The 52,585-nt window shown below is 71.9% G+C and carries 50 protein-coding genes and 2 pseudogenes; 18 read left to right on the plus strand and 34 right to left on the minus strand.

The genetic code is table 11. The features are described from left to right. The 3 genes from ABD329_RS39835 to ABD329_RS39845 all read right to left on the minus strand — a co-directional run. Positions 1-2,833, minus strand: a 2,833-nt coding sequence (locus tag ABD329_RS39835) for an AAA family ATPase (RefSeq protein ID WP_344317685.1), incomplete at its 3' end; no start/stop codon positions are given. After that, positions 2,830-4,089, minus strand: a complete 1,260-nt coding sequence (locus ABD329_RS39840) for an exonuclease SbcCD subunit D (RefSeq protein WP_309142917.1) — start codon at positions 4,087-4,089, stop codon at positions 2,830-2,832. The genes ABD329_RS39835 and ABD329_RS39840, both read right to left, overlap by 4 nt. A 136-nt stretch (positions 4,090-4,225) precedes the next feature. Next, the gene (locus ABD329_RS39845; protein WP_198281156.1) at positions 4,226-6,124 is read right to left on the minus strand and encodes a SulP family inorganic anion transporter; all 1,899 of its coding nucleotides are present in this window, start codon (positions 6,122-6,124) and stop codon (positions 4,226-4,228) included. Between the two features lie 314 nt (positions 6,125-6,438). Here ABD329_RS39845 and ABD329_RS39850 point away from each other — a divergent pair, with 314 nt between their 5' ends. Further along, positions 6,439-7,284: a response regulator transcription factor gene (locus ABD329_RS39850; protein ID WP_344317686.1), complete on the plus strand. Its 846-nt coding sequence runs from the start codon at positions 6,439-6,441 to the stop codon at positions 7,282-7,284. Continuing rightward, complete coding sequence (locus ABD329_RS39855) at positions 7,281-8,810, plus strand: sensor histidine kinase (RefSeq protein ID WP_198281266.1); 1,530 nt, start codon at positions 7,281-7,283, stop codon at positions 8,808-8,810. The genes ABD329_RS39850 and ABD329_RS39855 overlap by 4 nt, the downstream gene beginning before the upstream one ends. Positions 8,811-8,847: 37 nt before the next feature. On the opposite strand, the gene ABD329_RS39860 is transcribed toward ABD329_RS39855, so the two are convergent. Beyond that, complete coding sequence (locus tag ABD329_RS39860; protein WP_137981211.1) at positions 8,848-9,474, minus strand: YigZ family protein; 627 nt, start codon at positions 9,472-9,474, stop codon at positions 8,848-8,850. A 180-nt stretch (positions 9,475-9,654) separates the two neighbouring features. Between ABD329_RS39860 and ABD329_RS39865 the strand changes: the two genes are divergently transcribed. Together ABD329_RS39865 and ABD329_RS39870 are read left to right on the plus strand one after the other, a co-directional pair. Then, positions 9,655-10,857, plus strand: coding sequence for a hypothetical protein (locus ABD329_RS39865; protein ID WP_198281267.1), 1,203 nt, complete (start codon positions 9,655-9,657; stop codon positions 10,855-10,857). Positions 10,858-10,888: 31 nt separating this feature from the next. Further along, entirely contained in the window at positions 10,889-11,473 is a 585-nt protein-coding gene (locus ABD329_RS39870) for a hemerythrin domain-containing protein (protein ID WP_309142919.1), read from the plus strand. A gap of 64 nt (positions 11,474-11,537) precedes the next feature. On the opposite strand, the gene ABD329_RS39875 is transcribed toward ABD329_RS39870, so the two are convergent. Beyond that, complete coding sequence (locus ABD329_RS39875) at positions 11,538-12,023, minus strand: DUF6098 family protein (RefSeq protein WP_344317688.1); 486 nt, start codon at positions 12,021-12,023, stop codon at positions 11,538-11,540. Between the two features lie 164 nt (positions 12,024-12,187). Then, positions 12,188-12,520, minus strand: a complete 333-nt coding sequence (locus ABD329_RS39880) for a plasmid stabilization protein (RefSeq protein WP_198278257.1) — start codon at positions 12,518-12,520, stop codon at positions 12,188-12,190. Positions 12,521-12,716: 196 nt separating this feature from the next. On the opposite strand from ABD329_RS39880, the pseudogene ABD329_RS39885 reads away from it, so the two are divergent. Further along, a pseudogene (locus ABD329_RS39885) lies at positions 12,717-12,887 on the plus strand (DNA-binding response regulator); the annotation flags it as partial. Positions 12,888-13,063: 176 nt separating this feature from the next. Beyond that, positions 13,064-13,471 (plus strand): CoA-binding protein, encoded by a 408-nt coding sequence (locus tag ABD329_RS39890; protein WP_198278258.1) that lies wholly within the window; start codon positions 13,064-13,066, stop codon positions 13,469-13,471. Between the two features lie 15 nt (positions 13,472-13,486). Here the strand turns inward: ABD329_RS39890 and ABD329_RS39895 are convergent, their stop codons facing one another. Together ABD329_RS39895 and ABD329_RS39900 are read right to left on the minus strand one after the other, a co-directional pair. Next, positions 13,487-14,041, minus strand: a complete 555-nt coding sequence (locus ABD329_RS39895) for a YbaK/EbsC family protein (protein WP_198278259.1) — start codon at positions 14,039-14,041, stop codon at positions 13,487-13,489. 49 nt (positions 14,042-14,090) lie between these two features. Beyond that, complete coding sequence (locus ABD329_RS39900; RefSeq protein ID WP_198278260.1) at positions 14,091-14,663, minus strand: helix-turn-helix domain-containing protein; 573 nt, start codon at positions 14,661-14,663, stop codon at positions 14,091-14,093. A 107-nt stretch (positions 14,664-14,770) separates the two neighbouring features. Between ABD329_RS39900 and ABD329_RS39905 the strand changes: the two genes are divergently transcribed. The 5 genes from ABD329_RS39905 to ABD329_RS39925 all read left to right on the plus strand — a co-directional run bounded on the left by ABD329_RS39905 (position 14,771) and on the right by ABD329_RS39925 (position 19,382). Continuing rightward, a complete protein-coding gene (locus ABD329_RS39905) occupies positions 14,771-15,637 on the plus strand; it encodes an EamA family transporter (protein ID WP_198278261.1) in 867 nt (288 codons plus the stop codon). A gap of 109 nt (positions 15,638-15,746) precedes the next feature. After that, positions 15,747-16,934 (plus strand): FUSC family protein, encoded by a 1,188-nt coding sequence (locus ABD329_RS39910; RefSeq protein WP_246618605.1) that lies wholly within the window; start codon positions 15,747-15,749, stop codon positions 16,932-16,934. 73 nt (positions 16,935-17,007) lie between these two features. Next, on the plus strand, positions 17,008-17,784 hold the full coding sequence (locus ABD329_RS39915) for a VOC family protein (protein ID WP_198278262.1): 777 nt from the start codon (positions 17,008-17,010) through the stop codon (positions 17,782-17,784). Between the two features lie 144 nt (positions 17,785-17,928). Then, positions 17,929-18,483, plus strand: coding sequence for a DUF2243 domain-containing protein (locus ABD329_RS39920; RefSeq protein ID WP_198278263.1), 555 nt, complete (start codon positions 17,929-17,931; stop codon positions 18,481-18,483). Then, complete coding sequence (locus ABD329_RS39925) at positions 18,483-19,382, plus strand: cytochrome c oxidase assembly protein (protein WP_198278264.1); 900 nt, start codon at positions 18,483-18,485, stop codon at positions 19,380-19,382. Before ABD329_RS39920 ends, ABD329_RS39925 begins: the two co-directional genes overlap by 1 nt. Before the next feature lie 150 nt (positions 19,383-19,532). Here the strand turns inward: ABD329_RS39925 and ABD329_RS39930 are convergent, their stop codons facing one another. From ABD329_RS39930 to ABD329_RS39945, 4 genes are all read right to left on the minus strand, one after another. Continuing rightward, a complete protein-coding gene (locus ABD329_RS39930; RefSeq protein ID WP_198278265.1) occupies positions 19,533-20,225 on the minus strand; it encodes a GAF and ANTAR domain-containing protein in 693 nt (230 codons plus the stop codon). Positions 20,226-20,248: 23 nt separating this feature from the next. Continuing rightward, complete coding sequence (locus ABD329_RS39935) at positions 20,249-20,791, minus strand: gamma carbonic anhydrase family protein (RefSeq protein ID WP_198278266.1); 543 nt, start codon at positions 20,789-20,791, stop codon at positions 20,249-20,251. 91 nt (positions 20,792-20,882) lie between these two features. Continuing rightward, on the minus strand, positions 20,883-21,551 hold the full coding sequence (locus ABD329_RS39940; protein ID WP_138916321.1) for a DedA family protein: 669 nt from the start codon (positions 21,549-21,551) through the stop codon (positions 20,883-20,885). Between the two features lie 182 nt (positions 21,552-21,733). After that, on the minus strand, positions 21,734-22,186 hold the full coding sequence (locus ABD329_RS39945) for a DUF4442 domain-containing protein (RefSeq protein WP_198278267.1): 453 nt from the start codon (positions 22,184-22,186) through the stop codon (positions 21,734-21,736). A gap of 95 nt (positions 22,187-22,281) precedes the next feature. On the opposite strand from ABD329_RS39945, the gene ABD329_RS39950 reads away from it, so the two are divergent. Next, the gene (locus tag ABD329_RS39950) at positions 22,282-23,388 is read left to right on the plus strand and encodes a DUF8017 domain-containing protein (protein WP_198278268.1); all 1,107 of its coding nucleotides are present in this window, start codon (positions 22,282-22,284) and stop codon (positions 23,386-23,388) included. A 96-nt stretch (positions 23,389-23,484) separates the two neighbouring features. Next, the gene (locus ABD329_RS39955; RefSeq protein WP_198278269.1) at positions 23,485-24,789 is read left to right on the plus strand and encodes an MFS transporter; all 1,305 of its coding nucleotides are present in this window, start codon (positions 23,485-23,487) and stop codon (positions 24,787-24,789) included. On the opposite strand, the gene ABD329_RS39960 is transcribed toward ABD329_RS39955, so the two are convergent. From ABD329_RS39960 to ABD329_RS39970, 3 genes are all read right to left on the minus strand, one after another. After that, positions 24,776-25,621: a spermidine synthase gene (locus tag ABD329_RS39960; protein ID WP_198278270.1), complete on the minus strand. Its 846-nt coding sequence runs from the start codon at positions 25,619-25,621 to the stop codon at positions 24,776-24,778. The two genes, ABD329_RS39955 and ABD329_RS39960, sit on opposite strands and share 14 nt — an antisense overlap. Before the next feature lie 84 nt (positions 25,622-25,705). Beyond that, entirely contained in the window at positions 25,706-26,881 is a 1,176-nt protein-coding gene (tuf, locus tag ABD329_RS39965; protein ID WP_198278271.1) for an elongation factor Tu, read from the minus strand. 97 nt (positions 26,882-26,978) lie between these two features. Further along, complete coding sequence (locus tag ABD329_RS39970; protein ID WP_198278272.1) at positions 26,979-27,131, minus strand: hypothetical protein; 153 nt, start codon at positions 27,129-27,131, stop codon at positions 26,979-26,981. A gap of 220 nt (positions 27,132-27,351) precedes the next feature. On the opposite strand from ABD329_RS39970, the gene ABD329_RS39975 reads away from it, so the two are divergent. Further along, complete coding sequence (locus ABD329_RS39975; protein ID WP_198281648.1) at positions 27,352-28,050, plus strand: TVP38/TMEM64 family protein; 699 nt, start codon at positions 27,352-27,354, stop codon at positions 28,048-28,050. Between the two features lie 15 nt (positions 28,051-28,065). On the opposite strand, the gene ABD329_RS39980 is transcribed toward ABD329_RS39975, so the two are convergent. Further along, positions 28,066-29,610 (minus strand): MFS transporter, encoded by a 1,545-nt coding sequence (locus ABD329_RS39980; protein ID WP_246619109.1) that lies wholly within the window; start codon positions 29,608-29,610, stop codon positions 28,066-28,068. Between the two features lie 248 nt (positions 29,611-29,858). Between ABD329_RS39980 and ABD329_RS39985 the strand changes: the two genes are divergently transcribed. Further along, entirely contained in the window at positions 29,859-30,731 is an 873-nt protein-coding gene (locus ABD329_RS39985; protein WP_198281649.1) for an undecaprenyl-diphosphate phosphatase, read from the plus strand. Positions 30,732-30,953: 222 nt separating this feature from the next. Here the strand turns inward: ABD329_RS39985 and ABD329_RS39990 are convergent, their stop codons facing one another. From ABD329_RS39990 to ABD329_RS40000, 3 genes are all read right to left on the minus strand, one after another. Then, on the minus strand, positions 30,954-31,613 hold the full coding sequence (locus ABD329_RS39990; RefSeq protein WP_344317694.1) for an HAD family hydrolase: 660 nt from the start codon (positions 31,611-31,613) through the stop codon (positions 30,954-30,956). Positions 31,614-31,649: 36 nt separating this feature from the next. Next, a complete protein-coding gene (locus ABD329_RS39995; protein WP_198279295.1) occupies positions 31,650-32,270 on the minus strand; it encodes a flavin reductase family protein in 621 nt (206 codons plus the stop codon). An 88-nt stretch (positions 32,271-32,358) separates the two neighbouring features. Beyond that, on the minus strand, positions 32,359-34,173 hold the full coding sequence (locus ABD329_RS40000) for an APC family permease (RefSeq protein ID WP_198279294.1): 1,815 nt from the start codon (positions 34,171-34,173) through the stop codon (positions 32,359-32,361). A gap of 341 nt (positions 34,174-34,514) precedes the next feature. Here ABD329_RS40000 and ABD329_RS40005 point away from each other — a divergent pair, with 341 nt between their 5' ends. Then, positions 34,515-34,964: a DUF1931 family protein gene (locus tag ABD329_RS40005; protein WP_198279293.1), complete on the plus strand. Its 450-nt coding sequence runs from the start codon at positions 34,515-34,517 to the stop codon at positions 34,962-34,964. 27 nt (positions 34,965-34,991) lie between these two features. Here the strand turns inward: ABD329_RS40005 and ABD329_RS40010 are convergent, their stop codons facing one another. The 15 genes and pseudogenes from ABD329_RS40010 to ABD329_RS40080 all read right to left on the minus strand — a co-directional run bounded on the left by ABD329_RS40010 (position 34,992) and on the right by ABD329_RS40080 (position 51,050). Next, positions 34,992-35,423, minus strand: a complete 432-nt coding sequence (locus ABD329_RS40010) for a DUF2267 domain-containing protein (RefSeq protein WP_198279292.1) — start codon at positions 35,421-35,423, stop codon at positions 34,992-34,994. Between the two features lie 96 nt (positions 35,424-35,519). Further along, positions 35,520-36,089, minus strand: a complete 570-nt coding sequence (locus tag ABD329_RS40015) for an Hsp20/alpha crystallin family protein (protein WP_198279291.1) — start codon at positions 36,087-36,089, stop codon at positions 35,520-35,522. A 6-nt stretch (positions 36,090-36,095) separates the two neighbouring features. Continuing rightward, a complete protein-coding gene (locus ABD329_RS40020) occupies positions 36,096-37,901 on the minus strand; it encodes an FAD-dependent oxidoreductase (RefSeq protein ID WP_198279290.1) in 1,806 nt (601 codons plus the stop codon). Next, entirely contained in the window at positions 37,901-38,164 is a 264-nt protein-coding gene (locus ABD329_RS40025) for a UBP-type zinc finger domain-containing protein (RefSeq protein ID WP_198267890.1), read from the minus strand. Before ABD329_RS40025 ends, ABD329_RS40020 begins: the two co-directional genes overlap by 1 nt. 5 nt (positions 38,165-38,169) lie before the next feature. Next, the gene (trxA, locus tag ABD329_RS40030) at positions 38,170-38,631 is read right to left on the minus strand and encodes a thioredoxin (RefSeq protein ID WP_198279289.1); all 462 of its coding nucleotides are present in this window, start codon (positions 38,629-38,631) and stop codon (positions 38,170-38,172) included. 5 nt (positions 38,632-38,636) lie between these two features. Continuing rightward, on the minus strand, positions 38,637-41,279 hold the full coding sequence (gene clpB / locus ABD329_RS40035) for an ATP-dependent chaperone ClpB (RefSeq protein ID WP_198279288.1): 2,643 nt from the start codon (positions 41,277-41,279) through the stop codon (positions 38,637-38,639). Then, complete coding sequence (locus ABD329_RS40040; protein WP_198279287.1) at positions 41,270-41,650, minus strand: chaperone modulator CbpM; 381 nt, start codon at positions 41,648-41,650, stop codon at positions 41,270-41,272. The genes clpB and ABD329_RS40040 overlap by 10 nt, the downstream gene beginning before the upstream one ends. Next, the gene (locus ABD329_RS40045; RefSeq protein WP_344317690.1) at positions 41,647-42,633 is read right to left on the minus strand and encodes a DnaJ C-terminal domain-containing protein; all 987 of its coding nucleotides are present in this window, start codon (positions 42,631-42,633) and stop codon (positions 41,647-41,649) included. Before ABD329_RS40045 ends, ABD329_RS40040 begins: the two co-directional genes overlap by 4 nt. 7 nt (positions 42,634-42,640) lie before the next feature. Beyond that, a complete protein-coding gene (locus ABD329_RS40050; protein WP_198280513.1) occupies positions 42,641-43,240 on the minus strand; it encodes a nucleotide exchange factor GrpE in 600 nt (199 codons plus the stop codon). 69 nt (positions 43,241-43,309) lie between these two features. Then, positions 43,310-45,229 (minus strand): molecular chaperone DnaK, encoded by a 1,920-nt coding sequence (dnaK, locus tag ABD329_RS40055; protein ID WP_198280512.1) that lies wholly within the window; start codon positions 45,227-45,229, stop codon positions 43,310-43,312. Positions 45,230-45,392: 163 nt separating this feature from the next. Further along, the gene (locus ABD329_RS40060; RefSeq protein WP_198280511.1) at positions 45,393-46,553 is read right to left on the minus strand and encodes a glutathione-independent formaldehyde dehydrogenase; all 1,161 of its coding nucleotides are present in this window, start codon (positions 46,551-46,553) and stop codon (positions 45,393-45,395) included. A gap of 88 nt (positions 46,554-46,641) precedes the next feature. After that, complete coding sequence (locus ABD329_RS40065) at positions 46,642-49,065, minus strand: SpoIIE family protein phosphatase (RefSeq protein WP_198280510.1); 2,424 nt, start codon at positions 49,063-49,065, stop codon at positions 46,642-46,644. Between the two features lie 19 nt (positions 49,066-49,084). Next, a pseudogene (locus tag ABD329_RS48375) lies at positions 49,085-49,216 on the minus strand (serine/threonine protein phosphatase); the annotation flags it as partial. Between the two features lie 505 nt (positions 49,217-49,721). Continuing rightward, positions 49,722-50,657, minus strand: a complete 936-nt coding sequence (locus tag ABD329_RS40075; RefSeq protein ID WP_344317692.1) for a M56 family metallopeptidase — start codon at positions 50,655-50,657, stop codon at positions 49,722-49,724. A gap of 15 nt (positions 50,658-50,672) precedes the next feature. Continuing rightward, the gene (locus ABD329_RS40080; protein WP_198281385.1) at positions 50,673-51,050 is read right to left on the minus strand and encodes a BlaI/MecI/CopY family transcriptional regulator; all 378 of its coding nucleotides are present in this window, start codon (positions 51,048-51,050) and stop codon (positions 50,673-50,675) included. 144 nt (positions 51,051-51,194) lie between these two features. Here ABD329_RS40080 and ABD329_RS40085 point away from each other — a divergent pair, with 144 nt between their 5' ends. Together ABD329_RS40085 and ABD329_RS40090 are read left to right on the plus strand one after the other, a co-directional pair. Beyond that, a complete protein-coding gene (locus ABD329_RS40085; protein WP_198281384.1) occupies positions 51,195-51,392 on the plus strand; it encodes a hypothetical protein in 198 nt (65 codons plus the stop codon). After that, a partial coding sequence (locus tag ABD329_RS40090) for a glycosyltransferase family 4 protein (RefSeq protein WP_344317693.1) occupies positions 51,389-52,585 on the plus strand: 1,197 nt, incomplete at its 3' end. The genes ABD329_RS40085 and ABD329_RS40090, both read left to right, overlap by 4 nt.

The raw sequence follows: 52,585 nt of genomic DNA on the forward strand, positions 1-52,585 counted from the left end.
GCCGCGCCGCCCGCCGCGCGACCGTGGCGTCCGCGCCGCGCGCCTGCTCCAGCTCGGCCAGCAGTCCGGCCCGCTCCCGGGCCAGGGCCTCGCGGTGCGAGGTGCGGGCGGCCGCCCGCCGCTCGGCCGCCTGCCGCTGTTCCGTACGGCGGGTGTGCTCGCCCTCGGCCCGGTCCAGGGCCTCGCGGGCGGCGTGCGCGTCGGCTGCCGCGTCGCGGGCCTCGGCGTAGGCGGTGCGCAACTCGGCCAGGGCCCGGTCGAGTTCGGCCGCGTCCTCGCCCTCCGCCGTGGCCTCGGCGCCCGCGCGGGCCTCCCGCAGCGCGATCCGCGCCCGCTCGGCCTCCGCGCGGACCTCCTCGGCGCGCTGGTAGTCCGCCAGCGCGGCCTCCTCCGCCGTACGGTCCACATGTCCGGCCCCGGGCCGGGCCGGGCTCGGGTGCTCGGTCGCCCCGCACACCGCGCAGGGCTCTCCGGCGCGCAGCCCGGCCGCGAGCTCGGCCGCGATGCCGCGCAGCCGGGCCTCTTTGAGGTCGAGCCAGTTCTGCCGCGCGGCGGCGGCCCCTTCCCGCGCCCGCAGCAACTCCTCCCGCGCCTGCCCCTCCTGCCCGGCGAGCCGGTCCCGCCGCCGGGCGGCCGCCAGCCGCCGCTCGGCGGGCTCGATCCGCCCGCCGAGCTGCTCGGCCCGGGCCACGGCCTCCTTGTCGGCCTCGACCCGCCGCTGATGCGCCCGGTGGGTCTCCTCCCACCCGGCGAGCCACTCGGCGGCCTCCTGGACCGCCTCTTCGTCGGCGCGAGCCTCCCGATCGAGCGCGGCGATCTCACGGCGGACATCCTCCGCCCGAACCTCCCCCCGCCGCGCGGCACCCAACGCCCCCAATTCCTCCCGCACCCGCCGCTCGGCCCGCCCCAGCCATGCGGCATCGGCCTCGGCGAGCACCACGGCCGTCGCACCCGCTCCCTGCCAACCGGCGTCCCGCTCGCCATACGGCCCGTCACCGCCACAGGCCGCGCCCGCCGCCGCATCGCCACGACTCACTCGGGGCGCGGCCTCCCTCGCCGCGTCGGGACACTTCACGCCCGCGCCCCGTGCCCCCGCGGCGGCGGCCTCGTCGTGGGAAGGCCCCGCCTGCGACACTCCGCGCTCCGGCGCCCCGGGCCCACCCGAGGCGGCAGCGTCGCCGGACGAGGCCCGGCCCGCGCCTGCCCCGGAACCGGCCTTCCCACCTGCCGCACCGTTCTCGACGGCCGGGACCCGGCCGGTGGCGCACGCAACAGACGCGCCCACACCCGCGGCGGGGACGGCCCCCGGCACCTGCGACGACCCGCCCCCGGCGGCGCCCTCCCCCCGAACGGACGCGTCCGGGCCCGGCGCCCCCGTTCCGGTACCGCCCTCCCCGACCGCGTGCGCCATGGGGCGCCCCCGCGGGCCGGGTTCGCCGGAGGCCAATGTCCCCACTTCGCCGGAGGCCGACGTCCCCGCTTCGCCGGAGGCCGACGTCCCCGCTTCGCCGGACGGCGCCCGGCGCGGCGCGTCATCCGCGGTGTCCTCGTCGGGGGCCGACCCGGCCCACGCGCCTTCCCCGACCGCATGCGGCGGGGCGGGCTCCTCCGGGGACCCGGTGGCCTGTGCGGGCAGGGGTGCGTCGGGCGGTGCGGCCGGGCCGGGAGGTGTGCGTTGGTCGGGGATGTCCGGGGTCGGCTCGAGGGTCATGGCCGTCAGACCGGGTTCGGCGGACAGGCGGGTGCGGGCCTGGCGTTCGGTGGATTCGGCGGCGTCGTGGTCGCGGGCGGCGGCGGTGCGGAGGTCGAGTGCGGGGACCACCGCGTCGGCGGCGCGGGCGCGCTCCAGCAGCTCGCGCAGGCGGTCATGGTCGGGTCGCTGCCGTTCGAGGTCGTCCGCCCGGCGGCGGGCCTCGGTGTGGCGGCGCTGGAGCTCGGCCCGTTCGCGGGTCGCTTCGGCGGTCCGCTGGGCGGCGTCATGGGCCGCCTCGGCCGCTCGTACGGCGGACAGCGCGATGTCCAGCCGTTCGCGCGCGCCCGCGCGCGCGACGGCGGCCCACTCCAGGACCGCGTCGGCCAGCCCCGGCTCACCGGGGGTCAGTTCGGGCAGCGGGTGGCCGTCCAGCTCCGTGGTGCGGCCCGCCGCCTGTGCCATGCGGTGGGCGAGCGCGAGCAGCCGCTCGTCCCCGGCCGCGACCCGCTTCTCCGCCGCCCGCCGCTGCTCCGCCAGCCGTTCCTCGACGGCGGCGAAGCGGCCGGTGTCGAACAGCTTGCCCAGCAGCTTGCCGCGCGCCAGCTCGTCCGCGCGCAGAAAGCGGGCGAAGTCGCCCTGCGGCAACAGCACCACCTGGCAGAACTGCTCCCGGCTCATGCCGAGCAGCTGCGCGATCTCCTCGCCGATCTCCTGGTGCGAGCGGCTGAGGTCCTTCCACTTCCCCGCCCCAGCGCCGGTCGAGGATGTCGGCGGAACGTACTCGCGGAGCAGGGTCTGCGCCTTCTCCCGCGTCATCCCCGTGCCCCGTTTCTTGGGGCGCGGCTGTTCGGGGCGCCGGGTGATCTCCAGGCGCCGCTCCCCGACGGTGCATTCGAGAACGACCTCGGTCGGGGTCAGCGGTTCGGCGTGGTCGCTGCGCAGCGAGAGCCCGCTGCCCTGGCGGGCGCCGGGCACCTGGCCGTACAGCGCGTAGCAGACCGCGTCCAGGACGGACGTCTTACCGGCGCCGGTCGGCCCGTGCAGCAGGAAGAGCCCGGCGGCGGACAGCTCATCGAAGTCGATCTCCTGGGTGGCGCCGAACGGCCCGAAGGCCGTGACGGCGAGCCGGTGCAGCCTCATCGCTCCGCCTCCCCCGCGACGGCCCCTACGGCCGCCCCCGCGCCGTTCTCCCCGACCGGCGCGACATCCTCGCCCGGCACGACACCCTCGCCCGCGACGACACCCTCGTGCGCCTCGCTCCGTACCGCCTCCAGCGCGTCCCCGAGCAGCGCGCGCTCCCTCTCGTCCGGGCCGCGGCCGCCCCGCACATGGGCCACGAAGTCCTCGGCGATCTGCCGGTCCGAGCGGCCGCGCAGCCGCTGTGCGTACGAGGCGAGCGGATCCTCGGGGGGCCGCTCGGGGTCGAAGACCAGCGTGAGCACATGGGGGAAGCGCCGCGCCAGCCGGGCCATCGGCTCATGCGGGCGCACCGCGTCGGTCAGCGTGGCCTCGACCCACGCCTCCTCGTGGCGTTCGAGGTCCGGATCGGCGAGCAACTCCTCGATCCGGCCGCGGATCCGGGCCAGCGGCCGGGGCACCGGGCACTCCACCCGTTCGCACGACGGCGCCTCACCCGCCGCTCCCAGCTCCACCAGCCACATGGACTTGCGGTGCGCGGCCTCGGAGAAGGAGTACGCGAGCGGGGAGCCCGAGTAGCGGATGCGCTCGGTGATGGTCTGGCAGCCGTGCAGATGGCCGAGTGCCGCGTAGTCGACGCCGTCGAAGACCTCGGCGGGTACGGAGGCGACGCCGCCGACCGTGATGTCCCGCTCGCTGTCGCTGACCGCGCCACCGGTGACGAAGGCGTGCGCGAGGACGACGGAGCGGGTGCCGGGCGGCCGGGTGGCGAGGTCGGCGCGCACCCGGTCCATGGCGGCGCCCAGCACCGCCGTATGCCCGGCCGCCGGGGCGCCCAACTCCTCCCGCACCAGGCCGGGTTCGAGATACGGCAGACCGTAGAAGGCCACCTCGCCGCCGTGGTCGGAGAGGACGACGGGCGTGCCGCAGCCGGCGGGGTCGGTACGCAGATGGATCCCGGCCCGGTCGATCAGCCCGGCGCCGACGCCGAGACGGCGGGCCGAGTCGTGGTTGCCGGAGATCATGACCGTCGGCACCCCGAGGTCCGCGAGCCGGTGCAGGGCGTCGTCGAAGAGCTCGACGGCGGCGAGCGGCGGCACCGCGCGGTCGTAGATGTCGCCCGCGACGGCCACCGCGTCGATGCTCCGCTCGCGCACGGTGGTGACGAGGTGGTCGATGAACTCCCGCTGCGCGGCAAGGAGGCTGACCCGGTGAAAGGAGCGTCCGAGGTGCCAGTCGGAGGTGTGCAGAATTCTCACAAGTGGTCTCCGACCTGCACTTCTGTCCTTCCTTCCACCCCGGTGGCCAGCATCACACCCGCGGCGAGCACGCGGTGCGGGCACCGACCACGTTAGCCGCGATCGGTGCCCGGTCTCGCACGGACCTCGTATTTCCCTAGCCGTGGTGGTCCCTCCACCGCGCGTCCTCGGAGTCCTGGAGACCTTCGAAGGGGCGGGTGTCGAGGTAGTACCACTCCGCGGACGGGCCCGGCTGCGACGGGCCGTAGAACGCGTCGTACAGCGCACCGGACGACGACCGCTCATGCGGCTGTGGCGGCGGCCATGACGGGGACACGGGTGAGGGCGCGGGGCCGGACTTCCGCCCCGGCCCCGGAAGATCGGGCAGCAGCAATTCCACCCGTACGGCGCCCGACGCCCGCTTCTGCGCCGCGAACTCCTCGATCTGGCTGCGGCAGGCGTGGTCCAGATGGGTCACCCCCATCAGGTCCAGCCGGATCCGCGGTGTCCCCGCCGACCCCACCGCCTCCAGCGCGTCGATCACCTTGGGCAGCCGCAGAAACGTGGCGTTGCCGGTCATGACCAGCTTCGCGGTGTCGCCCTCGGTCCGGTGCTCGACGGAGGTCCGCGACATCCGCAGCGCCGCCAGGACGATCCCCGCCGCGAGCCCGACCAGCACCCCCTCCAGCAGCGCGGTGGCGACGATCGTGCCCGTGGTGATGGCCATCACCACGAACTCACCGCGGTCCTGGCGCCACATCTTCGGGAACTGCTCGGGCGCGAGCAGCTTCCAGCCGCTGTGCACCAGCACACCCGCCAGCACCGAGATCGGGATCAGGGCGAGAACGCTCGGCAGCAGCAGCGCGAAGGCCAGCAGCCACAGGCCGTGCAGGGTGCGGGAGAGCCGGGTCCTGGCCCCGGCCTGCACATTGGCCGAGCTGCGGGCGACGACGGCGGTCATGGGCAGCGCGCCGAGGATGCCGCAGACGGTGTTGCCCGCGCCCTGGGCGATCAGCTCGGTGTTGTAGCGGGTGCGCGGACCGTCGTGCATCCGGTCCACGGCGGCGGCCGTGAACAGGCTCTCCGCCGAGGCGATGACGGTGAAGGTGAGGACGGCGGTGAGCACCGCCGGATCGGCAAGCCCCGCGAACTGCTCCAGCCCTGGCACCTGGACGGCGGACAGCAGATCGCCCACCTGAAGGGTCTTCACCTCCACACCGGGCAACGCGGCGACCACGATGCCGATGGCGACGGCGACCAGCGCGGCGGGAATCCTGCTGACCGGCCCCGGCACCTTCTTCCAGACGAAGCTGAGGACGACCGTGGCGATGCCGAGCAGCGCGGCGATCGCCGTCTGCCCGCTCGCGAAGGTGGCGAGGACATGCGCGGGGAAGCCGAGGATGTTCTCGATGGCCGTGCCGGGGGCCGTCGCATCGGCCAGCGGATAGGACTGGCTGAACATCAGCGGCAGCCCGATGCCGGCGAGCATGCCCTGGACGACGGCGATGGAGATGGCCTGGAACATACGGCCCAGCCGGATCATCCCCAGGCCGATCTGGAGCAGTCCGGACATCAGCACGATCACCCCGAGCATGGCGATGCCATGGGCCTCGACGGTCTCCGCGACGAGCGCCGTGAGCCCGGCGGCGGGCCCGCTGACCTGGAGGGTGCTGCCCCGGGTCAAACCGACCACGAGGCCGCCGACGACACCGGTGATGATGCCGAGTTCGGCCGGGGTACCGGAGGCGACGGCGACACCGATGCACAGGGGGAGGGCCACGAGGAAGACGACAAGCGAGGCGGTGATCTCGGTGCCGAGCTCGGCGCCCTGGACGATCCCGCCGAGCTCTCCCCCAGCCTTGCCCTTTTCGTCGGCCTTATGGAAGCCAGGAGCCTCGGCCGTTTCTCCTACCGTTCCAGCGGCGGGCGCATATGTCGGCATCCGCTGCGTCGACTGAGGGTCGTGCGCCGCTTTCGGCGGGAACACCTCGTCGATGTCGTACGACGGCGATGAGACCGGCTGAATCCGGCCACGGGCATGTCGTCCGCTCGTCATGAGTACGCCCGGACGTCACCGTCGTTATCGAGAACGAGATCGAGATCATTATCGAGATCGAGTTCCTTGACCACGTCGCGCGGCCGGAATTCGGGAAATCGCCCGTCGGCCAGTTTCCGGTATTCGCACGGAGCCCTCATCGTGCCTCCCTGACGGGTGGTTGGACCAGATGCGAATCACCGTAGGGAGAGCCGTACCAGGCGAAGGCTAAACGAACACTAGAGCATGACAAGTTCTTCTCCAATATTCGGTTCCGCGCTCGCAACATTACAAAAACCAGGAAGCCATTCCGGTATTGCGGTACACAGGTCCCCATGACCGTACGAGCGCTACTCATCGAGGATGACGAGACGATCGCCGAACCCCTCGTCGAGGGACTGGGGCGGTATGGACTGACGGTGGGTCATGTCAGCACGGGGGCAGCTGGGCTGGAGGGGCCGTACGGGGACATCGTTCTGCTCGACCTGGGGCTGCCGGACATGGACGGCATCGACGTCTGTCGCGGAATCCGGCAACTGTCCGATGTGCCGATCATCATGCTCACCGCGCGGGGCGAGGAGGCCGACCGGGTCCTGGGGCTGGAGCTGGGCGCGGACGACTACCTGGCGAAGCCGTTCAGCATGCGTGAGCTGATCGCCCGGATCCGCGCGGTGACCCGGCGCTCCCAGCGCACCGCCACGGTGCCCTCCGCTCCGGCCGCCCCCGCCGCTGCCGTCGCACCGGACCCCACCGTCACCCCGCGGCCCGTCGCACCGCCGTCCGTCACACCGCCGTCCGTCACCCAGCCGCCCGCCGCCCAGCCGCCCGCCGCCCAGCCGACGCCCCGGGAGCAGGAGCCGCTGGTCGTGGACCGGCGGACGCGTCAGGTGTGGGTGGGCGGCGCACCCGTCAGCCTCACCCCCAAGGAGTTCGAGCTGCTGGCCCTGCTCACCGAGGATCCCGGCGCCGTGTACTCGCGCCAGCAGATCCTCGACCGCGTCTGGGACCCCCACTTCCACGGGCCGACCAAGACCCTGGACGTGCATATCGCCACTCTGCGCCGCAAGCTGGGCGATCCGGCCTGGATCCAGACCCTGCGCGGGGTCGGCTTCCGTCTGGCGGTCCACTCGGGGGTCCCGGCGGGGACCGCTTCGGGGGTCCCGGAGGCCGCCCGGCCGTGACCCGACGTCTGCTGCTCGGATATCTGAGCCTCGCCGTACTGACCCTGCTGAGCCTCGGCATACCGCTCGGCTATGTCTACGGCCGAGCCGAGCGAGCGCAGATCATCTCCTCGGCGGAGGACGAGGCCGAGTCGGTGTCCGCGTTCGCCTCGCTGTCCATCATGGCGGGCCGCGAGCAGCGCGAGCTGCCGCACCGCGCGCGGCACTGCGCCGAGCGCATCCGGGGCAGGGTGGTCATCGTCGGCGACGACGGCCGGCTGCTGGCGACCTCGCATCGCCTGTCCGCCGCCGAGTCTCGGAACCTGGTGTCGCGCCCCGAGATCGCCGCCGCGCTGCGCGGCCGGGACGCGATCGACGTCCGGACCTCCACCATCGGCGGTGTCCGCTATCTCTCGGTCGCCGCCCCCGTCGTCCACGGCGACGAGTTGCAGGGCGCGGTGCGGCTCACCGTGCCCACCGACGCGGTGGAGGCCCGGGTCCACCGGGCCTGGCTGCTGCTGGCCGTGGGCGGGCTCGCGATCCTCACGGCCGTCGCCGCCGTGGGGCTGGTCTTCGCCCGCTGGGCCAGCCGCCCCATCCTGGAGCTGGAGCGGTTCGCGCACCGCCTGGCCGACGGCCGGTTCACCACGCCCGCGCCCGTGACCTCCGGCCCGCCCGAGGTGCGCAGCCTCGCCGCCACCTTCAACCAGACCGCCGCCCGGCTGGAGCATCTGCTGGCCTCGCAGCGCGCGTTCGCCGCCGAGGCGTCCCACCAGCTCAAGACGCCGCTCGCGGCGCTGCGGCTGCGGCTGGACAATCTGGAGGCGGAGATGAGCGGGCACGCCCGGGACAGCCTCGACGCCGCGATAACCGAGACCGACCGGCTGGCCCGGATGGTCGAGGGGCTGCTCGCGATGGCACGGCTGGAGGAGAGCGCCGTCACCCCCGAACCGGTCGACCTGGACCAGGTGTGCGCCGAGCGCCTGCTCACCTGGAGCCCGCTCTTCGACCGGCACGGGGCCCATCTCGCGCTGCTCGGCGACCGGGTCGGCCAGGCGCTCGCGGTGCCCGGAGCCATCGAGCAGATCCTGGACAATCTGCTCTCCAACGCGCTGCGTGCCACACCCCTGGGCTCCACCGTCACCATGGTGCTGCGCTGTTCGGCCGCCGACCGCCGCCATCTCCCCGCGCGGCCCCCCTGGATCGAGCTGCATGTCATCGACGAGGGGCCCGGTATGACCGCCGATCAGCGCCGCCGCGCCTTCGACCGCTTCTGGCGCGCCCCCGACGCCCCGAAGGGCGGCACCGGTCTGGGGCTGTCGCTGGTGCAGCGGCTCGCCCATGCGAGCGGAGGGGAGGCCACGCTGGCCCGGGCGCCCGGTGGCGGCCTCGACGCAGCGATCCGGCTGCGGCCCGCGCCCCGCGCGCCCCAGGGCCGCCCGTCCCAGGGCCGCCCGTCCAGAATCGGCCTGCCCCGGAGAGCCCGGGGCGACCGGAGCGCGACGGAGTCCGCTCCGTCCCCGCCCTCGGTGCGCTCACCGGCGTAGGTCCAGGCCATCCGCCGTCCTCACGCGTCCGCCGTCCTCACGCGTCCTGGTACGCCTCGCCGCCGAGCTCCAGCGCGGCGGTGCCGGCGGTGGTGTCCGCCAGCCAGTCGCGGAAGGCGTCCACGTCCGCGTCGGGCAGCCCGAGTTCGATCGTCACGGCCTCGGCGTAGCGCACCTCGCGGACCGCCCGCCCCGTCGCCCGCAGATCGTTCTCCAGCTTTCCGGCCCGCTGGTGGTCCACGGTGACGGTCACCAGCCGGAACCGCTGCCGGGTGACGGTGCCCAGTGCGTCGAGCGCCTCGCCGACCGCGCCGCCGTAGGCCCGGATCAGACCGCCCGCGCCCAGCTTCACGCCCCCGTAGTAGCGGGTCACGACGGCCACCGCGTACCGGATCTCGCGGCGCAGCAGCATTTGCAGCATCGGCACCCCGGCCGTGCCGCCCGGCTCCCCGTCGTCGCTCGCCTTCTGCACACCGCCGTCCGCGCCGATGACATAGGCGAAGCAGTTGTGGGTGGCGGTGGGGTGCTCCTTCCTGACCCGCTGGATGACGTCCTGCGCCTCCTGCTCGGTCGCGGCGGGCGCGAGCGTGCAGAGGAAGCGCGATCGGTTGATCTCGATCTCGTGCACGCCTTCGCGCGCGACCGTCCGGTACCGCTCCTGCATCAGGCCACCCTATGTCCCGGCTCCCGCGCGCCGGTCACGCGTACGCGGCGGCGGTGGTCACGCGTACGTGGCCGCGGTGATCACGCGTATGCGCCGCCAATCGGGCGGAAAGCCACCACCAGCACGGAACGGGTCAAAGGCCCGGGTACGGATCTGGTTCCCGCCTCAGAGGAGCTCCGTATGTCCTTCAACCCGCTGGAGCAGCGTGGAATCCCGCTGGACCGCCAGACCCGCACCTGGCGTGAGCTGGACGTCTCCCCGGTCGATCCGGACCGCTGCGACCCGTACACCCGGTGCCGGATCATCACGATGAACGGCATCGAGATCGAGGCGATCCTCTTCAGCCACCAGATGGCCCGCCACTGCGAGGACATGGACGTGAAGCGGCAGCTGGCCGAGACGCGCTCCGTCGAGGCGCAGCAGCAGAAGGCGGTGAACTGGCTGCTGCCGGGGGTGGCCTCGGTGCTGGAGACCACGATCGCGTACGAGCAGGTGGCGGTGGACCTGACCGCGTGGGTGGCACGGATGGAGCCCGATCCGTACCTCACACAGGCGTACCAGTTCGGGGTGCTGGAGGACTTCGACCATCTGTACCGGTACGCCAACCTCTACGAGATGATCGAGCACCGCAAGGCGGAGGAGATCGTCCAGGGGCTGACGGAGATCATGCCGGGCCGCCCGACGAAGTACCACCACCGCAGTCCGGTGGACAACGTCCGCGAGCCCTACGACCGCAACCGGACCGACCCGCTGTCCAAGCTGCACGCGCTGACGATCATGTCGGCGGAGCAGCAGACCATGAACTTCTACATGAACGTCGGGCCCACCTACATGGAGCCGATCGCGCGCCGGCTCTACCAGGAGATCGGGCTGATCGAGGAGGAGCACGTCACCCACTACGAGTCCCTGGTCGACCCGGGTGAGACCTGGTGGGAGCAGCTGGTCAACCACGAGTACAACGAGTGCTACCTCTACTACTCCTTCATGGAGCAGGAGTCGGATCCCAAGGTGAAGTCCATCTGGGAGCTGCACCTCAACATGGAGCTGGAGCATCTGCGCATCGCCTGCGACCTGATGCGCCGCAACGACGGCCGCGAGCCGGAGGAGGTCGTCGCCCCGGAGCTGCCGAACGTGCTCACCTTCGAGCCCAACAAGGGCTACATCCGCGAACTGCTGGACACCCAGATCGACCTCACCACGCTCGGCACCGGCTATGTGCGCGAGGCCCATGAGCGCTTCCAGGCCATGCAGGCACTGCTCAACGACAGTGACCAGCCGCCGAGCGAGCGGGTGATGGCGGAGCACCGCGACATGTTCGGGCGGGAGTACCGGCTGGAGACCGAGGGTGAGCACCCCGAGCCGTCCCTGCGCTCACGCGACTGACCGATTCCCGGCCCTACGGAGGACAGACATCGTGGCAGACCGATCCGGATCCGGCGCCATCGGCGGCGAGGACGACGTGGTGGCGCTGCTGATGCGCCAGCACGGTGATATCCGCAACCTCTTCGACGAGGTGGAACGGACCACGGGGGACGAGCGGCGGGACGCCTTCCGCAGGCTCGTCCGGCTGTTGGCCGTCCATGAGACAGCGGAGGAGGAGGTCGTCCACCCGGTGGCGCGGCGGTCCTTCGACGGCGGCGAGGGGGTGGTGGAGGACCGCCTGCGGGAGGAGAGGCAGGCCAAGGAGAAGCTCAGCAGGCTCGACGGCATGGACCCCGCCGACGCCGGGTTCCTGCCGCTGCTCATGGAGCTGCGCACCGAGGTCATGGCGCACGCACGGGCCGAGGAGCGCTACGAGTTCATCCAGCTGCGGCGGCGCACCGACCCCGGGCAGCTCGCCGCGATGGCCAAGGCGGTCAGGGCGGCCGAGGCCGTGGCCCCGACCCGTCCGCACCCGGGTGTGGAAACGGCGGCGAAAAACATCGCGCTCGGGCCGATGGCGGCCACCGTCGACCGCACCCGTGACACGGTCCGCAAGGCGATGGGGAAGGACGGCTGACCGCGCCCGGTCAGCCCTTTCCGCCACTTCAGCCCTTTCCGCCACTTCAGCCTTTCCCGCCACTTCAGCCACTTTCACCGCTTCCGCCACGGCCGAATCGGGCCGGTCGGTGCAGGGGCCCCCACGCGCCCCGCTGGCGCCCCACCACGTCCTCGGCTTCGGCGATCACGCTCTCGGCGATCCAGGCGACGGGCTCCACATCGCGGACCAGGGGTTCGTTGTCCGGCCCCCGGCCGGTCTCCTCCCCCTTGAGCACCCAGGGGCGGACGTCGGCGGAGCCCTGGTCGTCGTCCCGGAGGTGAAGGTAGTCGCACAGCCTCCGGGCGACCCAGACGGTCGTGGGCAGATCCTTCGCCCACTCCTCGAAGACCATGGGGTTGGCCGACAGGCCCGGCATCTTCATGCCGGTGAGCCCGTCCCGGCTGACCGCGCTGCCTTCCAGGTCCGCCTCGGGCCCTCGGGACCAGCGGACGAAGACCGGTTGGCCCTGCTCGATCAACTCCACGAGCTGGTGCAGAGCGGTGTAGGTGGGGAGTGTGGTGCCTGGCATGATCGCCCTTGAGTACCCGTGGCCGACGCCGCCAATCCGCCGCCCCCTGCCCCGGCCGCACGGAGGTCGCCGATCCGCCGCCCTCCCCCGACCGCACGGACGCCGCCCGGCCCGCTGATCGGCGGGAAGGGCGGCGCCCCACGGGAAGTGCCACGGCGTCCGGGTCAGCGGCCCAGGGCCTTGGCCAGCTGGTCCTTGGTCATGTTGGAGCGGCCCTCGATGCCGCGCTGCTTGGCCTCGTTGTACAGCTGGTCGCGCGTCGGGCCCTTGGGACCCGTCCGGTTGCCGGAGCGCTGGCCGCCGCGCTGCGGCGCGGACTTCGGGTCCCGGGTCGAGGTCTTGCTGGCGGCCCGGGACTCGCCCGAACGGGCACGCTCCTTGTTGACCGTACGGGCGGCCATTTCCTTCGCCCGGCCGGTGGACGCGCCACGCTGCTCGGCGCCTTCCTTGATGTGCTCGTACTGCCGTTCACGCTTACGGCTGGATCCTGCGGGCATGGTGTCTTCCTCTCCTTCCACCCCCTCGGTCGGTGGCGGTCGGCGGTGGTGATCGCCGACCGCAGGAGTCGGGTTCCCCCCGCTCCCTCCCCTATAACCAGCATGCGTCTCCTGGGCGTCGGCCGGATGCCGTGCGATGTGCGCGATGCGCGGGATTGGTCTTTCGGCAGTGTCCGCCGGTCCCCCGGCTTCGTAAGGTCACCTCCTCACGTCCCGTGAACCGGAGGAGCTGATCGCGGGGGTGCGCGCGGTGGCCGACGGCGCCGCCTATCTGTCACCGAAGGTCGCGGCCCGTGTCGTGGCCCATCTGGCGTCCGGCGGCGCGGGAACCCTGGCCGACCGCCGTACCGCCGCCCGCGCGCGGGTCGACGATTCCATGGCCAGTGACCGTAGAAACGGCGACGGCCCGCCACCTCTGGCAATCGGCGAGGTCAGACCCCTGACCACCGTCGGGGTTGACACCCCGGCGCGCCCCGGGGAATCTCCGGGGCACCCGGCCCGTTCTGGTGCGAGGGGACGGCACCGCGACCACAGGAGGCAGGCATGTACGGCGACCCGGCGACGGTCCGCACGATCCTCACGGAGCTGGGCGACACCTGGGCCATCGTGGGCCTGTCGACGAATCAGCGGCGTGCGGCGTACGGCGTCGCCGATGTCCTCCAGCGCTTCGGCAAGCGCATCGTGCCCGTGCACCCGAAGGCCGAGACGGTGCACGGCGAGCGCGGCTACGGTTCGCTCGCCGAGATCCCGTTCCCGGTCGACGTGGTCGATGTCTTCGTCAACAGCGACCTGGCGGGCCCGGTCGCCGACGAGGCCGTCACCATCGGCGCCAAGGCGGTCTGGTTCCAGCTCGGCGTCATCGACCCGGAAGCGTACGACCGCACCCGCGCCGCCGGTCTGGCCATGGTGATGGACCGCTGCCCGGCCATCGAGATCCCCCGGCTGGGCTGAGCTCCTCGGGCGGCGTCAGGCGCCCAGGCCCTCCAGGACCACCGCGCCCGGCAGCCCCGCGAGCAGCTTGCCCGGCACGATGAGCTTGCCGCGTCGGCTGCCGCTGCCGATGAGGGCGTACGGGATGTCGGCCACGGCGGCGTCCAGCAGGAGCGGCCAGTCGGCGGGGAGTCCGATCGGGGTGATGCCGCCGAACTCCATGCCGCTCTCGCCCGTGGCCGTGTCGATCGGGGCGAACGAGGCCTTGCGGGCGCCGAGGTGGCGGCGCACCACGCCGTTGACGTCCGCGCGGGTGTGGGCCAGGACCAGGCACGCGGCCAGGGTGGTCTCGCCACCCCGCTTGCCCGCGACCACCACGCAGTTGGCGGACAGCTCCAGCAGCCAGGAGCCGTAGTTCTCGACGAGCACGGCGGTGTCGGCCTTGTCCGGGTCCGTGTCCACGAACAGCACCTGCTCCACCGGCTCCGAGCCGCGCCAGTCGCGCAGCGCCTCGGCGACGGGAGCGGTCAGCAGGTCCAGGCACTCGACGGCGGGACGGACCTCGTCGAAGGCATCCATCGGCGTACTCATGCCGCCAAACTAGCAGTCGGAGCGGGCACGAGGGCCGGACCCGGCGGCCTCAGCGCGCGGGTGGCACCGACACCGCCATGGTCATCTCCACCGGCGCCGTCCCGTCGTTGCGGTAGGTGTGCGGGGTGTTCGCCTCGAACGCCACCGAGGTGCCGACCGGGGCGGTGTGGGACTCACCGCCGATCACCAGGGTGAGCTCGCCCGCCGTCACATGGATCAGCTCGACCGTGCCGGAGGGATGCGGATCGGAGCTGCTCTCGTCGCCGGGCATCAGCCGCCATTCCCACATCTCCAGCGGGCCGTCCGCCTCGGTGCCGACGAGCAACGCGGTGTAGCTGCCCGCCTCGGTGGACCACATCCGCACCGCCTGGTCGGGCGGGACGAAGGTCACCCGGGGCCCCTGCTCGTAGTCGAGCAGTGTGGTGATGCTCACGCCGAGCGCGTCGGCGAGCTTGACGGTGGTGCCCACGCTCGGATTCGTACGGGCCTGCTCAATCTGGATGATCATGCCCCGGCTGACCCCGGCGCGGGCCGCCAAGGCGTCGAGGGTGAAGCCGCGTTCATTGCGCCAGCGTTTGAGGTTGCGGGCGAGCGACTGCGTGAGCTGGTCGAGGTCCGTCACGTTCCGGTCCGTCCATCCGTCCAAAATAGTGAATGGCGTAGTCGAGTACAGTGAACTACTGTGGGCTGTACTCCCACGTCCACCACACTGTACGGCGAGGTTCCCCCATGTCCGCACTCTTCGCTCTTGCCACCAGCCTGCTCTGGGGGCTGGCCGACTTCGGCGGAGGGTTGCTCACCCGGCGCACACCCGCGCTCACCGTGGTCGTCGTCTCCCAGATCATCGCGGTCACCGTCCTCGGCGCCATCGTGGTCGCCACCGGCGGATGGTCCGAGGCGGGCCCGCAGCTGTGGTTCGCCGCGGCGGCAGGTGTGGTCGGCCCGGCCGCGATGCTGTGCTTCTACCGGGCCCTCGCGCTCGGCCCGATGGGCGTCGTCTCCCCGCTCGGCGCGCTCGGCGGGGTCATCGTGCCGCTCGGTGTCGCGCTGGTGCTCGGCGAGCGGCCCGGGCTGCTCCAGGTCTCGGGGGTCGTGGTGGCGGTCGCGGGCGTGGTCCTGGCGAGCGGTCCGCAGACCGGCGGGGCGCCCGTCCAGCGGCAGACGCTGCTGCTCACCCTGGTGGCCGCGCTGGGCTTCGGCTCGGTGATGGCGCTGATCGCCGAGGCGTCGCACACGCTGACCGGGCTGTTCCTCGCGCTGTTCGTGCAGCGGGTGTGCAATGTGGCGGTCGGCGGCGGCGCGCTGCTGGTCTCCGTGCGGCGCGGCAACCCCGGGCTGCCCGAGGGCGGGATGGGCGTGGTGCGGGCGTCGCTGCCCTCGCTCGCCTTCGTGGGCCTCGCCGACGTGGCGGCGAACGGCACGTACAACCTCGCCGCGCACCACGGCCCGGTCACCGTCGCCGCGGTGCTCGCCTCCCTCTACCCCGTGGTGACCGCCCTCGCGGCCCGCGGGCTGCTCGGCGAGCGGCTGCGGGTGGTCCAGGCCACGGGCGCCGGGCTCGCCCTGGTGGGCACGCTGCTGCTGGCCACGGGCTGAGCGGACCGCGGCCCGGCGCCCACCCGGCCCTGCGCGAGCGGCCCTGCGTCGCAAGCCGGCGTGCGTAAAGCCATGCATAAGCCGATGTGCTCCAGGAACCCACTACGCCATGGGGCACGGATACGAGAAGCTGTACATGGTGCGGGCCGAGGCCCGGGGGATCGTGGATGCCGCGGCGCGGGCGTGGCAGGGGCCCGGGCGGGAGCGGGACCTGCTCGTGCAGTCGCTGAAGGCGGCCGGGGCGGCCACGCTCGCCTGGGCGGTCTCGGGGTGGTGGCTCAAGGACCCGGTGGCGCTGATGGCGCCGTGGGTGGCGGTGGTCCTGGTCCAGGCCACCGTCTACCGCTCGCTGTTCAAGGGGTTGCAGCAGCTGGTGGCCATCGCCGTGGGCACGCTGCTGGCGGCGGGGGCCGAGGCCCTGACCGGGAACATCCTGATCTCGGTGGCCCTGGTCCTGCCCGTCGTGATGCTGCTCAGCAACTGGCCCCGCCTCGGCGACCAGGGCATCTACGGCCCCACCACCGCGCTGTTCACCCTCACCTCCGGCCCCGTGTCCAGCCTCACCGTCTCCCACCGGCTGCTACAGGCCCTGCTGGGCGCCGCGATCGGCATCGCCGTCAACGCGCTGATCGTCCCGCCGGTCCATCTGCGGAATGTGCGGGAGAACCTCAGCAGCCTCGCGCGCGGTGCTGAGGGCGCCCTCGCGGGCATGGCCGAGGGACTGGCCCATAACGACTGGTCGGAGGAGACCGCCACCGACTGGCGGCAGCTGTCCGATCGCCTCCAGCAGCGGCAGGCAAGCCTGCGATCCGCTCGGCTGTGGAGCCATGAGAGCCTCAGGCTGAATCCCCGGCTGCCGTGGAAATCGCGCAAAAGGCTGCCGCCGCTTCCCGATGAGAGTGAGGACCAGCGGTGGGGAGCGATCGCCGCCCAGATCGGCGGGATCGCCAACACCATGATCGACATCGTCGACGAGAACCGCACCATCCCCTCCCCCGACCAGCGGGCGCTCGGCGACTACGGCCTGCTCCTGTGCGACCTGGCGGCCGCGTGCGCGGCCCGGGCCGATCTGATCTGTCTGCCGTCCGCCCCTGACGACGAGGACGCGCACGCCCGGCTGGAGGAGGCGCTGGACTCCGTCGAACGGCGCCACGACGCCCTGCACAAGGTCCTCTGCGATCAGCACAGCGTCTCCACCGCCACCACCGCCGTCCTGGGCACCCTGCTGGTGCAGGCCCAGAACATCTGGCATCACATCGCCCCGGACACCTGGCCCCGCGCCACTGACGGGGCATAGCACCCGGTCGTCGGGGTACATCGGTGCAGTCCCCCGCGGTGGTGTCGGGGCGGAGTTGTGAGGAGTGGTGCCCATGAAGCCGATCGGCCAGACACGGCCGGGATTCCCCTGCTGGGTGAGTCTCGCCGCCCCCAGCCTCCGGGCGGCGCAGGAGTTCTACACCGCGGTGCTCGGGTGGACCTGGCGGCCCACCGGGATGGGTGAGGAGTTCCGTACGGCGCTGTTCGGCGGGGCACCGGTGGCCGGGGTCGGGGCACTCGCGGACAGCCTCAGGGGCGCGGTCGCCTGGACACCGTTCTTCGCCGTGGCGGACGCGGACGACACCGCGGCACACATCCGTGAGCGGGGCGGCACCGTCGGCGTCGGCCCGCTCCCGTTCGGCACCGGCCGCCGCGCCGCACTGGCCGCCGACCCCGACGGCGCCGTCTTCGGCTTCTGGGCGGGAGAGGCGCTGCCCGGCTGGCCGTCGGGTCCGGTGGAGGGCGCCCCGGCCTGGCTGGAGCTGCGGACCCGGGACGCGTTCGCGGCCGCCCTCTTCTACGGCGAGGTCTTCGGCTGGGCGTCACCGGAGGGCAACTGCTCCGTGGAGTACGAGAACGACGAGGTGATCGTGCGCGAGGAGGGCCGCAAGCTGGCGGTGGTCCACGGCGGCGCCGTCGAGCAGGCACCCGACCCCCGGGTAAGGCCGCGCTGGTACGTCCACTTCCGCGTCCCCGACGTGACGGCCGCCGTGGCGGCGGCCCGCGCCGCCGGTGGCACGGTCGCCCTCCCGCCGGACGCCTCTCCCACGGGCCGTCAGGCGATCCTGTGCGACCCCGACGGGGGGCTGTTCACCGTCACCACCGCCTGAGCGGACGGCCCGCCCCGGCACCCCGGTCCGGCTCGGCGAGATGGCGGAAAGACGACGCCGGTGCGTGATGAAGCCGGTCCGGCCGGGAAGCCGTGGAGGCGGAGAGCGCGGGGGAACACGCTGTCGTCAGGACGGAGAGCGGTGATGACCACCACGGCGGAGGAAGCCCGGACCGGTCCGCCCGCCCCGCGCGTCATCCGGTTGCCGGGGATCGTGCTGGGGGTGGGGCTCGGCGGATTCGTCGACGGGATCCTGCTGCACCAGTTGCTCCAGTGGCACCACATGCTCAGCAGCACCAACCACGACCGCGTCGGCGTGCGGTTCTACAACCCGGACACCGTCTCGGGTCTGCGGATGAACACCGTGTGGGACGGCATCTTCCACGCCGTGTGCTGGATCTCGGTACTGCTGGGGCTGGCCATCCTCTACGCCCGGGTCACCCACGACCGACGCCGGGTGTGGGGATCCCGCGTGCTGTGGGGGTGGATGCTGGTCGGCTGGGGCCTGTTCAACCTCGTCGAGGGCGTGCTGGACCACCAGATCCTCGGCATCCACCATGTCCACGGCGGCCCGGAACAGCCGTGGTGGGACGCCGGTTTCCTCGTCCTGGGCGCCCTGCTGGTGGCCGGAGGCTATCTGTTGCAGCGCGGCGGGGCGCCCTCCGGCCCCGAGGCGCCCCGCGCCACCGGGCGCGGGTGATGGGCGGCGCGGCGCATCCCGGCCATGGGCACGGCGGGGGCGGCGGCCCGCTGGACGTATGGCTGCCGGCCCTCGCCCTGCTGGGGTGCGCCGTCGGCTACGCGCTGACGGTCCGCCGCGCCCGCCGCCGTCACCCCGCCCAGGGCTGGCCGCTCGCGCGGTCGCTGAGCTTCGCGGCGGGGCTCGTCCTGGTGGCCGTGGCGCTGCTGCCGCCGCTCGCGCCGTTCGCCCATGCGGACTTCCGCGGCCATATGGCCCAGCATCTGCTGCTCGGGATGTACGCGCCCCTGGCGCTGGTGCTCGCGGCCCCGGTCACCCTGCTGCTGCGCGCCCTGCCCCCGGACCGCGGGCGACGCCTGACCGCCGTGCTCCGCTCCCGCCCCGCGCGGCTGCTCGGCCACCCCGTCACCGCCCTGCTGCTGACCACCGGCGGGCTGGTGCCGCTGTACTTCACCCCCGTCTACGACGCCACCGTGGGCCACCCCGGATGGCACTGGCTGACACACGCCCACTTCCTGCTCTCGGGCTGGCTGTTCGCGTATGTCATCGCCGGTCCCGATCCGGCCCCCGCCGGGCCGGGGGTGCCGGCCCGGCTGGTGGTCCTCGGCGTCGCCATCGCCGCCCACGCCGTCATCGCCCAGCTGATGTACGGGGGCTTCTGGGTCGAGGTGAGTGCCCCGATCGCCGAGGTCCGGGGCGGTGCGGAGATCATGTACTACGGCGGCGACCTCGCCGAGCTCCTCCTGGCCGCGGCCCTCGTCACCACCTGGCGGCCCGTGCGGACGCCCCGGAAGCCCGTGCGGACGCCCCGGAAGACGCACGGGACACGGGTACGCCCGCTGCGGCGGCCGCGGGAGGAGATCCGCGCCGACCCACGGACCCTGCCGAAATCCGGGTGACGGTGAGGTTACTTCCAGGGGGCCCGGGGGTACCTGGGCGTCACGTCATCGCAGCGACCCCCGGGGGACCACGGTGACCAGGCCCTTCCGGTCCAGACCGCGGGCCGGAAGAGCCGCTTCGGCTGACGCGTCGGCTTCCGGGTCGACGCCTCAGCCGTCGATTCCGCCGCTCTCGCAGATCTGCCGGGCGATGTCCCGCAGCTTGACGTTGCGCTCCTGGGACACCCGTCGGATCAGCGCGAAGGCGTCGTCCTCGCTGATCTTCAGGCGTTCCATGAGGATGCCCATGGCCTCCCCGATGGTGTGCCGGGTCTGGATCGCCTGCTGGAGCTGATCGGCGGTGCGGGCGCTGGAGAAGGCGACCGCGGCATGCGAGGCGAGCAGCCATCCGGCCGTCTCGCTGGCCTTGGTGAAGACGGCGGGGTGCCGCGAGTAGAGGTTCAGTGCGCCGAGGTTCTCCTGCTCGGTGTAGAGCAGGAACCCCATCATGCTGCCGATGCCGAGTTCGCGGGCCTCGCTGACGAAATCCGGCCAGCGCTCCTCGGGCTCGGTGAAGTCCTTGATCCGGAATACCCGCTCGCCTTCCAGTCGGCGGGCGGCGTCGAAGCAGGGCCCCTCGCGGAGCCGGCCCTGGAGCCGGTCCGACCGCACCACCAGCCCGTCGGTGGGGGCGAGGGACTCCACGCGGTTGCCGTGGAGCACCAGGATGCCGGCCGCGTCGCAGCCGTCCACGATGTCCACCGCGGACGCGCTGATCCGGTCCAGCGTGGCCTCCACGGACTCCTGCGCCAGCAGGTCCCGCGCCATGGTGGCCATGCGCTCGGCAAAGGCTTCCCAGTCCATGCCCACCATCCGATCACATCCGGCTACTCGCCGCCTCTGAGCGCTTCCCGGTACTGCTTCGCCCGGTCCGCGTACACCTGGGCGTTCAGTTTGATGCCTTCTCGTTCCTCGTCGGTCAGGGGGCGCTTCACCCGCGCCGGCACCCCGGCCACCAGGGAACCGGGCGGTATCTCCATCCCCTGCGGCACCAGTGCCTGGGCCGCGACCAGGGATCCCGCACCGATCCGGGCGCCGTTGAGGACCGTCGCCCCCATGCCGATCAGAACCTCGTCCTCGACCGTACAGCCGTGCACGACCGCATTGTGCCCGACCGAGACCCGCTCGCCGATCGAGACCGGGAATCCGGGGTCGACATGCACCGTGCAGTTGTCCTGAATGTTGCTGTCCGCGCCGAGGACGATGGGGCCGCCGTCACCCCGCAGCACCGCCTGGTACCAGACGCTCGATCCCGCCGCCAGCACGACGTCGCCGATCACCACCGATGTGGGGGCCACGAACGTGTCGGGGGCGATCCGCGGCTCCTTCCCGTCGATGCCGAAGATCAAGGCGCGCACCGTCTCTCCCACCTGGTCGTTCCCTTCGCGTTCCACTCCCCGGCCGACAGGTCCAGCGGAGCCGTCCAGCGGTTCGACCGATCCGGCCGGTCCGCCCCGAGTCCTAGTCCCCGGCCGGGACCGGCTCCGGCTCCGCGGTCTCCGAATCGGCCGCCGTGACCGCCGCGGCCTTGGCCTTCTTGGAGCGCCACTTCATGACCAGCATCGAGCCGAGTCCGAAGAGCAGGGCCAGCACGAGCCCGAGCCAGGAGAAGCGCTTCAGCCAGTCCTCCGCGACCTTGCCCAGGGAGTAGATGACCGCGGTGGTGCCACCGGCCCAGACGATGCCGCCGAGCACATTGGCGATGAGGAACTTCCAGTACGGCATGCGCAGCACGCCCGCGAGCGGCCCGGCGAAGATGCGCAGCAGCGCGATGAACCGGCCGACGAAGACCGCCCACATGCCCCACTTCTGGAAGGAGCGCTCGGCGGTGGCCACGTGCTCGGCGCTGAAGTGCTTGGGGAATTTGCGGCCCAGCCAGGCGAGCAGCGGCTGTCCGCCCTTGCGGCCGATGAGATAGCCGATGGAGTCGCCGATCACCGCGCCCGCGACGGCGCACGTCCCCAGGATGTAGGGGTTGATGTGGTCCTGGGAGGCCGCCAGCAGCGTCGCGCTGACGAGGACGATCTCGCCGGGGAGCGGGATTCCCAGGCTCTCCAGGCCGATGACGATACCCACGAGCAGATACACACTGACCGCGGGCACGGTCTCGAGCCATTCCTCGATATGCAACGCCGGTTCCTCCCCATGTGGCGACCGCTTCCCGGCGTGCGCCGGACAGGACGCGGCGCACGCCGGGAAGCCTACTCAATCGGCGCGCGGTCGCCATCATCCCCAAGTCGTGCTCCGGCTCGCGTCGGCTCCGGCGGAAGGAGGACGGGCCCGGGGCCGGGCTCGGGGTTGGGAGGCCGGGCTCAGGACTGGGGGCGCAGGGTCCACACGATGGACATTTCGCCCGTAACCGCACCGTCCTCGCGTGTGATCGCGACGTTCACCGGGAATTCAGGCCGCTCCCCCGCGTCCAGCTCGGCGACCACCTCGGCGGCGGGCCGGCCGAGGGTGGCGGTCGCGGTGACGGGCCCCTTGGCGAGCTTCTTGTAGCCGATCTCGGCACGCACGGCCAGCGGCACGGCACGGCCGAGCTGATCGCCGAACGCCGCCAGCACGATGGCGCCGCTCGCGGACTCCGCCAGGGTGAACATCGCGCCCGCGTGGGGGCCGCCGACATGGTTGTGGAAGTCGGGCTGGTCGGGCAGGCACAGCACCGCGCGCTCGGGCGACGTCTCGCGGAACTCCAGGTTCAGGGTGCGCACCATGGGCACCGTGGCGGCGAGCATCTCGCCGACGGAGGGCAGGGTTTCTGACATGCCCCGGAAGTTACCACCCAGTAGCAAACGGGGAAAGGGGCAGTTCAAGGGGCAGCCGTAGCAGCTGTCGTCGGCCCCCTCTATCGTTACTGGCCATGTGGCCAGGACAGCAGCCGCCCGGGGGCGAGCAGAACAACCCGCACGATCGGAACCCCTATCAGCAACCGGGGTATCAGCAGCCGGGATACAACCAGCCGAACCCGTATCAGCAGCCGGGGTACCAACAGCCGAATCCCTATCAGCAGCCGCCCCAGCAGCAGCCGGGGCAGTCCGGCCAGCCGGGGCAGCAGCAGCCCGGTTACGGCCCGCCGCAAGGTCCGCCCGGCCAGCAGTGGGGCACTCCGTCCGGCCCGCCCGGCGCACCGCAGCCGCCGCGCGACAACAAGAAGCGCACGACCACCATCGCCATCGTCGCGGCCATCGCGGTCGTCGCGGCCGCGGCCATCACCGGTGCGCTGGTCCTGAACAAGGACGACAGCGACGGCGGTGACGAGTCGAAGGGGAAGGACAAGACGCCCGCGTCCACGTCGGCCCCGGCCTCCGAGGAACCGAGCGAGGACCCGGGCGGCGGCGGTGCGGACAACCCGCGCGCCGGCGGTGACGCCACCGACGTCAAGGCGGTCATACCCGGCTGGAAGCCGGTGGTCAGCCCCAAGCGGCACAACGCCTTCGACGTCCCTCCGGACTGGACGATCGAATCGCCGGGCCTGAGCACCGGTTTCGAGGACGACAAGGGCAAGCCGCTCGTGGTCATGTCCGCTCCGGCGCGGTACAAGAAGGACTACTGCTCGGTCAAGGACAAGGACGGCTACGTCGACAAGAGCCACGCCGCCGGGGCGGGCTCGAAGGGCGCCCAGGGCGCCAAGAGCGAGGCGTCGGCCGCCAAGATCGAGGCCGAGAACTGGGTCTTCGCGGCCTTCGACCAGAAGCAGACCGGGACCCGCAAGGTCACCGACGCCAAGAAGTTCAAGAGCGCCCACGGTCTCGAGGGCTACACCGCGTCGGCCACCGTCACCGGGGTGAAGAAGACCGACAAGTGCACCACCGACGGCAAGTCCGTCACCGTGACCTACACGGACACCAACGGCGACTTCGCCACCTGGGTCCTGTACTCGGTCAAGGGCACCAAGGAAGAGGTCCCGGACTCCACCATCAAGAAGATCATGAGTTCGCTGCGGCCGGTGAAGTCGGAGGTCTCCTGACCTGAGGTCGAAGGTCTCCTGACCTTCTGACCGCTCCGGCCATGGCGGCCGGAATTCGGTTGGACGCCGGGGCCCGCCCCCAGGGATAGTCCGGATGTGACGACTCCTCCGGCCCCGCGCCCCCGACCGCACCGCCCCGCGTGGGCCGGCCGCAACCACACACTGCTGACCACCGCCGCCGTGGTGACGGGCCTCGGAAACGCCGGAGCCCTCATCGCGGCGGCGTTCGCGGTGCTGGAGGCGGGCGGGGACGGCGGCGACGTCGGGCTGGTGGCGGCGGCCCGCACCCTTCCGCTGGTCGTCTTCCTGCTGATCGGCGGCGCGGTGGCGGACCGGCTGCCCCGCCACCGGGTGATGGTCGCGGCCAACAGCCTCAACTGCCTCTCGCAGGCGGTGTTCGCCGTGCTCGTCCTGTCCGGCGAGGCGCGGCTGTGGCAGATGGCCGTGCTGTCCGCGCTCGGCGGCACCGGGCAGGCGTTCTTCTCCCCCGCCGCCGAGGGCATGCTGCTCTCCAGCGTCAACGGCGAGCAGGCCGCCCGCGCCTTCGCGCTGTTCCGGATGGGCATGAACGGTGCGCAGATCGGCGGGGCCGCGCTCGGCGGCGCGCTGGTCGCGGTGGTCGGCCCGGGCTGGGTGCTGGCCGCCGACGCCGCCGCGTTCGCGGTCGCGGGCGCCCTGCGCTCGCTGCTCGATGTCAGCGCCGTCGCCCGGCGGGAGCCCGGCGGCGGCATGCTGCGGGATCTGCGCGAAGGTTGGCGCGAATTCGTCGGACGGCCCTGGCTGTGGTCGATCGTCGTCCAGTTCTCCGTCGTCAACGCGGTGGTGGGCGCGGCAGAGGCGGTGTTCGGCCCGCTGGTGGCCGAGGACCATCTGGGCGGGGCGCGCCCCTGGGGGCTCGCGCTCGCGGCGTTCGGCGCGGGCACCGTCCTGGGCGGGCTGCTGATGGTGCGCTGGCGGCCGCGCCGGATGCTGCTCGCGGGCTCCCTGTGCGTGCTGCCGCTCGCCCTGCCGTCGGCCGCGCTCGCCGCCCCGGTGCCGGTCGTGCCGCTGGTCGCGGTGATGTTCCTGGTCGGGGTGTCGATCGAGGTGTTCGGGGTGTCCTGGATGACCGCGCTGCACCAGGAGATCCCCGAGGACAAGCTGTCGCGGGTCTCGGCGTACGACTGGTTCGGCTCGGTCGCCATGGTGCCGCTCGCCACGGCGCTCGCGGGCCCGGCCGAGGAGGTGTTCGGCCGGGCGGCCTCGCTGTGGGGCTGCTCGGCGCTGATCCTGGCGCTGACGCTGGCGGTGCTGACGGTCCCGGACGTACGGCGGCTGCGCCGGCGAGAGACCGAGCCCGTCGCCGAGGGCGGGCCGGCCGCCGCCACGGACACCGCGCCGGAGCCGGTCAGCCCACGCTGAACGCCCCGTCCGGCGGCTCGGGCGAGGGCGTGGCGGCCTCGTCCCGCACCGGCGCCGCGCCCCCCATGAACCGCTCCAGCGCCTCCCCGTACTCGACCCTGGCCGGGAAGGCGTCGGCCGCGGTGCGGCGGGCCAGCACGGCGACCGGCGGTTCGGACTGGGAGGCCACCAGCACGGCGTTGCCGAACCGGCGGCCGCGCAGCACCGACGGCTCCGCGATGAGGGCGAGATGCGCGAACGCGGTGCGGTAGGTGGCCAGTTGGGAGCGGAGGAAGTCGAACGGCGCCGCGTCGGCCAGATTCGCCGCGTACCACCCGCCCGGCCGCAGCGCCCGGGCCGCGGCGCGGGCGTACTCGACTGAGGTCAGATGCGCGGGCACCCGCGAACCGTCGAAGACATCGGCCACGATGACATCGGCGGACCCCTCGGGCGCGGCCTCCAGCGCGGTCCGGGCGTCCTCGGGCCGCACCGTGATGCCCGCCCCGGACGGCAGCGGAAGGTACTCGGCCACCAGCTCGAGCAGCCCTCGGTCGGCCTCGATCACCACCTGGTGGGAGCCGGGGCGGGTGGCGGCCAGATAGCGAGGCAGCGTCCAGGCCCCACCACCCAGGTGCAGTACGTCGAGCGGGGCGCCGGGATCGGCGGCCGCGTCCAGGACATGGGCGATCCGCCGCGCGTACTCGAACTCGAGATGGCCCGGATCGTCCAGGTCGACGTACGACTGCGGGGCGCCGTCCACGGTGAGCAGCCAGGCGCGCGGGCGGTCCAGGTCCGGCATCAGCTTGGCGGTGCCACCGTCCACGGCTCGGCTCACGGGTATCGGCTCGTTCACCCCCTCATTGTGCCGTCGCGCGCATGCCGTGGCCTCCGCTCGCCCGCCCCCACGGGGGGGGCGGACGAGCGGGGCCGGTGCCCACTACGGCAGCACGGTGGTGACCGTGCCCGCGCCCACCGTGCGGCCGCCCTCGCGCACCGCGAAGCCGAGGCCCGGCTCCAGCGGTACGGCACGGCCGAGCTCGACCGTCATGGTGACCGTGTCACCGGGGCGCGCCACCGCGGTGGCCCCGAGGTCCACGGCGCCGACCACATCGGCCGTACGGAGGTAGAACTGCGGGCGGTAGCCGGTGGACACCGGTGTCCACCGGCCGCCCTCGGCCGCCGACAGGACGTACACCCGCGCGGTGAAGCGCCGCCGCGGCACGAGGCTGCCGGGCGCGGCCACCACATGGCCGCGGCGCACCGCGTCCCGTGCCACCCCGCGCAGCAGCAGCGCCACGTTGTCGCCCGCCTCGGCCGACTCCATGGACTTGCCGAAGGTCTCCACGCCGGTGACCACCGTGGCCACGTCGGTGCCGGGCACCTCGACCCGGTCGCCGACCCGTACCGTGCCGCGCTCGATGGCGCCGGTGACGACCGTGCCGCGTCCGGTGATGGTCAGCACGTTCTCCACCGGTAGCAGGAACGGCGCCCCGGTGTGGCGCACCGGCGTCGGTACGTAGATGTCCACGGCGTCCAGCAGCGCCTCGATCGCCCCGGTCCAGCGCGGGTCGCCCTCCAGCGCCCGCAGCCCGGAGACCCGTACGACGGGCGTGGTGTCGCCGGGGTAGCCGTGCGCGGAGAGCAGCTCGCGCACCTCGAGCTCGACGAGGTCGGTGAGCTCGGGGTCGCCCGCGTCGGCCTTGTTGAGGGCCACCACGATGTGGTCGACGCCGACCTGGCGGGCCAGCAGCACATGCTCGGCGGTCTGCGGCATCACACCGTCGAGCGCGGAGACCACGAGGATCGCCCCGTCGATCTGGGCGGCGCCGGTCACCATGTTCTTGATGAAGTCGGCGTGGCCGGGCATGTCGACATGCGCGTAGTGCCGGGTGTCGGTCTCGTACTCGACATGCGCGATGTTGATGGTGATACCGCGCGCGGCCTCCTCCGGCGCCCGGTCGATACGGTCCGCCGGTACGTAGGCGCCGCCGGTGCCGCGCTCGCTCAGCACCTTGGTGATGGCGGCGGTCAGCGTGGTCTTGCCGTGGTCGACATGGCCCATGGTGCCGATGTTCAGATGCGGCTTGGTGCGCACATAGGTCTGCTTGGACATGCGACGGTCTCTCCTCGTCAGCGGGGGTGGGAAGCGCGGACCCCAGAACCTCGCCGACCCTCCCCCTGGGGGATCCGTCGGAGTTGTCCGAGGAGGGTCAGCTTCGGGCGCCGTCGAGGCAGGCGGCGGGAACGGCGGCGGGCGGGTCCGTGGTGAGGGCGGCGACCGCGGCCGGAGCGAGAGAGGGGACGGCAGCCTTCGGCGCGTCCGCGACCGCGGACGTCGGCGTGAGGAAGGCGAGCCGGAACATGCTGTGATCTTCGCGCACTGTTCGGTCCGCGTCGAATGGTTTTCGGTGCGTTTCGATGCGTGTGGGGTGGGTGGGGCGGGTGGTCCGGAACCGCTGCCGACAGGGATCGGAAACCTCCGCCGACGGGGTTCGGAACCGTCTGTCGACGGTCTGCCGACAATCGGACGACAACCTGACGACATCACAGCGTCCGCCGGGCCCGGTCGGTTACGCTCCACCGATGCTCGATGTCGCCCCGCCGCCCGCGAAACCGGCCACGCGCCGCGCCCGCGCCGTGCTCCTCTCGCCGTGGTCGCGGCTGGGGTTGCTGGCCGCGCTGCTCACCGGTTCCGCGATCACGGTCTGGCTGTGGCAGCCGCAGCGGCTGCTGACCCACGGCTGGCCGGAGTTGTCGGGCGGGACGGCCGTGGCGCTGTTCACGGCCGCGTACGGGGTGGGCACCGCCGCGCTGGTGCCCCGGCCGCTGCTGAACCTGGCGGCCGGTGCGCTCTTCGGCATCCAGGCCGGGCTGGCCACGGCCATCGGCGGCACGGTGATCGGCGCCGGGATCGCCTTCGGCCTCGGGCGGCTGCTGGGGCAGGACGCGCTGCGGCCGCTGCTGCGGGGGCGCTGGCTCACGGCGGCGGACCGGCAGTTGAGCCACCACGGGTTCCGGTCGATGCTGGCGATCCGGCTGTTCCCGGGCGTACCGTTCGCCGCCGCCAACTACTGCGCGGCCGTCTCCCGGATGAGCTGGCCGTCGTTCCTGCTGGCCACCGGTCTTGGCAGTGTGCCGAACACCGCCGCGTACGTGGTCGCGGGCAGCCGTGCCACCACCCCCACCTCGCCCGTCTTCCTCCTCGCGCTGGCCTTCATCACGGTGCCCGCCGTCGCGGGGGCGCTGGTGGCCTGGCGCAAACGCGGCCGTATCCGGGGCTGACCGGCCCCAGGACCGTCAGCCACCGGCCGGTCCGGTGGCTGAGGCGGACGTGGCCGCGGCGCGTGCGGACAGCGGCTCGGCGATGTCCTCCAACGGCCGCCGCTCCGCCGGAATCGCGAGGAAGACGGCGACCAACCCGGCCGCGACCATGAGCGACGCCCCGATGGAGAAGGCCAGCGCGGTGTCGGCGACGACTCCGCTCGCCGTCAGGTCCGAGAAGATCAGCGGACCGCTGATGCCCCCGGCCGCCGTGCCGATGGCGTAGAAGAAGGCGATGGCCAGGGCGCGCGTCTCCATCGGGAAGACCTCGCTGACCGTCAGATACGCCGAACTCGCACCGGCCGAGGCGAAGAAGAGGACCACACACCAGCAGGCGGTCATCGTGGTGGCGTTGAGCCAGCCGTTGCCGAACAGCCAGGCCGTGATGAACAGCAGCACACCGGAGAGTACGTACGTCCCCGAGATCATCGGTCGGCGGCCGACCGAGTCGAAGAGCCTGCTCAGCAGCAATGGCCCGAGGAAGTTGCCGAAGGCGATGACCGTGAAGTAGTAGCCGGTGTCGCCGCTGGCCACGCCGAAGAACTTCACCAGGATCGAGCCGAAGCCGAAGGTGATGGCGTTGTAGAGGAACGCCTGCCCGATGAAGAGGGCCAGCCCCAGGAACGCGCGCCGGGGGTACGCCCGGAAGAGCGTCCGGGCGATCTCGAGGAAGCCGGTGCTCTTCCGCGTGCGGATCGTGATGGCCTTGTCCGGCTCGGGGAGGCGGCGCCCGGTCTCGTCCTCGATCCGCCGTTCGGCCGCCGCGACCAGTTCCTCGGCGCCCTCCGTCCGGCCGTGGATGAACATCCAGCGCGGGCTCTCGGGGACGTTCCGCCGGACCAGCAGGATGACCAGGCCGAGGACGACGCCGAGGGCGAAGGTGAGCCGCCAGCCGACGTTCAGCGCGAAGAAGTCGGTGTTGAGCATCAGCACGGAGAGCAGCGAGCCGCCCATCGCGCCGAGCCAGAAGCTCCCGTTGATGACCAGGTCGACGCGGCCCCGGTACTTGCTGGGGATCAGCTCGTCGATCGCGGAGTTGATGGCGGCGTACTCCCCGCCGATGCCGAAGCCGGTGAGGAAGCGGAAGAGGAAGAACCACCAGGCGGAGAAGGAGATGGCGGTGAGCGCGGTGGCGGCCAGATAGACCCCGAGCGTGATCAGGAAGAGCTTCTTGCGGCCGTAGCGGTCGGTGAGCCAGCCGAAGACCAGCGCCCCGGTGCAGGCACCGGCCACATAGAGGGCCGCCGCCGCCCCGGTGACCTGCGCGTCGGTGATGGGCAGCCCGCTGCCGGGCTCGGAGAGACGGCTGGCGATATTGCCGACGACGGTCACCTCGAGACCGTCCAGGATCCATACGGTGCCGAGGCCGATCACGATCATCCAGTGCCAGCGTGACCAGGGCAGCCGGTCCAGCCGTGCCGGGACCTCGGTGGTGATCGTCCCGCCCGGCCCGTTTCCGGCGCCGCCCCCGGCCCCGTCCCGTCGGCCGCCCTGTCCTCCGTCGTGCCCGATCGCGGTCATACGGTTCGACTCCTCAGCTGTCCTCGGCTGGGCCGAGCCCCGAGTACCCAAGGTCACAGCGCTGAACCGATGGTCTGACCAGGCCCTTGATGGGCCGCGCAGCCGGGGACGCTACGCTGCCCCCACGACCGGCCGTTGATCCTCGACGGTCGGCTTCCCACTGACCGCCCCGCCTGAATCGGTCATGCCTGGACATCTGAGACCAGGGACCGAGCAGCGCACGATCAGCCTTGGATAGCGAAGACTCAATGTCGTGGTTTGAATCATTCATCCTCGGGCTGGTCCAGGGGTTGACTGAGTTTCTTCCGATCTCCTCCAGCGCCCATCTGCGGCTCACGGCCGCGTTCGCCGGCTGGAACGACCCTGGGCCCGCCTTCACCGCGATCACCCAGATCGGCACGGAGCTCGCGGTGCTCATCTACTTCCGCAAGGACATCGTCAACATCGTGTCGGCCTGGTTCCGCTCGCTCTTCAGCAAGGAGTGGCGCGGCAACCACGACGCCCAGATGGGCTGGCTGGTGATCGTCGGCTCGCTGCCCATCGGTGTGCTCGGGCTCACCCTCCAGGACGCGATCGAGGGTCCGTTCCGCGATCTGCGGCTCATAGCCACGACCCTCGTGGTCATGGGTGTCGTGCTGGGCTTCGCGGACCGGCGTGCGGCCCGTGATGAGACGGGCGGTCGCCATCGCGTCGCCAACCAGCGCAAGACGCTCCAGGAGCTGAGCATCCGGGACGGGCTCATATTCGGGGTCTGCCAGGCGATGGCGCTGGTGCCGGGCGTCTCCCGGTCGGGCGCCACGATCAGCGGCGGACTGCTGATGGGCTACACCCGCGAGGCCGCGGCCCGCTACTCCTTCCTGCTCGCGGTGCCGGCGGTGCTGGCCTCGGGCGTCTTCGAGCTGAAGGACGCCTCCGAGGGCCATACCGAGTGGGGCCCGACGATCTTCGCGACGGTCATCGCCTTCATCGTCGGCTATGTGGTGATCGCGTGGTTCATGAAATTCATTTCAAGCAAGAGCTTCATGCCGTTTGTGATCTACCGGATCCTGCTGGGCATCGCGCTCTTCGCACTCGTCGGCTTCGGTGTGCTGAGCGCCCACGCGGCCGAGTCGGCAGGCTGACGCACCCCTTCCCCGGCATGGGCGGGGAGATGGGCCGCCGGCCGAGGAGGGAGGAGTCCGGCGGCCCCTTCGCTCAGGTCTGGCGCCCCCTGAGCGGCATGGCACGAGTCAAGCGCCATGCCGGGCGATGGGGAAGGGTGTGCGGTAGATATATGCAAGCACTCGTATCACACCGGGTGTGAATTCCTCACCCAGCGCGCACCCCTGCCCTCAGCCGCGGCCTCACGGGGACGATGACCCCGTCGGCCCGGTGACGATCTCCACCAGCTCACTCAACGAGTCGATCCGCCAGTCCGCCATCGCCGCGTCGGCCGTATCGGCCCACAGATACGCCCATGGCCCCCGGCGGATGTGCGCGGCCCGCAGCCCGGCGGCCTTGGCCGGCCGGATGTCGAAGGCCGGGTAGTCACCCACGTACACCGTGTCCCCCGGCGCGGCACCGCCGAGCTCCAGCACCCGCCGGAAGAACTCCGGGTCGGGCTTGACCACCCCCCATCCACTGGACGTCGCCACGGCATCGACCGGGAGCCCCATTCCCCGCAGCAGCTCCCCCATCCGCAGCGACTGGTTCCCGGCCAGGACCACCCGCAGCCCGGACGCCCGCAGCGCACCGAGCGCGGACCGTACGTCCGGGTACAGATCGGACTCGTCCAGCCGCTCCCCCCGCCCCGCCGCCTCCCGCGCCCGCCGCTCGGCGTCGACGTCCACGCCCGGCCGCAGCAGCCGGATCGCGTCCCCGTCGTCCCGTCCCCGCGCGACAACGGCCCCCACCAGCGCGGACAGGGTATGCCGGGGCACCCCGAGCCAGTCGGCCCAGGAGCCCCAGTAACGGTCCTCACGGACGAGGGTCGAGCCGATGTCGAACACCACGCTCTCCACCACCACGACCCCTTCCCATGGACCGTTGGACCGTGCCCCTCACGCCTTCTCCGGCCCCCGGCCCTCCCAGTCCGCGTAACGGATCCGGGCCAGATCCAGCACCTCACCGACCGTGCCCCATTCGTTCTTCCCCAGCCGGGACAGCGGCCGCAACCTGGTGACCTCGGCATGCCCGTCGACCATCACCCCGTCGTCGATCGCGGCATGCACCACCCGCCCGAAGACCACCGTCGAGTTCCCGAGCCCCATCGTGCTGTGCACCACACACTCCAACGCCACCGGCGACCCCGCCACCCGAGGCGGCTTCACCCGCAAGCTGGCCTCCTGCTCCACCCCCACCGCCTCGAACTCGCTCACCCCGTGCGGAAAGTCCGTCGCGGTCGCGTTGACCTGCTCGAACAGTCCCTCGGGCGCGAGGTTCACCACGAACTCCCCGGTGTCCTCGACATTGCGCAGCGAATCCTTGCGCCCCACGGAGGTGAACTGCACGACGGGCGGAGCCACGGCCGCGACGGTGAAGAACGAGTGCGGGGCGAGGTTCGCGGCACCGTCCTGGCCGACGGTCGACACCCAGGCGATCGGCCGGGGCACGATGACCGAGGTCAGCAGCTTGTAGAAGGGGGTGGTGCCCATGGTCTCGGGATCGAAGTCGATACGCATGCCGCCCAGTATCCGTGCGGGCGGCGGCAACATCGACTGGGTCGTGGTCCGCCCGAAGTTCCGCGACGAAGTCCGGCCATGGGACCGATCACAGCCTCAGGCGGTACGGCATCATGCAGACGACCGCATCGGTGCGCGCCTGTAGGACCGCGGCCAGCAGCAGGCCGCGCTGGTTCTGGAGGAGCGCGTAGCGCCGGTGCCGGGGCTCGACCTCGGGGATGAGCACGGCGACCTCGCGGCCGGTCCCCGTCTCGCGCCGCACGTAGGCGACCATCGGATGCACCAAAGAGCGGTGCGGACTGTCGACGATCTCCAGGCGCACCCCGGGATTCCAGCGCTCCCAGGCCTCCCGCAGCGCCAGCGCCTTCTCGGGCTCGGCCTGGACGCTGACCGCCACGACCTCGTCGCCCAGGGCCAGCGCCGCCGTCAGCGCACGCTGCGCGAGCCCGCTGACCTCGCCGAGTGGGACGATGACCAGGCTCATGGTGTGCACCGGCGGGGGCGGGATCCGTCCGAGCCCCAGTTCCTCGCAGGCCGCCGTGTAGTAGCGCTGGACGCGGGTGAACAGCAGCATCAGCAGCGGCACCGCGACCATGACCAGCCAGGCCCCTTCCAGGAACTTGGTGGTCAGCAGGACCAGCCCGGCCACGGTCGTCAGCACGGCCCCCAGGCCATTGATCACGGCCCGGCGCAGCCACCCTTCGGGCTGCTCGGTCACCCAGTGACGTACCAGGCCGACCTGGCTGATGGTGAAGCCGGTGAACACCCCGACGGCGAACAGCGGGATCAGCCGGTGGGTCTCGGCCCCGACCGCGACGAGCAGCAGCGCCGACAGCACCGCCAGCGCCACCACCCCGTACCGGTACACCGGCCGCTCGGCGCGCAGCCCGAACAGGTGGGGCAGCCGGTTGTCCCGCGCCAGCACGCTCATCAGGACGGGGAGACCGCCGAAGCTGGTGTTCGCGGCGAGCGCGAGGACGAGGGTGACGATGAGACTGGTGGCGTAGTACTCCCATCCGGTTCCGTACGCGCCGGCGGCGAGCTGGGCGAGGACCGTCACACCACCGCGCGGCGCCACCTGGTCGCGGCGGATGAGATACGCCATCCCGAGGAGCATCGCGCCGAGGAGCACGCCCAGCATCAGCTCGGTGCGCTGCGCCCGCTTGACGCGTGGCTCACGGAACATCGGCACGCCGTTGGCGATGGCCTCCACCCCGGTCAGGGCGGAGCAGCCCGAGGAGAACGCCTTGAGAATGAGCAGGATGCCCAGCGACTCGGTGGCCCGGACGGAGTGGGCGGTGCCGACGACGGCCGCGGGGTGCGAGCGCAGGATCCCCATGACGACGATGCCGAGCATGCTGACGATGAACAGAACGGTCGGCAGCATCAGCACCCGGGCGCTCTCGGCCACTCCCCACAGATTCACCGTGGTGAGCAGGGTGAGCAGCACCAGGCAGACGGCGAGCAGATGTGTGGAGAGGGCCGGAAAGGCGGAGGCGAGGCTGGCGGCGCCGGCGGCCAGGCTGACGGCGACGGTGAGGACGTAGTCGACGATCAGGGCCGCTGCGGCGAGCAGGCTCAGCCGTGGCCCGAGGCTCTTCTTCGCCACCGCGTAGGCGCCGCCCCCGTCCGGATGGACGGCGATCACCTGACAGTAGGAGATCACCAGCACGGTGAGCAGAACGACGATGACCACCGTAATGGGCAGCGTGGCGGCCAGCGTCCCGGTTCCGGCGGCGATCAGGACGACCACGATGGCCTCGGGGCCGTACGCGACCGAACTCAGCGCGTCCAGGGACAGCGCGGCCAGCCCCTCGAGGCTGGTGAGCCGGTGTTTGTCACCCTCCCCGTGGCGCAGCGGCACCCGGGGCCGTTCCTTGCGGTGTGCCAGTCCGAACGCCATGGGGAACCTCGGGGCGGGATATCGGGGGCGTCAGGCGACAGTGTGCCCCGCCGTGGCGCCCGGTCAGCCGAGGCGTGCCCGAACCGCCGTTAGTTCTCCGCCGCTCCCCCGGCTCCCCTGGGCTGACGGAGTGTTCCTTGCGGCGCTCCCCGAGTGTCGCCGTCGGGGCGGTGCCCGCGACCATAAGGTGAGCTGGCGCGGGCACCGGCCTGTCGACAGGAAAGCGGGCCGCGCGATTGTTCCCGCGGACCCGTGCGGTCGCGCGTCCGGCGAGCGAGGGTGGCGCTGACGAGGCGCGCCCGGGTTGCCGCCAAGCGCCGGACGACTGGAGGTTGGTGACCATGACGGTGATGTCCGTGCCCAGGTTCGAGCGGTTCTTCCGGGCGGCGGCGGGGCTCGATGTCGACAAGAACGACCTCAAGCGCTACAGCGACTTCGTGAACGGCAAACTCTACGATCTGCTGCTCATCGCCGAGGCGACCGCGAAGGCCAACACCCGGGACGTGATCCTGCCCTGGGACCTGCCGATCACCAAGGGGCTACAGGAGAGCATCCACCGCTTCCGCGCCCTCGACCAGGAGATCGAGCTGAAGCCCATCCTCGACCAGCTCGCCACCCACCCGGCCCTGGACCGCACGCCCGACGCCGACACCGAGGCAAGGTATCCCGAGATCATCGGCGGGCTCAGCCTCGCGCTGGCCCAGACGTTCAAGATCGTCTACCCGGACCTGAAGAACCCTCAGACCCAGCACTGGGAGAGGGCCGGGCGGCTCTTCGATCTCCTGCTGTGACACCTGCCGATGCTGGGCCCTCCGCGGCTATGCCGGGATGACGGTGGCCAGGTCGGCGGGCATCCGGCCCCGGAGGTCATCCCACTCGCCCTCGCTGATATGGCGTTGCAGGGCCTCCAGGACGGTGTGGACCAGCTGTTCGGTGTCGCCCTGGACCGCGTACGGGAAGTCGTGCCGGATCCGCTGGTAGAACTCCTCGCTGTGCATCTTCACGGGTGTCTCCGCGGGTTTCCAGCCGTCGTAGTAGATGCCGCGCACCAGCATCGGGAGCTGTGCGCCGAACTGGACGGCCTCGTCCACCGTCAGCCGGTCCCGCAGCTGGTGCAGGACCGCGCGCAGGGCGGCGTAGGACTGTTTACGGCGCTCCTTGGGCCAGCCGTACGCGTCCTCGATCTCCTTGAGGAGCCGGTTGGTCTTGTCGACCGTCGTGTCGAACGCGGGAAAGCCTGTCGCAACCATCGTGTTCGTCCTTCCGGTGCCCGCGGCGGCCGCCCGGCGGAGCGGGGGCCGCCGCGGGGAGGAGAGAGCCGGTTCGCGGCCGGCAGGTGCGCGGTCTCAGAGGCCGCCCTGCGACTGCCGCGACTGCTGCGGCGGCTGTTGTTGCTGCTGGGATTCCTGCTGCCGCTGGCTCTCGCCTTGAATGCTCTCGGTGATCTCTATATGGCGGGGCTTGGCAGTCTCCGCCTTGGGAACGGTGATCGTGAGGACGCCCTCGGACATGGCCGCCTTGACGCCCTCGGTGTTCACCTCGCTCGGGAGCAGCAGCCGGTACTCGAACCGACCGGTGCGGCGGCCGCCGCGGCGCAGGACGCCCTTGCGCTCCCGTTCCTTGATCTCTCCGGTGACGGTCAGCTCCTGGCCGTTGACCTCGAGGTCGATGTCCTGGCGCTTGACGCCGGGGAGTTCGAGTTCGATGTGGTATGCCTCGTCGCCTTCGGTCACATCGGCGGCGGGCGTCCACGTCGCCAGACCGGGCGTCGCCGCTCCGCCGACCGTGGATTCGAGCAGACCGCCCATTTGGTTGAGCAGATCGTCGAATTCCGCCAGCGGATTGCGCGCCCACACCCGGGGTCGCTCCATCGCGCCTTGGCGCTGCTGTTGCTGTCGTCGGACGGGAGTGCTCATCGTCCTTCACCTCCGGTCATGTGTAGCGGATGGGTGCGGGTCACCGCCCGGCGCGGCGGACCGGCCGGACGGAGCTTGAATGTCACCGTTCGGGCGAGTGGGGTCGGCGGTGGTGTGGCCGAGATGGTCATGGACGTGGTGGACGGCCATCGCCCCCTCGCCGGCCGCCGAGGCCACCCGCTTGACCGAGCCGCTGCGCACATCACCGGCGGCGAAGACCCCCGGCAGGCTGGTCTCCAGGCTCAGACAGCCGTGGCTCTGGCCTTTCCAGACGCCGGCCGCCGACCGGGCCTGGGCCTCGGCGCCGGTGAGCACGAAGCCCCGGTCGTCCAGGGCCAGGACGTCACCGAGCCAGTCGGTGCACGGCTTGGCCCCGATGAAGACGAACAGCGCGCGGACGTCCACAGTGCGGCGCTCCCCGGTGCGGGTCTGCTCCACCACGATCGACCGCAGGACGTCATCGCCGCGCACCTCGCGGACCTCGGTGTCCACGGCCACGGTCACCCGCGGATGGCGCTCGATCTGGTCGACCAGATAGCGGGACATCCGCGCCCCCAGGTGCGAGCCCCTGATCAGCAGATGCACCCGGGGCACCCGCTCGGCGAGGAAGAGCACCGCCTGGCCCGCGGAGTTGCCGCCGCCGACCACGGCGACGGGGTCCGCGCCGCACTGCCGCGCCTCATAGAGAGTGGCCGCGTAGTAGACGCTCGCCCCCTCCAGCCGCTCGATCCCGGGGACCTTGAGTCTGCGGTACCGGGCGCCGGTGGCCAGGACGACGGTACGGCACAGCGTTTCGCTGCCGTCGGCGAAGGTGACGCGGTAGTGGCCGTCACCCGGTTCCAGGGACGTCGCCTCGGCCGGGAGCCGCACCTGTGCTCCGAACTTGCGGGCCTGGAGCACACCCCGCTCGGCCAGCTCGGAGCCGGAGACCCCCGTCGGAAAGCCGAAGTAGTTCTCGATCAGGGACGAGGTACCGGCCTGACCGCCGGTGGCCACCGCGTCCACGACCGTGGTGGACAGCCCGTCGGAGGAGCCGTAGACGGCAGCGGCGATCCCCGCCGGGCCACAGCCGACGACCAGCAGATCGTTTCGGCTGCGGTCGGGGACCGGTGGGGACAGGCCGATGAGCCGGGCCAGTTCGGCGTTGTCAGGGTTGCGCAACACCTGGTGGTCACGCCAGATGACGATGGGAGTGTCCTCCGGGCCGACGGAGAAGCGGCGCAGCAGCGCCTCGGCCTCTTGGTCCGTCTCCAGGTCGATCCAGCGGTGCGGCAGCCGGTTGCGGGCCGCGAACTCGCGCAGCCGCCGGGTGTCGGGCGAGTAGCGCGAGCCGAGGATGCGGAACCCGGCGCCCGCCCCGACCAGCAGGGCGCGGCGGCCCAGATAGGCGCGGAGGATGAGATCACCGAGGACGGGGTCGCGGGCCACCAGCACCCGCAGCCGGTCCACCGGCACGGCCAGCACCTCACCGGCCTGGCGGGAGCGGGCGGTGTAGAAGGCCACCTGCCCCTGGAGCAGGCCCAGTTCGCCCAGGAAGCGCCCCGGGCCGTGCACTCTGAGCACCCGCTCCTCCGGGGTGCCGTAGTCCTCGATGATCGCGATCGAGCCGCTGAGGATGACATAGAAGTCCGTGCACTGGTCGCCCTCGCGGATCAGCACCTGACCGGGCATCACCGGATGGCGGGTGCCATGACCGGCGAGGAACGTGATCTGCTCGTCCGTCAGCCGCGGATACGCGCCGTACACATCCGGGGTCTCGTCCGGAACCGCTCCCTCGGGTGCGGTGCCCGCGGACCAGTCCTCGCTCGTCATCAGGCCATGGCCTCGTGGGCGTAGCACCACCGCCAGGTCTCGCCCGGTTCCATGGGCTCGACGATCGGGTGTTGGTCGGCGTACGCGTGCGCACGGGCGTGCTTGAGCGGCGAGGAGTCGCAGCACCCGACGTGTCCGCAGGTCAGACAGAGCCGCAGATGGACCCAGGGGGACCCCAGGCGCAGGCACTCCTCACACCCCTCGGGGCTGCGCGGGGTGACGGGACGCACCATCGACAGGTGCGGATCGGGCTCGATGGCCATGGCGTTCACCCTTCCTTGCTGTCGCGGCCCGTCATCACCTGCTCGATCCACGAACGCAGGGTGCCCGCGGGCGCCGCGCCCGCGCGGCGGGCGACCGGCTCCCCCTTGTCCAGGATGAGCAGGGTCGGCACGGCCTGCACCTCGAACCGCTGGGCGAGCCGGGGATTGCGGTCGATGTCGACCTTGACGAGTTTGATCTCTCCGGCGAGTTCCCGGGCCACCTGTTCCAGCGCGGGGCTGACCATGCGACACGGCCCGCACCAGGTGGCCCACAGGTCGACGACGACGAGGGGGTCGGCCTGCTCGGCGACCTCGGCGAAGTCCCGCTCCTCGGCATCCGCGATCCACGGCAGCGGGTTCTTGCAGTTGCCGCAGCGCGGACGGCCCTCCGCCGCCGCGGGCACCTTGTTGGTCTTCCCGCAGGTGGGGCAGGTGATGGTGGGGGCCTTGACGGTCTGGGTCGGCATCGTTCTCACGCGGCCTTTCCGAGTCCCGCGGTTTCTGGTTGTCGTTCGTAGGTGACGACGAGTTCGCCGTGCTGGGCGTCGACCTTGACGGTGGCGCCCTCGTCGACATCGCCGCGCAGCAGGGCGCGTCCGATGAGGGTCTCCACCTCGTGGGAGATGAAGCGGCGCAGTGGGCGGGCGCCGTAGACGGGGTCGTAGCCCTCGTGGGCGATGACCTGGCGGCCGGCGGGGGTGAGTTCGACGGCGATGAGGCGTTCGGCCAGGCGTTTGCGCAGCTCGTCGAGTTGGAGCTCCACGATCCGCTCGATCTGGGGCTCGCCGAGCGGCTTGAACAGCACGATGTCGTCGACCCGGTTGAGGAACTCGGGGCGGAAGTGGCCGCGCAGCTCGCTCATCACCAGGCTCCGGGCGTCCGGCTTGAGTTCACCGTCGGTGGTGACGCCGTCGAGCAGGTGTACCGAGCCGATGTTGGAGGTCATGATGATCACGGTGTTGCGGAAGTCCACCAGCCGCCCCTGGGCGTCGGTGATCCGGCCGTCGTCCAGCACCTGGAGCAGGGTGTTGAAGACATCGGTGTGCGCCTTCTCGATCTCGTCGAAGAGCACCACCGAGTACGGCTTGCGCCGCACCGCCTCGGTGAGCTGGCCGCCCTCCTCGTAGCCGACGTACCCCGGCGGGGCGCCGACCAGCCGGCTGACCGTGTGCCGCTCCTGGTACTCGCTCATGTCCAGGCGGACCATGTTCTCCTCGGTGTCGAAGAGCGCGGCGGCCAGCGCCTTGGCCAGCTCGGTCTTCCCGACGCCGGTGGGGCCGAGGAAGATGAACGAGCCGATCGGGCGGCGCGGGTCCCGGATGCCCGAGCGGGCCCGGATGATGGCGTCGGAGACCAGCTTGACCGCCTCGTCCTGGCCGATCACCCGCTCCTGGAGGATCTCGTCCAGGCGCAGCAGCTTCTCCCGCTCGCCCTCCTGGAGGCGGGAGACCGGGATCCCGGTCCAGGCGGAGACGATGTCGGCGATCTCCTCCTCGGTGACCACCTCGCGCAGCAGCCGGTGCGCGCCCTGCTTGGCGGCCAGCTGCTCCTCCTCGGCGGCCAGTTTGCGCTGAAGTTCCTGGAGCCTGCCGTAGCGCAGTTCGGCGGCGCGGTTGAGGTCGTAGGCGCGCTCGGCCTCCTCGGCTTCGCGGCGCACCTCCTCCAGTTCCCGGCGCAGGTCCTGCACCCGGCGGATGGACTGCCGCTCGGCCTCCCACTGGGCGTGTTTGGCGTCGGCCTCGGCGCGCAGATCGGCCAGTTCGCGGCGCAGCTCCTCCAGCCGCTGCGCGCTGGCGGGGTCGGTCTCCTTGGAGAGGGCGGCCTCCTCGATCTCCAGCCGGGTGACCCGGCGGGTGATCTCGTCCAGTTCGGCGGGCATGGAGTCGATCTCGGTACGCAGCCGGGCACATGCCTCGTCGACCAGGTCGATGGCCTTGTCGGGCAGGAACCGGTCGCTGATGTAGCGGTGGCTGAGGGTGGCGGCGGAGACCAGCGCGGTGTCCTGGATCTTCACCCCGTGGAAGACCTCGAGACGCTCGCGCAGGCCGCGCAGGATGGAGATGGTGTCCTCCACGCTCGGCTCGTCCACCAGCACCATCTGGAAGCGGCGCTCCAGCGCGGCGTCCTTCTCGATGTGCTTGCGGTACTCGTCCAGGGTGGTCGCGCCGATCATGTGCAGCTCACCGCGGGCCAGCATCGGCTTGAGCATGTTCCCGGCGTCCATGGCACCCTCGGCGGCCCCCGCGCCGACCACGGTGTGCAGCTCGTCGACGAACAGCAGGATCCGCCCCTGGGCGGACTTGACCTCGGTGAGCACGGCCTTGAGCCGCTCCTCGAACTCCCCGCGGTACTTCGCCCCCGCCACCAGCGACCCCATGTCCAGCGCGAAGATCGTCTTGTCGCGCAGCCCCTCGGGCACGTCACCGCGCACGATGCGCTGGGCCAGGCCCTCGACGATGGCGGTCTTGCCGACGCCGGGGTCGCCGATGAGCACGGGGTTGTTCTTCGACTTGCGGCTGAGGATCTGGGTCACCCGGCGGATCTCGGCGTCCCGGCCGATCACCGGGTCCAGCTTGCCCGAGCGGGCCTCCAGGACCAGATCCCGGCCGTACTTCTCCAGCGCCTCATACGCCACCTCCGGATTGGCGGAGGTCACCCGCTGACTGCCACGGACCTGGGTGAGGGCGTTCAGGAACGCCTCGGGGGTGATGCCGTGCTCCCCCAGCACCCGACCGGCCGCGGTGGCCGGCCCCTCCCGGGCCAGCGCGAGCACCAGGTGCTCCACCGACACGTACTCGTCCTTCAGCCGCCTGGCCTCCTGCTCGGCGGCATCCAGCAGACGGGACAGCCGCTGGGTGACGAAGACCTGCCCCGGCGTCGCCCCCGGGCCGGTGACCTTGGGTTTACGGGCCACCTCCGCCTCCAGCACGGTGCGCACCGCCTCCGGGTCCGCGCCCAGCTGGCCGACCAGCCGGGGCACCAGCCCCTCGGGCTGCTCGAGCAGAGCCAGCAGCAGATGCTCACCGTCCACCTCGGTATGGCCATAACTCTGGGCCCTGGACTGGGCATCCTGGAGCGCTTCCTGGGACTTCTGGGTGAGGCGGTTCATATCCATGACGGTCCTTCACTCCTTGCGCCACTCCTCGCACCACTGCGGCGCAGTGCGGCTTCCAGCAGATCGATGCGGTCCAGCAGATCCATCACCAGACCGATAGAGGCGTAGTTCAGGCACAGCCCGGAATGCAGCCGCTCCACACGGCCCAGCGCCGCCGGAGCCTCGGGGGCGAACACCAGCCGCCCCGCGGCGTCACGCTCGGCGTCGACCAGGCCGAGGGCGACGAAGCGCCGGATCAGCTCCGGATGGAGCCCGGTACGGCTGGCCACCGTCTCCAAAGACAACCGGCGCGCGGGCACCAAGTCGTAGTGGACGGACGTCACGGGCGCGTACCGCGTGACGGTGACCGTCCCGGACGCGTGGGTGCTCATCGCTCGCTCCTGGGGTCGAAGGAGGAGGTGCGGCCCAACTCCTCGAACAGCTCCCGCTCCCGGTCGCTGAGGCTGGGCGGCACCATGACACGGATCTCCGCGAACAGATCACCATCGGGTCCGCGCGGGCTGGGCATGCCCTCACCGCGCAGCCGCAGCCGGCGGCCGCTGGAGGACCCGGGCGGGACCGTCACCTTGGCGGTGCCGCCGGGCGTCGGCACCGGGACGGTCGCGCCCAGCGCGGCCTCCCACGGGGACACCGGGAGCGTCACATGGATGTTCCGGCCCTCCAGCCGGAACCGCGGATGGGGCTGGATCCGCACTCGCAGGTACAGGTCCCCGGCCGGTGCGTCACCGGTGCCCCGGCCGCCCTGCCCGGCCAGCCGGATCCGCTGCCCGTCGACCACACCCGCCGGGACGTCCACCTCGAACGTGCGCTGCCCCGACGGCCCGGCCAACGTGACGGTGCGACGGCCGCCGTGGAAGGCATCCTCCACGGTCAGCGGCAACTCCGCCTCCTGATCGGCGCCGGGGATATCCACCCGCCCCGCACCCGCGCCCGGGCCCGCGCCGCCGCCGAAGAACGCGCCGAACAGATCCTCGAAATCCACACCCGCGCCCCCGGCGTCCTCCCCGAAACCACGCGTGAACCGCACCCGCCCCCCGTCCCCGGACGTCGTCCACCCACGGAAACCACCACCGGCACCGGCACCGGCACCGGCACCGGCGCCCGCGCCGACGCGCTCCTCCCAGTCCTCGGGGATCTTGCGGAAGTCATCGCCGAACCGGTCGTAACGGGCCCGCGTCTTGGGGTCGGAGAGCACGCTGTAGGCGTCGTTGAGCTCCTTGAACCGCTCCTCCGCGTTCGGATCCTTGTTCACATCGGGATGCAGACGCCGGGCGCGGGTGCGGAACGCCTGCTGAATCTCGTCCTGACTCGCACCACGCGAGACACCGAGCACCTCGTAGTAATCCCGTGCCATCGTCGGCTCACTCCCGCTTCGCCACGGCCACCGCCACCGGCCTCAGCTGGTTGCCGGGCTCCCCGTAGCCCGGGCGCAGCACCTGGACCACCGTGCCCGGTTCGGCCTCGGGGTCCTCGACCACACCGACCACCTCGTGCCGGGCCGGGTCGAACGGCACCCCCGTCTCGCCCTGCCGCTCGTAGCCCAGCTGGGCCAGGGTGTTCACGGCCTGTTCGCGGATGGCCTTGACGCCCTCCACGATCGAGCCGGGATCGGACTCGGCGTGGGAGAGGGCGAGTTCGAGATTGTCGATGACAGGCAGCAGGGCCGCCGCCGTACGGGCCCGCTCGGCGGCCCGCTCCCGCTCCACCTCCCTGGCGTGGCGCTTGCGCAGGTTCTCCAGGTCGGCCACGGCCCGCCGCCAGCGGTCGTCGAGCTCGGCCAGCGCGGCAGCCTGCTCCCCGGATGCGGCGACGGCGGGGCCACCGGCCGCGTCCGGGCCGGGGCCCTCCGCGCCCGCCCCGTGCGCCGCCGCGGTGCCCGGCGCGGGCAGGCCCTGCTCCTGCTCCGGCTCCGTCACGGCACCCTCCGGCACCGGTTCGGGCTGCTGCGGTTGAGTGGACATCGCGGCCCTTCCGTCAGCCTTCCTCTGCCTTCGCCGTAGCGGTCGTGTCAGCCGTACGGGCCCGGTCGGTCAGCCCTTGTCGAACTCGGCGTCGATCACGTCCTCATCGCCGCCGCCCCCGGCCCCGGCCCCGGGCCCGGCATCCTGGGCGCCGCCCTCGCCCGCACCCGCACCGGCACCGGCGCCGGCACCGGCTGTCTCATGGGCGGCCAGGCCCGCGTAGACCTGCTGGAGCTCGGAGATCAGCGGCCTGGTCTTGTCGACCCCGGCCTCGTTCCTGACCGCCTCGCGGGCATCGTTGACCAGCATCTCGGCACGCGACCGCTCATGCGACGGCGCCGCGTCGCCCAGGTCGGAGAGGCGCTTCTCGACCTGGTAGGCAATGGCGTCCAGCTCGTTGCGCGCATCCACGGCCTCGCGCAGCGCCTGGTCCTCGCCCCGGTTGCGCTCGGCCTCCTGCACCATCCGCTCGACCTCACCACGGTCGAGGTTGCCGGTCTCGCTGATCTGGACGGACTGCTCCTTACCGGTGTCGCGGTCGCGGGCGGTGACGTTGAGGATGCCGTTGGCGTCGATATCGAAGGTCACCTCGACCTGCGGTTCGCCCCGCGGCGCCGGACGGATACCGGTCAGCTGGAAGCGCCCGAGCACGCGGTTGTCAGCGGCCCGCTCGCGCTCACCCTGGAGGATCACGATGTCCACGGCCTGCTGATTGTCCTCAGCCGTGGAGAAGGTCTCCGTCCGCCGCACCGGAATCGTGGTGTTCCGCTCGATGATCTTCGTCATGACGCCGCCACGGGTCTCCACACCCAGCGACAGCGGCGTGACATCCAGCAGCAGGACATCCTTGACCTCACCCTTGAGCACCCCGGCCTGGATCGCGGCACCCAGCGCCACCACCTCATCGGGATTGACGCTCATATTGGGCTCCTTGCCGCCCGTCAGCCGCCGCACCAGAGCCTGCACCGCCGGAATCCGGGTCGACCCACCGACCAGGATCACCTCGTCGATATCGCTCTCACCGGCCTTCGCATCACCCATGGCCTGCCGCACCGGGTCCAGACAACGCTCCACCAGATCGGAAGTGATCTGCTCGAACGTCGACCGCATCAGCGTCTCGGTCAGATGCTTCGGCCCAGATGCGTCCGCCGTGATGAACGGCAGACTCACCTGCGTCTGGGTCACCGAGCTCAGCTCGGTCTTCGCCTTCTCCGCCGCCTCGAACAACCGCTGCAACGCCTGCGGGTCCTGGCGCAGATCGATGCCGTTCTCCTGCTGGAACTTATCCGCCAGGTGATCCACCAGCCGCCGGTCGAAATCATCGCCGCCCAGGTGGCTGTCGCCCGCGGTGGAGCGGACCTCCACCACCCCGTCCCCCACGTCGAGGATCGATACGTCGAAGGTGCCGCCGCCGAGGTCGAAGACGAGGACCGTCTCATGCCCCTTCTTGTCCAGGCCGTAGGCGAGGGCGGCCGCGGTCGGCTCGTTGATGATCCGCAGTACCTTCAGACCGGCGATCTCGCCCGCGTCCTTGGTGGCGCTGCGCTGGGCGTCGTTGAAGTACGCGGGCACCGTGATGACCGCCTCGGTGACCCGCTCGCCCAGCTGCTTCCCGGCGTCGTCGGCCAGCTTGCGCAGCACCTGGGCGCTGATCTCCTCCGGCGAGTACAGCTTGTCGCGCACCTTGAAGCGGGCCAGACCCTGCTCATCCGGGACGACGTCGTAGGCCACCGCCTTGGCCTCGCCGGAGACCTCGTCGTAGTGGCGGCCGATGAACCGCTTGGCCGAGTAGATGGTGCCCTTGGGGTTGAGGATCGCCTGGCGCCGGGCCAGCTGCCCCACCAGCCGTTCACCGGTGTCGGTGAAAGCGACCACCGACGGTGTGGTGCGGCTTCCCTCGGAGTTCGGAACGACCGAGGACTCACCACCCTCCCACACGGCGATCACCGAATTGGTGGTGCCCAGGTCGATGCCGACTGCCTTGGCCATGGCAACTCCTTCCGGGGCGGCCGCGGGCCACGGTCAGCACCCGGTCAGCCGCGGGAGCGGTTAACGAGCCTCTACCACAAAGGGTTACAAACCGGACCGCCGCTGGTCCAGCGATCCGGGAACGAATATCGGCGCCCCGAGCGCTCCCCGGGACGGGGGCCCGTCAGCGCGAGCCGTCCGGGTGCAGGACGACCTTGGTCCAGCCCTCGTCACGGCGGTCGAAGTGCTGATAGCCGCTCGGAGCCTCATCCAGCCCCAGCTCATGGGAGACGACCCAGCTCGGCTCGGCCTTGCCCCCGGCGATCAGATCGCGCAGCATCCGGTTGTATCGCTTCACCGGCGCTTGGCCGGTGCCGATCCGCTGGCCCTTGAACCACAGCTTGCCGAAGTCGATCGGCACCTTGCCCTGGGCCTCGAGTTCACCCTGGACGTCCTTCCCGCCCGGGTCCTCGGGGGCGAACACGCCCACGACGCCGATCTCGCCGGTGAACCGCACACAGTCGATCAGGCCGTTCAAGGTCATGGAGGCGTCCTCGCGGCCTTGCGGGTCATGGGCCTGGTAGCCCACGCACTCACAGCCGTTGTCGGCGCCGAGCCCCAGGGTGGCCGACTTGATGACGTCGGACGGGTCCTGCTCACGGGTGTCGATCGGGATGGCCCCGATCTCCTCGGCCTTTCGCAGCCGATCGCCGTGGAAGTCCACCGACCACACCCGGCCGGCGCCCTTGATCACCGCCGAATAGGCCGCCATCAGCCCGACCGGGCCCGCACCGAAGACAACGGTCTGGTCCCCGGGCTTGACGCCGGCCATCTCGGTGGCGTGGTAGCCGGTGGGAAAGATGTCGGCCAGCATCACATAGTCCAGCTGGCGCTCCGCGGCGTCCTCACCGAGCCGCAGCGCGTTGAAGTCGCCGTACGGCACGCGCAGATACTCGGCCTGGCCGCCCTGGTACGGCCCCATGTCCGCGAAGCCGTACGCGGCTCCTGCCGCGGAGGGTTCCGGCTGCATGGTCAGGCAGTAGTTGGTCAGCCCGCGTTCGCACTGCTTGCAGAAGCCGCAGGCGATGTTGAACGGCAGTACCACGTACTGACCGACCTTGACCTTTCTGACCGCCGAGCCGACCTCGACGACCTTCCCCAGATTCTCGTGCCCCAGGGTGCGGCCCGGTTCGAAGGAGGTGCGCCCCTCGTACATGTGGAGATCGGAGCCGCAGATGTTGGTGGTGGTGATCTGCACGATGATGTCGCAGGGATGCTCGATCTTCGCGTCCGGCACATCCTTGACCGTCACCGTCCGGGGTCCCTCGTACACAGCTGCCTTCATGGTCGCTCCTCGAATCGGGCATTCCCGCCCCCTTTGCCACCGTCTCACCCATAACGCCCGCCCGCGACCGGGGAGTTATCGGTCCAGTTCAGTCCGGGGCGAGGTCCTGCTCGACCCAGATCGTCTTGCCGTCCGTGCCCTGCCGGGTGCCCCAGCGCGTCGCCAGCTGGGCGACCAGCATCAGACCGCGGCCGCCCTCGTCGAAGACCCGGGCCCGCCGCAGATGGGGCGCGGTGCTGTTGGCGTCGGAGACCTCGCAGATGAGGCAGCGGTCGCGGATCAGCCGCAGCCGGATGGGCGGACGGCCGTAGCGGATCGCGTTGGTGACCAGCTCGCTGACGATCAGCTCGGTGGTGAACAGCGTCTCCTCGAGCCCCCAGGCGAGGAGCTGCCCGGTGGTGTTCCGGCGGGCCTCGGCGACGGCGGCCGCGTCCGGGGGGATGTCCCAGGTGGCGACCCGGTCGGCGGGTAGAGCCCGGGTTCGGGCGAGGACCAGGGCCACGTCGTCCTCGGGACGGGCCGGGAGCAGGGCCCGCAGGATGTTGTCGCAGAGCGCCTCCAGGGACGGGGCGGACCGGCTCAGGGCCTCGCGCAGCGTCTCCAGCCCCTCGCCGATCTCGCGGTCCCGGCCGTCGATCAGGCCGTTGGTGTACAGGGCGAGCAGACTGCCCTCGGGCAGCTCCATCTCCGTGGTCTCGAAGGGCAGCCCGCCCAGTCCCAGCGGCGGTCCGGTGGGAGAGCCGAGACGATCGGCGGTGCCGTCCGGGCTGACCACCAGTGGTGGAAGATGGCCCGCCGAGGCGAGGGTGCACAGGCGGGAGACCGGGTCGTAGACCGCGTACAGACAGGTGGCGCCGACGGCCCTGCCGATCTCGGGATTCTCCTCCGAGGACAGCCGAGTGACCAGGTCGTCGAGGTAGGTCAGCAGCTCGCCGGGCGGCAGATCGATATCGGCCAGGGTGCGCATGGCGGTGCGCAGCCGCCCCATGGTGGCCGCCGCCTGGATGCCGCGCCCCTTGACATCGCCGACCACCACGGCGGCGCGGGCGCTGGACAGCGGAATCGCGTCGAACCAGTCGCCGCCCACCCCGGCCCAGGCGCCCGAGGGCAGATAGCGCGAGGCGATCTCTAGCGCCGTCAGCTCGGGGATCCCCTGCGGCAGCAGGCTGCGTTGCAGGGTCACGGTCATCATGCGTTCCCGCAGATAGCGGCGGGCGTTGTCGACACAGACGGCCGCCCGGGCGGTGAGCTCCTCGGCCAGCAGCGTGTCGTCGTCGGTGAAGGGCGCCGGGGTGCGGTGGCGGGCGAAGAAGGCGGCACCGAGGGTGACCCCGCGGGCGCGCAACGGCGTCACGATCACCGAATGCATCCCGTGCTCGCGGATACGGGCGGCCCGGCCGGGGTCCGTGGCCTCCCAGCTCGCCAGCAGCGACTCCGTCACCTGGTGCCGCGCGGCCCGGCCCTCGATCAGGCACGCCGCCGTGGGGGATCGCTGGGGATGCGTGGCCAGTTCCCCGACGTCGACCACCGCCTCCGGGACGCCCTCCAGGACCGACCGGTGGGCCGCGCGCCGCAGGGTGACGGGCTCGCGCAGCGGCCCCTCCGGGGGTTCGTCGCCCTCGTGGAGGAAGGTGAGCAGATCGACACTGGCGAAGTCGGCGAACCAGGGGACCGCCACCTTGACCAGTTCCTGGGCGATCCGGTCCATGTCCAGCGTGCTGCCCAGCCGCGCCCCCGCCTCGCTGAGCAGCTGGAGCCGCTGCCGGGCCCCCTGCTCGGCGGTGGTGTCGCGCGCCGCGAAGCACACGCCCTGGCGCCTGCCGGTCCGGTCGACCAGCGGGGCCAGGGAGACCGACCACCCGTGCTCATCGCTCCCGCCCGACACCCGCAGATGCGTCTCCAGCTCCAGCCGTTCGCCGCTCTCCAGCACCCGCCGCATGGCCCGCTCGACCCGCTCGCTCTCCCCGCGGCCCATCAGCTCCGTCAGCCGCAGCCCGCGCATCTGGTCCTCGCTGCGGGTAGTGGCGGCCTCCGTGTCGGCGTTCGCCGACACCAGGCGCAGCTCCGTGTCGAAGACCGCCAGGACGCATGGGCACTGGGCGAACGCGCGGTCCGCCGGTGTGCCCGGCTCCTGGGAGAGCGACTCCCGGGGCACGGCGGAGACCAGCAGCCGGCCCGCGGATCCGCCATCCACCGGGCCGCGGTGCGCCAGCAGCTCGACCTCCACTCGGTGCCCGTCCCGGTGGCACAGCGCGACCCGTCCGCTCCACCGGGGCTCGTCCGCCAGGCACGGCCCGGCGTCGCGCGCGGTGTCCCCGAGCGTCTTCTCCGCATACAGCTCGGCCGCCGACCGCCCTACGACCTCCTCGGCGCGATAGCCCAGCAGCCGCCGCGCGCCCTCGCTCCACCCGGTCACCACGCCGTGGTCGTCAACCGTGGCCGTGGCCAGGCCGGGGGCGCCGGGCGGCGGGTCCGGCCGGACGCGACGGGCGGCGGGGTCGGGGGGCGTCATCGCACATCGTCCCGACGGCTCAGGGATGCGGTGGTCGCCACTCGAGCATCAAAATCGTGGCGTCGTCGCTGAGCTCACCGTGCCGGTGATCGAGAATGGCGTGGATGAGCAGCCGCAGCACCTCGGGGGCGTTCTCCCCGGCGGCCGTCGAGACCACCCAGCCGATACCCATGGCCTCGGCGTGGCGGTCCAGGGCCACCGGGAGCTCCACCGGTGGTGCCTCGTGGGCGGCCCGGAGCAGCTCGTCCAGCGACTGCTCAGCAGCCTCGGCCGAGGTCGACACGCTCGCGTCCACCATGCGGTCAACCTTACGGCGGCGGGCCGACCGGCGCTGGGGACGGCGGCCGGCTCGCGCACGGCCGCCTCCGGCTTCGCCGCCGCCGCCGACGTCGAAGCGTTGGAACGCCTTGGGCGCTACGACGAGCACCGGGTGCGTCAACGGCTGCGGGATTCCTTCTCCCCGCAGCACGCGTCGATCATCATGCTCGACCGCGAACTCGCAGGGTGGTGGCGGGCACTGCCGCTGACCCCGACGGAAGCTCCTGCTGAGTGGTGCTGCACCGGGCGTACCCCACCCTTGTGGGCTTCGTCGCCATCGCGGGCGCTACCGGTCCTCTCGGCGGGGCCGGAACACCGCCCCTGGGCTGCCGACCGGACTACCCGGCTCCAACAGTTTCCAGCAAGAGGTGGAGGTCGTGGGCGGCTTCGGCGGTGGACAGGGCCACGGCGGCGAGGACCGTGGCTGTCGCGGCGGCGAGGATGGGGTGGCGGCCGAAGGGGGGCGCGAGGAGGGCGGCGACGCGGCGGGGCACGGGCCCGGCGGCGGCGAGTGGGGTGCGGCGGCCGAGGATGCCCAGGGCGGCGCCCGGAGTGCGGGCGGGGACGTGGTGGGCGGCGAGGGCCGCCTTGCCGACGGTGCGGGCGACCCGCTCGCGGTCGCCGGTGGCAATGGCCGCGTTTTCGTCCGCCCACCGTTCGATGGTGTACGTCACGGCCGTGGCGAGGGGGCGTAGCAGGGGGTTGGCGGCGGCGCCGAGCTGGGTCAGGGCGACGAAGGCGTAATGGTGGGCCGTCAGGTGGGCGCGTTCGTGGGCGAGAAGGATGTGCCGCTCGGTTTCGTCCAGGGTGCGCAGCATGCCGGTGGAGACGACGATGCGGCCGGGCAGGCCGGGGATCGCGAAGGCGTCGGGGGCCTCGTCCTCGATCACGACCAGGCCGTCTTCGCTGGGCATGCAGGCCGCTTCCAGGGCGGCGGCGGCCAGGGTGCGGGCGCGCCGCCAGAGCATGCGGGCGGCCATGAGGACGGCGGCACCGAGCAGGAGCCCGGCGATCAGGGCGACGGACAGTTCGTCGGGGTCGTCGCGCTGCGCGGTGTGGGCCGACCAGTGGCCGAGGCCGGCCAGCTGGGGGAAGCGGATCAGTCCGGTGATGGCCAGCAGGCCCAGCGAGATGGTGGTCGCCGTGCCCAGTACGAGGGCCGAGGCGGTCAGCAGCCAGGTCGCCAGGCGGGGTTCGCATCGCTCCGCCAGGGGGCGTGCTCCGAGGGGAGCGAGCAGGGAGAGCAGCAGGGGGATGTAGACGGCGATGCGCATCTGGGCGACCTCTTCCTACTGGCCGGGGTCGAGCAGTTGGCGCAGCAGGTCCGCATCGGTGGTGGACAGCTCGTCGGCGAAGCGGGCGAGGACGTCCTGGCGGTCGGACCGCTCTTCCAGGACCGAGCGCATGCGGCGCGCGGCGAAGCCGGGGTCGTCGGTCACGGGGGCGTAGGCGTAGGCCCGGCCGCGCGGGGTGCGGGTGAGCAGCTGCTTGGTGTGCATGCGGGTGAGGATCGTCACCACGCTGTTGTAGGCCAGCTCGTTGCCGAGGCGCTCGGTGACCTCCCGGGGGGTCAGCGCGTCGTCGGCCCGCTGTAGCAGTTCGAGGATCTCGGCCTCGCGTGCGCCGTTGGGCCGCTTGGGCCCGTGTCCTGGCGTGCGGATGCCCATGCGGTTGGCCTCCCCTCTCCCATCACCTACACTCGTGTAGGACTCCTACACCGGTGTAAAAGCTATTGTCTCCCAAGTGTGCCATGCACGCGTGCCTGGGCAGAACTCTGCCTTGCGGCGGGCACGGCCGGAAAGGACCCTGCGGTGCCTTTGGTCCTCAACCCGCTGGATGCCGCCCAACCGCTGACAGCGTTCGGCACGGCGGGCGTCTTCCTGGTGCTGTTCGCCGAGGCCGGGCTGCTGATCGGCTTCGCCGTCTCCTTGCTGCCACTTGCCCCGGAAGCGCTTGTGTCCCGCCGGACCCTCGTCGCCGGGGAGCCGGCCGTGGGGAGCGCCAAGTGAAGATCACCTTCCTGATCCACAACGTGTACGCGATCGGCGGCACGATACGCACCACGCTCAATCTCGCCGCGGCCCTCGCCGACCAGCATGAGGTGACGGTCGTGTCGATGCTGCGCCACCGCGCCCGCCCTCGGTTCAGCGTCGATCCACGGGTGACGGTGGTGCCCCTTGTCGACATACGGGAGAGCGGTGCGGACGAGGGCGATCCGCTGCTGCACCGGCCGGCCGAGGTCTTCCCCACCGCCGAGAAGCGGTACAAGCAGTACAGCCGCCTCACCGACCAGCGGGCGCGGGAGTACCTGCGGAGCTGCGACGCTGACGTGATCATCGGTACCCGGCCGGGCATCAACGTCTACCTGGCCCGCTTCGCCCCGCCCCGTGCGCTGCGCATCGCCCAGGAACACCTCACCCACGACATGCACACCAAGAAGTTGCGCAGCCAGCTCGCCCGGGACTACCGCGACCTGGATGCCGTGGTCACCACGACCGAAGCCGACGCGGCCGTCTACCGGGCGAGGATGCGGCTGCCGGGCGTGCGGATCCTGGCCATACCCAACAGCGTGCCCGACCCCGGCCTGCCGCCCACCGACGGCAGCGCCCCCATCATCGCCGCGGCCGGACGCCTGGTGCGCGCCAAACGGTTCGACCTGCTCATCGAGGCGTTCACCGATGTCGCCGCCAAGCACCCCGACTGGTCGCTGCGCGTTTACGGCGCGGGCGCCGACAAGGACCGGCTCCAGCGGCTGATCGAGGAACAGGGCCTGGGCGGCCGGGCGACGCTGATGGGCGCGATCTCCCCGATCGAGGCCGAGTTCGCCAAGGCGTCGATCGTCGCCTCCGCCTCCGACGCGGAGTCCTTCGGCATGACGCTGGTCGAGGCGATGCGCTGCGGCATACCGGTGGTCGCCACCGACTGCCCGCTCGGCCCCGCCGAGATCATCACCGACGGCGCCGACGGCCGCCTGGTCCCCATGGGCGACCGGCAGGCGCTGGCCGCCGCGCTGGGCGACCTGATCGCCGACGAGCCCGGCCGCCGCCGCATGGGCGAGGCCGCCCGCGCCGCGGCCCACCGCTTCGACCCGGCCCATGTGGCCCGCGCCTACGAGGAACTGTTCGGCGACCTCGCCGCCACCCGTTCCGCCCGCGCCTGGCAGCGCCGCAAGGCCCGCTGGCGCAACCGCGCGGGCCGGGCC

Origin of the sequence: Streptomyces javensis (assembly GCF_039525925.1) — a bacterium.
Taxonomy (GTDB): domain Bacteria; phylum Actinomycetota; class Actinomycetes; order Streptomycetales; family Streptomycetaceae; genus Streptomyces; species Streptomyces asiaticus.

Coding starts and splice junctions, on each gene's coding strand:
- ABD329_RS39930 (WP_198278265.1), bottom strand. CDS start 20,225: ATGGACTGGGAAGCCTTTGCCGAGCGCATGGCCACCATGGCGCGGGAC.
- ABD329_RS40050 (WP_198280513.1), bottom strand. CDS start 43,240: ATGTCCACTCAACCGCAGCAGCCCGAACCGGTGCCGGAGGGTGCCGTG.
- ABD329_RS39995 (WP_198279295.1), bottom strand. CDS start 32,270: ATGCGTATCGACTTCGATCCCGAGACCATGGGCACCACCCCCTTCTAC.
- ABD329_RS40045 (WP_344317690.1), bottom strand. CDS start 42,633: ATGGCACGGGATTACTACGAGGTGCTCGGTGTCTCGCGTGGTGCGAGT.
- ABD329_RS40060 (WP_198280511.1), bottom strand. CDS start 46,553: ATGAAGGCAGCTGTGTACGAGGGACCCCGGACGGTGACGGTCAAGGAT.
- ABD329_RS40080 (WP_198281385.1), bottom strand. CDS start 51,050: ATGGGCATCCGCACGCCAGGACACGGGCCCAAGCGGCCCAACGGCGCA.
- ABD329_RS40005 (WP_198279293.1), top strand. CDS start 34,515: ATGACGGTGATGTCCGTGCCCAGGTTCGAGCGGTTCTTCCGGGCGGCG.
- ABD329_RS39895 (WP_198278259.1), bottom strand. CDS start 14,041: ATGAGTACGCCGATGGATGCCTTCGACGAGGTCCGTCCCGCCGTCGAG.
- ABD329_RS40040 (WP_198279287.1), bottom strand. CDS start 41,650: ATGAGCACCCACGCGTCCGGGACGGTCACCGTCACGCGGTACGCGCCC.
- ABD329_RS39970 (WP_198278272.1), bottom strand. CDS start 27,131: ATGTTCCGGCTCGCCTTCCTCACGCCGACGTCCGCGGTCGCGGACGCG.
- ABD329_RS39975 (WP_198281648.1), top strand. CDS start 27,352: ATGCTCGATGTCGCCCCGCCGCCCGCGAAACCGGCCACGCGCCGCGCC.
- ABD329_RS39925 (WP_198278264.1), top strand. CDS start 18,483: ATGGGCGGCGCGGCGCATCCCGGCCATGGGCACGGCGGGGGCGGCGGC.
- ABD329_RS40075 (WP_344317692.1), bottom strand. CDS start 50,657: ATGCGCATCGCCGTCTACATCCCCCTGCTGCTCTCCCTGCTCGCTCCC.
- ABD329_RS39980 (WP_246619109.1), bottom strand. CDS start 29,610: ATGACCGCGATCGGGCACGACGGAGGACAGGGCGGCCGACGGGACGGG.
- ABD329_RS39850 (WP_344317686.1), top strand. CDS start 6,439: ATGACCGTACGAGCGCTACTCATCGAGGATGACGAGACGATCGCCGAA.
- ABD329_RS39915 (WP_198278262.1), top strand. CDS start 17,008: ATGAAGCCGATCGGCCAGACACGGCCGGGATTCCCCTGCTGGGTGAGT.
- ABD329_RS39920 (WP_198278263.1), top strand. CDS start 17,929: ATGACCACCACGGCGGAGGAAGCCCGGACCGGTCCGCCCGCCCCGCGC.
- ABD329_RS39865 (WP_198281267.1), top strand. CDS start 9,655: ATGTCCTTCAACCCGCTGGAGCAGCGTGGAATCCCGCTGGACCGCCAG.
- ABD329_RS39945 (WP_198278267.1), bottom strand. CDS start 22,186: ATGTCAGAAACCCTGCCCTCCGTCGGCGAGATGCTCGCCGCCACGGTG.
- ABD329_RS40025 (WP_198267890.1), bottom strand. CDS start 38,164: ATGGCCATCGAGCCCGATCCGCACCTGTCGATGGTGCGTCCCGTCACC.
- ABD329_RS39890 (WP_198278258.1), top strand. CDS start 13,064: ATGTACGGCGACCCGGCGACGGTCCGCACGATCCTCACGGAGCTGGGC.
- tuf (WP_198278271.1), bottom strand. CDS start 26,881: ATGTCCAAGCAGACCTATGTGCGCACCAAGCCGCATCTGAACATCGGC.
- ABD329_RS39985 (WP_198281649.1), top strand. CDS start 29,859: ATGTCGTGGTTTGAATCATTCATCCTCGGGCTGGTCCAGGGGTTGACT.
- ABD329_RS40010 (WP_198279292.1), bottom strand. CDS start 35,423: ATGGTTGCGACAGGCTTTCCCGCGTTCGACACGACGGTCGACAAGACC.
- ABD329_RS39860 (WP_137981211.1), bottom strand. CDS start 9,474: ATGCAGGAGCGGTACCGGACGGTCGCGCGCGAAGGCGTGCACGAGATC.
- trxA (WP_198279289.1), bottom strand. CDS start 38,631: ATGCCGACCCAGACCGTCAAGGCCCCCACCATCACCTGCCCCACCTGC.
- clpB (WP_198279288.1), bottom strand. CDS start 41,279: ATGGATATGAACCGCCTCACCCAGAAGTCCCAGGAAGCGCTCCAGGAT.
- ABD329_RS39845 (WP_198281156.1), bottom strand. CDS start 6,124: ATGACGAGCGGACGACATGCCCGTGGCCGGATTCAGCCGGTCTCATCG.
- ABD329_RS39875 (WP_344317688.1), bottom strand. CDS start 12,023: ATGCCAGGCACCACACTCCCCACCTACACCGCTCTGCACCAGCTCGTG.
- ABD329_RS40000 (WP_198279294.1), bottom strand. CDS start 34,173: ATGGCGTTCGGACTGGCACACCGCAAGGAACGGCCCCGGGTGCCGCTG.
- ABD329_RS39880 (WP_198278257.1), bottom strand. CDS start 12,520: ATGCCCGCAGGATCCAGCCGTAAGCGTGAACGGCAGTACGAGCACATC.
- dnaK (WP_198280512.1), bottom strand. CDS start 45,229: ATGGCCAAGGCAGTCGGCATCGACCTGGGCACCACCAATTCGGTGATC.
- ABD329_RS40020 (WP_198279290.1), bottom strand. CDS start 37,901: ATGACGAGCGAGGACTGGTCCGCGGGCACCGCACCCGAGGGAGCGGTT.
- ABD329_RS39910 (WP_246618605.1), top strand. CDS start 15,747: ATGGGGCACGGATACGAGAAGCTGTACATGGTGCGGGCCGAGGCCCGG.
- ABD329_RS39950 (WP_198278268.1), top strand. CDS start 22,282: ATGTGGCCAGGACAGCAGCCGCCCGGGGGCGAGCAGAACAACCCGCAC.
- ABD329_RS40015 (WP_198279291.1), bottom strand. CDS start 36,089: ATGAGCACTCCCGTCCGACGACAGCAACAGCAGCGCCAAGGCGCGATG.
- ABD329_RS40065 (WP_198280510.1), bottom strand. CDS start 49,065: ATGACGCCCCCCGACCCCGCCGCCCGTCGCGTCCGGCCGGACCCGCCG.
- ABD329_RS39905 (WP_198278261.1), top strand. CDS start 14,771: ATGTCCGCACTCTTCGCTCTTGCCACCAGCCTGCTCTGGGGGCTGGCC.